The 57671-nt window shown below is 65.4% G+C and carries 46 protein-coding genes, 1 tRNA gene and 2 riboswitches (1 of these 49 running past the window's edge); of the genes, 21 read left to right on the forward strand and 26 right to left on the reverse strand.

Features of this window, described 5'->3' with window-relative positions; genetic code table 11:
* The first annotated feature begins 100 nt into the window (after positions 1 to 100).
* The 4 genes from dnaA (at position 101) to gyrB (ending at position 6409) form a co-directional block, all read left to right on the forward strand.
* Positions 101 to 1507, forward strand: a complete 1407-nt coding sequence (gene dnaA / locus RVY76_RS00005) for a chromosomal replication initiator protein DnaA (RefSeq protein ID WP_317374922.1) — start codon at positions 101 to 103, stop codon at positions 1505 to 1507.
* A 96-nt stretch (positions 1508 to 1603) separates the two neighbouring features.
* On the forward strand, positions 1604 to 2722 hold the full coding sequence (gene dnaN / locus RVY76_RS00010; protein WP_317374924.1) for a DNA polymerase III subunit beta: 1119 nt from the start codon (positions 1604 to 1606) through the stop codon (positions 2720 to 2722).
* Positions 2723 to 2804: 82 nt separating this feature from the next.
* Positions 2805 to 3899, forward strand: a complete 1095-nt coding sequence (gene recF / locus RVY76_RS00015; protein WP_317374926.1) for a DNA replication/repair protein RecF — start codon at positions 2805 to 2807, stop codon at positions 3897 to 3899.
* Positions 3900 to 3994: 95 nt separating this feature from the next.
* A complete protein-coding gene (gyrB, locus tag RVY76_RS00020) occupies positions 3995 to 6409 on the forward strand; it encodes a DNA topoisomerase (ATP-hydrolyzing) subunit B (RefSeq protein ID WP_317374928.1) in 2415 nt (804 codons plus the stop codon).
* Between the two features lie 145 nt (positions 6410 to 6554).
* Here gyrB and RVY76_RS00025 read toward each other — a convergent pair whose 3' ends face one another.
* The 12 genes from RVY76_RS00025 to nrdH form a co-directional block, all read right to left on the reverse strand.
* The gene (locus tag RVY76_RS00025; protein WP_317374929.1) at positions 6555 to 9632 is read right to left on the reverse strand and encodes an ATP-binding protein; all 3078 of its coding nucleotides are present in this window, start codon (positions 9630 to 9632) and stop codon (positions 6555 to 6557) included.
* Positions 9626 to 10567, reverse strand: coding sequence for a response regulator (locus tag RVY76_RS00030; protein WP_317374931.1), 942 nt, complete (start codon positions 10565 to 10567; stop codon positions 9626 to 9628). The genes RVY76_RS00025 and RVY76_RS00030 overlap by 7 nt, the downstream gene beginning before the upstream one ends.
* A gap of 6 nt (positions 10568 to 10573) precedes the next feature.
* Positions 10574 to 11989 (reverse strand): HlyD family type I secretion periplasmic adaptor subunit, encoded by a 1416-nt coding sequence (locus RVY76_RS00035; RefSeq protein ID WP_317374933.1) that lies wholly within the window; start codon positions 11987 to 11989, stop codon positions 10574 to 10576.
* 1 nt (position 11990) lies between these two features.
* Positions 11991 to 14207, reverse strand: coding sequence for a peptidase domain-containing ABC transporter (locus RVY76_RS00040; RefSeq protein WP_317374935.1), 2217 nt, complete (start codon positions 14205 to 14207; stop codon positions 11991 to 11993).
* Entirely contained in the window at positions 14204 to 15847 is a 1644-nt protein-coding gene (locus RVY76_RS00045) for an ABC transporter ATP-binding protein (RefSeq protein WP_317374936.1), read from the reverse strand. The genes RVY76_RS00040 and RVY76_RS00045 overlap by 4 nt, the downstream gene beginning before the upstream one ends.
* Positions 15848 to 15890: 43 nt before the next feature.
* Positions 15891 to 17963 (reverse strand): hypothetical protein, encoded by a 2073-nt coding sequence (locus RVY76_RS00050; protein ID WP_317374937.1) that lies wholly within the window; start codon positions 17961 to 17963, stop codon positions 15891 to 15893.
* A gap of 176 nt (positions 17964 to 18139) precedes the next feature.
* Positions 18140 to 19186 (reverse strand): homocysteine S-methyltransferase family protein, encoded by a 1047-nt coding sequence (locus RVY76_RS00055; RefSeq protein WP_317374938.1) that lies wholly within the window; start codon positions 19184 to 19186, stop codon positions 18140 to 18142.
* A 116-nt stretch (positions 19187 to 19302) separates the two neighbouring features.
* The gene (locus tag RVY76_RS00060) at positions 19303 to 19605 is read right to left on the reverse strand and encodes a hypothetical protein (protein ID WP_317374940.1); all 303 of its coding nucleotides are present in this window, start codon (positions 19603 to 19605) and stop codon (positions 19303 to 19305) included.
* A 101-nt stretch (positions 19606 to 19706) separates the two neighbouring features.
* A riboswitch (cobalamin riboswitch) is annotated at positions 19707 to 19917 on the reverse strand.
* Positions 19918 to 19967: 50 nt separating this feature from the next.
* Positions 19968 to 20942, reverse strand: a complete 975-nt coding sequence (gene nrdF / locus RVY76_RS00065) for a class 1b ribonucleoside-diphosphate reductase subunit beta (protein WP_317374941.1) — start codon at positions 20940 to 20942, stop codon at positions 19968 to 19970.
* A 31-nt stretch (positions 20943 to 20973) separates the two neighbouring features.
* Positions 20974 to 23121 carry a class 1b ribonucleoside-diphosphate reductase subunit alpha gene (gene nrdE / locus RVY76_RS00070; RefSeq protein ID WP_317374942.1) on the reverse strand — a complete coding sequence of 716 codons (2148 nt, stop codon included), beginning with the start codon at positions 23119 to 23121 and terminating at the stop codon, positions 20974 to 20976.
* Positions 23103 to 23516: a class Ib ribonucleoside-diphosphate reductase assembly flavoprotein NrdI gene (gene nrdI / locus RVY76_RS00075; RefSeq protein WP_317374944.1), complete on the reverse strand. Its 414-nt coding sequence runs from the start codon at positions 23514 to 23516 to the stop codon at positions 23103 to 23105. Before nrdI ends, nrdE begins: the two co-directional genes overlap by 19 nt.
* A 19-nt stretch (positions 23517 to 23535) precedes the next feature.
* Complete coding sequence (nrdH, locus tag RVY76_RS00080) at positions 23536 to 23757, reverse strand: glutaredoxin-like protein NrdH (protein WP_317374945.1); 222 nt, start codon at positions 23755 to 23757, stop codon at positions 23536 to 23538.
* 102 nt (positions 23758 to 23859) lie between these two features.
* A riboswitch (cobalamin riboswitch) is annotated at positions 23860 to 24050 on the reverse strand.
* 168 nt (positions 24051 to 24218) lie between these two features.
* Here nrdH and RVY76_RS00085 point away from each other — a divergent pair.
* The 4 genes from RVY76_RS00085 (at position 24219) to RVY76_RS00100 (ending at position 29597) form a co-directional block, all read left to right on the forward strand.
* Positions 24219 to 25178 (forward strand): TAXI family TRAP transporter solute-binding subunit, encoded by a 960-nt coding sequence (locus RVY76_RS00085; protein WP_317374946.1) that lies wholly within the window; start codon positions 24219 to 24221, stop codon positions 25176 to 25178.
* Positions 25175 to 25633, forward strand: a complete 459-nt coding sequence (locus RVY76_RS00090) for a DUF1850 domain-containing protein (RefSeq protein ID WP_317374947.1) — start codon at positions 25175 to 25177, stop codon at positions 25631 to 25633. The genes RVY76_RS00085 and RVY76_RS00090 overlap by 4 nt, the downstream gene beginning before the upstream one ends.
* Positions 25630 to 27630 (forward strand): TRAP transporter permease, encoded by a 2001-nt coding sequence (locus RVY76_RS00095; RefSeq protein WP_317374949.1) that lies wholly within the window; start codon positions 25630 to 25632, stop codon positions 27628 to 27630. Before RVY76_RS00090 ends, RVY76_RS00095 begins: the two co-directional genes overlap by 4 nt.
* A gap of 191 nt (positions 27631 to 27821) precedes the next feature.
* Positions 27822 to 29597 carry an SLC13 family permease gene (locus tag RVY76_RS00100; RefSeq protein ID WP_317374951.1) on the forward strand — a complete coding sequence of 592 codons (1776 nt, stop codon included), beginning with the start codon at positions 27822 to 27824 and terminating at the stop codon, positions 29595 to 29597.
* A gap of 21 nt (positions 29598 to 29618) precedes the next feature.
* Here the strand turns inward: RVY76_RS00100 and RVY76_RS00105 are convergent, their stop codons facing one another.
* Positions 29619 to 30521, reverse strand: a complete 903-nt coding sequence (locus RVY76_RS00105; protein ID WP_317374953.1) for a MurR/RpiR family transcriptional regulator — start codon at positions 30519 to 30521, stop codon at positions 29619 to 29621.
* An 84-nt stretch (positions 30522 to 30605) separates the two neighbouring features.
* Between RVY76_RS00105 and RVY76_RS00110 the strand changes: the two genes are divergently transcribed.
* The 7 genes from RVY76_RS00110 to RVY76_RS00140 are packed head-to-tail and all read left to right on the forward strand — an operon-like array spanning position 30606 to position 38322.
* Entirely contained in the window at positions 30606 to 31382 is a 777-nt protein-coding gene (locus RVY76_RS00110) for an N-formylglutamate amidohydrolase (RefSeq protein ID WP_317374955.1), read from the forward strand.
* The gene (locus RVY76_RS00115) at positions 31370 to 31957 is read left to right on the forward strand and encodes a TRAP transporter small permease subunit (protein WP_317374956.1); all 588 of its coding nucleotides are present in this window, start codon (positions 31370 to 31372) and stop codon (positions 31955 to 31957) included. The genes RVY76_RS00110 and RVY76_RS00115 overlap by 13 nt, the downstream gene beginning before the upstream one ends.
* Positions 31954 to 33282 (forward strand): TRAP transporter large permease subunit, encoded by a 1329-nt coding sequence (locus RVY76_RS00120; protein WP_317374957.1) that lies wholly within the window; start codon positions 31954 to 31956, stop codon positions 33280 to 33282. The genes RVY76_RS00115 and RVY76_RS00120 overlap by 4 nt, the downstream gene beginning before the upstream one ends.
* 53 nt (positions 33283 to 33335) lie before the next feature.
* A complete protein-coding gene (locus RVY76_RS00125) occupies positions 33336 to 34373 on the forward strand; it encodes a TRAP transporter substrate-binding protein (protein WP_317374958.1) in 1038 nt (345 codons plus the stop codon).
* Between the two features lie 55 nt (positions 34374 to 34428).
* On the forward strand, positions 34429 to 35793 hold the full coding sequence (locus RVY76_RS00130) for a glutamine synthetase family protein (RefSeq protein WP_317374959.1): 1365 nt from the start codon (positions 34429 to 34431) through the stop codon (positions 35791 to 35793).
* Position 35794: 1 nt separating this feature from the next.
* Entirely contained in the window at positions 35795 to 37171 is a 1377-nt protein-coding gene (locus RVY76_RS00135) for an aldehyde dehydrogenase family protein (protein WP_317374960.1), read from the forward strand.
* 5 nt (positions 37172 to 37176) lie between these two features.
* Entirely contained in the window at positions 37177 to 38322 is a 1146-nt protein-coding gene (locus RVY76_RS00140; RefSeq protein ID WP_317376682.1) for an iron-containing alcohol dehydrogenase, read from the forward strand.
* A 6-nt stretch (positions 38323 to 38328) separates the two neighbouring features.
* Here RVY76_RS00140 and RVY76_RS00145 read toward each other — a convergent pair whose 3' ends face one another.
* The 5 genes from RVY76_RS00145 to RVY76_RS00165 form a co-directional block, all read right to left on the reverse strand.
* Positions 38329 to 39066, reverse strand: coding sequence for an ABC transporter ATP-binding protein (locus tag RVY76_RS00145; RefSeq protein ID WP_317374962.1), 738 nt, complete (start codon positions 39064 to 39066; stop codon positions 38329 to 38331).
* The gene (gene cysW / locus RVY76_RS00150; RefSeq protein ID WP_317374963.1) at positions 39063 to 39863 is read right to left on the reverse strand and encodes a sulfate ABC transporter permease subunit CysW; all 801 of its coding nucleotides are present in this window, start codon (positions 39861 to 39863) and stop codon (positions 39063 to 39065) included. Before cysW ends, RVY76_RS00145 begins: the two co-directional genes overlap by 4 nt.
* Complete coding sequence (gene cysT, locus RVY76_RS00155) at positions 39863 to 40726, reverse strand: sulfate ABC transporter permease subunit CysT (RefSeq protein ID WP_317374964.1); 864 nt, start codon at positions 40724 to 40726, stop codon at positions 39863 to 39865. Before cysT ends, cysW begins: the two co-directional genes overlap by 1 nt.
* 60 nt (positions 40727 to 40786) lie before the next feature.
* Positions 40787 to 41770, reverse strand: a complete 984-nt coding sequence (gene cysP, locus RVY76_RS00160; RefSeq protein ID WP_317374966.1) for a thiosulfate ABC transporter substrate-binding protein CysP — start codon at positions 41768 to 41770, stop codon at positions 40787 to 40789.
* A 183-nt stretch (positions 41771 to 41953) separates the two neighbouring features.
* On the reverse strand, positions 41954 to 42745 hold the full coding sequence (locus RVY76_RS00165; RefSeq protein WP_317374968.1) for a sulfotransferase: 792 nt from the start codon (positions 42743 to 42745) through the stop codon (positions 41954 to 41956).
* 141 nt (positions 42746 to 42886) lie between these two features.
* Here RVY76_RS00165 and RVY76_RS00170 point away from each other — a divergent pair, with 141 nt between their 5' ends.
* The 4 genes from RVY76_RS00170 to RVY76_RS00185 are packed head-to-tail and all read left to right on the forward strand — an operon-like array spanning position 42887 to position 48167.
* A complete protein-coding gene (locus RVY76_RS00170) occupies positions 42887 to 44914 on the forward strand; it encodes an HAD-IIB family hydrolase (RefSeq protein WP_317374970.1) in 2028 nt (675 codons plus the stop codon).
* 1 nt (position 44915) lies between these two features.
* On the forward strand, positions 44916 to 46073 hold the full coding sequence (locus RVY76_RS00175; RefSeq protein ID WP_317374971.1) for a glycosyltransferase: 1158 nt from the start codon (positions 44916 to 44918) through the stop codon (positions 46071 to 46073).
* Positions 46066 to 47034, forward strand: a complete 969-nt coding sequence (locus tag RVY76_RS00180; protein WP_317374973.1) for a glycosyltransferase family 2 protein — start codon at positions 46066 to 46068, stop codon at positions 47032 to 47034. The genes RVY76_RS00175 and RVY76_RS00180 overlap by 8 nt, the downstream gene beginning before the upstream one ends.
* The gene (locus RVY76_RS00185; RefSeq protein WP_317374975.1) at positions 47031 to 48167 is read left to right on the forward strand and encodes a glycosyltransferase; all 1137 of its coding nucleotides are present in this window, start codon (positions 47031 to 47033) and stop codon (positions 48165 to 48167) included. Before RVY76_RS00180 ends, RVY76_RS00185 begins: the two co-directional genes overlap by 4 nt.
* Positions 48168 to 48232: 65 nt before the next feature.
* On the opposite strand, the gene RVY76_RS00190 is transcribed toward RVY76_RS00185, so the two are convergent.
* Positions 48233 to 48307: transfer RNA gene (locus RVY76_RS00190), tRNA-Gln, on the reverse strand.
* Between the two features lie 140 nt (positions 48308 to 48447).
* Here RVY76_RS00190 and RVY76_RS00195 point away from each other — a divergent pair.
* Both RVY76_RS00195 and RVY76_RS00200 read left to right on the forward strand, forming a co-directional pair.
* On the forward strand, positions 48448 to 49032 hold the full coding sequence (locus RVY76_RS00195; RefSeq protein WP_317374977.1) for a uracil-DNA glycosylase family protein: 585 nt from the start codon (positions 48448 to 48450) through the stop codon (positions 49030 to 49032).
* On the forward strand, positions 49029 to 49802 hold the full coding sequence (locus RVY76_RS00200; RefSeq protein WP_317374978.1) for an SseB family protein: 774 nt from the start codon (positions 49029 to 49031) through the stop codon (positions 49800 to 49802). The genes RVY76_RS00195 and RVY76_RS00200 overlap by 4 nt, the downstream gene beginning before the upstream one ends.
* Here the strand turns inward: RVY76_RS00200 and RVY76_RS00205 are convergent.
* From RVY76_RS00205 to RVY76_RS00235, 7 genes are all read right to left on the reverse strand, one after another.
* Positions 49799 to 50740: a glyoxylate/hydroxypyruvate reductase A gene (locus RVY76_RS00205; protein WP_317374979.1), complete on the reverse strand. Its 942-nt coding sequence runs from the start codon at positions 50738 to 50740 to the stop codon at positions 49799 to 49801. The two genes, RVY76_RS00200 and RVY76_RS00205, sit on opposite strands and share 4 nt — an antisense overlap.
* The gene (rodA, locus tag RVY76_RS00210) at positions 50740 to 51885 is read right to left on the reverse strand and encodes a rod shape-determining protein RodA (protein WP_317374980.1); all 1146 of its coding nucleotides are present in this window, start codon (positions 51883 to 51885) and stop codon (positions 50740 to 50742) included. Before rodA ends, RVY76_RS00205 begins: the two co-directional genes overlap by 1 nt.
* Positions 51882 to 53804: a penicillin-binding protein 2 gene (gene mrdA, locus RVY76_RS00215; RefSeq protein WP_317374982.1), complete on the reverse strand. Its 1923-nt coding sequence runs from the start codon at positions 53802 to 53804 to the stop codon at positions 51882 to 51884. Before mrdA ends, rodA begins: the two co-directional genes overlap by 4 nt.
* Positions 53801 to 54334 carry a rod shape-determining protein MreD gene (locus tag RVY76_RS00220; RefSeq protein WP_317374983.1) on the reverse strand — a complete coding sequence of 178 codons (534 nt, stop codon included), beginning with the start codon at positions 54332 to 54334 and terminating at the stop codon, positions 53801 to 53803. The genes mrdA and RVY76_RS00220 overlap by 4 nt, the downstream gene beginning before the upstream one ends.
* Positions 54327 to 55232: a rod shape-determining protein MreC gene (gene mreC / locus RVY76_RS00225; protein WP_317374984.1), complete on the reverse strand. Its 906-nt coding sequence runs from the start codon at positions 55230 to 55232 to the stop codon at positions 54327 to 54329. The genes RVY76_RS00220 and mreC overlap by 8 nt, the downstream gene beginning before the upstream one ends.
* Before the next feature lie 43 nt (positions 55233 to 55275).
* Positions 55276 to 56313 (reverse strand): rod shape-determining protein, encoded by a 1038-nt coding sequence (locus tag RVY76_RS00230; RefSeq protein ID WP_317374985.1) that lies wholly within the window; start codon positions 56311 to 56313, stop codon positions 55276 to 55278.
* A gap of 209 nt (positions 56314 to 56522) precedes the next feature.
* A protein-coding gene (locus RVY76_RS00235; protein WP_317374986.1) for a 2-isopropylmalate synthase crosses the window boundary here: on the reverse strand, positions 56523 to 57671 show its 3' portion. The gene runs 435 nt beyond the window's last position; only the last 1149 of its 1584 coding nucleotides appear in the window; its start codon lies beyond the right edge, outside the window; its stop codon occupies positions 56523 to 56525.

The following is a 57671-nucleotide window of genomic DNA, read 5'->3' on the forward strand; positions in this document are numbered from 1 at the left end:
CGAACGGTTGTCCTTTGCCTCCTCCGGTGACCGATCGCGCATATGGGCGCGTCCTTCCCCTCGCGGGCAGGGCGGATGAGACAGGGACAGGATCTTGAACATGACGCGTGACACTTGGGGCCGGGTGAAAGAGCAGCTGAAGGCAAGCGTCGGGCAGAACAACTTCTCTGCCTGGATCGAGCCGCTGGAATTCTCCGATCTCTCGGACGGCGTCCTGACCTTTCTCGTGCCGTCGGTCTTCATGGGCAACTGGGTCGATCGCTACTTCCGCGATTCGATCCTCCACGAGGTGAATGCGAGCGGCCAGTCGGCACGCCGCCTGGCCTTCGAGGTGCGCGAGACCGCGAACGAGGCCGAGAGCCCCGCGGCACCGGCCGAGGAGGCACCCCGTCCGGCGCGTGCGGCCGACCCGGCCGCCGAGGCACAGGCGCGATCCCTCTCGGCCTTCGCGCAGACCGGCGCGAAGCTCGACGAGAAGTTCACCTTCTCGAGCTTCGTCGTCGGCAAGCCCAACGAGCTTGCCCATGCCGCCGCGCGCCGCGTGGCCGAGGGCGGGCCCGTCTCGTTCAACCCGCTTTTCCTCTATGGCGGCGTGGGCCTCGGCAAGACACACCTGATGCATGCAATCGCCTGGGAGCTGAAGGAGCGCAGCCCCGAGAAGCGGGTGCTCTATCTCTCTGCCGAGAAGTTCATGTATCGCTTCGTGCAGGCGTTGAGGGATCGGGACATGATGGGCTTCAAGGAGCTCTTCCGGTCGGTCGATGTGCTTATCGTCGACGACATCCAGTTCATCGCCGGCAAGGACAGCACGCAGGAAGAGTTCTTTCACACGTTCAACGCGCTGGTCGATCTGAGGAAGCAGGTCATCCTGTCGGCCGATTGCGCGCCGGGCGATATCGAGGGAATGGAGCACCGAATCGTCAGTCGTCTGCAATCGGGGCTGGTCGTGGACCTGCATCCGACATCCTACGAGTTGCGACTCGGCATCCTGCAGTCGAAATGCGACTATTTCGGCCAGCAATTCCCGGGCGTGCAGATCGGCGATGGCGTGCTCGAGCTTCTGGCCCATCGCATCACCGGCAACGTCCGCGTCCTCGAAGGCGCGCTTACGCGCCTCTATGCGCATGGATCCTTCATGCACCGCGAGATCGACGTGGATCTGGCGCAGGAATGCCTGCGCGACCTTCTGCGGACGAGCGACGTGCGCATCACGGTGGACGAGATCCAGCGCAAGGTCGCGGATCACTTCAACATCCGCCTGTCGGACCTGCTCGGCCCCAAGCGCAATCGCGTCTATGCGCGTCCGCGCCAGATCGCGATGTACCTTGCCAAGGCGTTGACGGACCGGTCGCTGCCCGACATCGCGCGCCGTTTCGGCGGGCGCGATCACACCACGATCATGCACGGCATCAAGAAGATCGACCAACTCAGGATCGAGGATCGCCAGATCGAGGAAGACATCGCGATGCTGCGCCGCGCACTGGGCGGGCAGGACGCGCAGGCTTGACCTCGATGCCACAGCGGCGCATGCGCGATGCGATGAATGTTGCATCGCCTGCCGGAACCGCTAGCGTCGCCGTCCCGAGACCTGTTGGAGCGTGACATGAAAATCAGCATCGAGCGTAGCGTCCTTCTCAAGGCCGTCGCCCGCGCGCAATCGGTGGTCGAGCGGCGCAACACCATCCCGATCCTCGCCAATGTCCTGATCGAGGCCGAGGGCGACGAGGTGACGTTCCGCGCCACCGATCTCGACATCGAAGTGACGGATCGCGCGCCCGCGAAGGTCGAGCGCGCCGGGGCGACGACCGTCAACGCCGTCACCTTCCATGAGATCGTGCGCAAGCTGCCCGACGGCGCGCTGGTGAGCCTGACCGACGACAGCGGTGCCGGGCGGCTCAGCGTCGAGGCGGGACGCTCGCATTTCGCGCTCGCCACATTGCCGCGCCAGGATTTCCCGGTCATGGCGACGAGCGAATACGCCGCGAAGTTCACCGCCCCAGCGCCCGTGCTGCGGCGGTTGTTCGACAAGTCGAAATTCGCGATCTCCACCGAGGAGACGCGGTATTACCTCAACGGTGTCTACATGCACGTGGCCGAGGGCGACGAAGGTCGGGTGCTGCGCTGCGTCGCGACCGACGGCCACAGGCTTGCGCGGATCGACGCGGAGCTTCCGGCCGAGGCTGAGGGCATGCCGGGCGTCATCGTTCCGCGCAAGGCGGTGGGCGAGCTTCGCAAGCTGCTCGAGGACGACGAGACGGAGATCGAGGTTTCGGTCTCGGAGACGAAAGTCCGCTTTGCCACGCCCGAGATCACGCTGACCTCGAAGGTGATCGACGGCACGTTCCCCGATTACACCCGCGTCATCCCGCAGGGGAACACCCGCAAGCTCGAGGTGGATGCCGCCGATTTCGCGCGCGCGGTCGACCGCGTGGCCACGGTAAGCTCGGAGCGGTCGCGCGCGGTCAAGATGCAGCTCGAAGAGGATCGGCTGATCCTGTCGGTCAACGCGCCCGATGCCGGCAATGCCGAGGAGGAGCTGGTCGTCGCCTATTCCGACGAGCGGCTGGAGATCGGCTTCAACGCCAAGTACCTCCTCGAGATCGCGGGGCAGGTCGATCGCGAGAACGCCGTCTTCCTCTTCAATTCCTCCGGCGACCCGACCCTGATGCGCGAGGGCGGCGACATGTCGGCCGTCTATGTCGTCATGCCGATGCGGGTTTGATCGGGGCATCGAAGTCGGAGGGGGCCAGCCCCCGCCTCGCTCCGCTCGGCCCCCCGGAGTATTTCGGGACAGATGAAGCGGAATGGCGGCGCGGATGCACCTGACGCGGCTTGCCCTGTCGCATTTCAGATCGCACCGGCGGGCGGAGATCGATCTCGACGGGCGACCCTTGGCGATCTTCGGTCGCAACGGCGCGGGCAAGACCAACCTGATTGAGGCGGTGTCGATGCTGTCGCCGGGGCGCGGCCTGAGACGCGCGGCGGCCGACGAGATGATGCGCCGGCCGCAATCGATCGGCTGGCGCGTCGCGGCCGAGATCGCCGGCCCGGATATCCGTCACGAGATCGAACTGCGCGCCGAGGCGGGGCAGGGGCGCGGCGTGCGCGTCGACGGCAAGTCGCAGCCGCAGGTGGCACTCGGGCGGATCGTTCCGATGCTCTGGCTCGTGCCGTCGATGGACAGGCTCTGGATCGAGAGCGCGGACGGAAGACGGCGGTTCCTCGACCGCATGACGATGAGCTTCCTGCCGGGGCACGGCGATGCGGTGCTCGCCTACGAGAAGGCGATGCGCGAGCGCAACAGGCTGCTGCGCGACGAGATCGACGATCCCGGCTGGTACGCGGCGCTCGAGGCACGGATGGCCGAGGCGGGAGAGCGGATCGTCGCGGGCCGGGCGGAGGCCGTCGCCCGGATCGGGGCCGCGCAGGCCGAGGCCACCACGGCCTTTCCCGTGGCGGATCTGGCGATTGCGGGGCCGACCGAGGCGGGAGATTTCTCGGCCGACGCACTCGCGCGGGGACGCGGCCGCGACAGAGCGGCCGGTCGCACGCTCTCGGGGCCGCATCGCGCCGATCTCGAGGCGGTCTATCGCGACAAGGGCGTCGCGGCCGCGCAGGCCTCGACCGGAGAGCAGAAGGCGCTGCTGATCTCGCTGGTACTGGCCAATGCGCGGGCCCTGCGCGACGGAGAAGGGCGTGCGCCGATCCTCCTTCTCGACGAGGTGTCGGCCCATCTCGACGCGGGCAGGCGAGAGGCGCTCTACGACGAAATCTGCGCGCTCGGGGTGCAGGCATGGATGACCGGCACCGGGTCCGAATTGTTCGACGCGCTGGGCTCGCGCGCCGCGCGGTTCGAGATCGTGGAGGAAGGCGGCGAGAGCCGCGTTCTGCCACGCTGAGGGAAAGCCGCAGCCGACATCCATAATCGGCCGTATGGCGTGACATCCCCGCCGGAAATCCTTACAAAACGGGAGAAGTCGAAAAGCAGGCGGACATGACCGAACAAATTCTTCAGACGGAAGATTACGGCGCGGATTCCATCAAGGTCCTGAAGGGCCTCGAGGCGGTGCGAAAGCGTCCGGGCATGTATATCGGCGATACCGATGACGGGTCCGGCCTGCACCATATGGTCTACGAGGTCGTCGACAACGGCATCGACGAGGCTCTGGCGGGTCATGCGGACGCGGTTACGGTCACACTCCATGCCGACGACAGTGTGTCTGTCAGCGATAACGGTCGCGGCATTCCGGTGGGTATCCATGAGGAGGAGGGCGTGAGCGCGGCCGAGGTCATCATGACCCAGCTCCATGCCGGGGGCAAGTTCGATCAGAATTCATACAAGGTTTCCGGTGGCTTGCACGGTGTCGGCGTGTCGGTGGTCAACGCGCTGAGCGATTGGCTCGAACTCAGGATCTGGCGCGACGGGTCCGAGCATGTCGCCCGCTTCGAGCGTGGCGAGACGGTTCGCCATCTCGAGGTCGTGGGCGATGCGGATGGCCGCAAGGGGACCGAGGTGCGGTTCCTGGCCTCCACCAGTACGTTCAGCAATCTCGAATACAGCTTCGAGACGCTGGAACGTCGCCTGCGCGAGCTTGCCTTCCTAAATTCCGGCGTCCGGATCGTGCTGCGCGACGAGCGGGCCACCGAGCCGAAGGAGACGGTGCTTTTCTACGAGGGCGGCGTGCGGGAATTCGTCAAGTATCTCGATCGCTCGAAGACGCCCGTCATGACCGAGCCGATCTTCTTCTCCGGCGAACGCGACGGCATCACCGTCGAGGTCGCGATGTGGTGGAACGACGGCTACAACGAGATGGTCCTGCCCTTCACCAACAACATCCCGCAGCGCGACGGCGGCACGCATCTGGCCGGTTTCCGGGGCGCGCTCACGCGGACGATCAATCTCTATGCCGGATCGAGCGGGATCGCCCGGAAGGAGAAGATCAACTTTACCGGCGACGATGCGCGCGAGGGGTTGACCTGCGTGCTGTCGGTCAAGGTGCCCGACCCGAAATTCTCGAGCCAGACCAAGGACAAGCTCGTGAGCTCCGAGGTGCGTCCGGCGGTCGAGGGGCTGATGAACGAGAAGCTCTCCGAGTGGTTCGAGGAGAACCCGAACGAAGCGCGCCAGATCGTCACCAAGATCGTCGAAGCCGCACTCGCCCGGGAGGCGGCGCGCAAGGCGCGCGAGATGACGCGCAAGAAATCGACCTTCGACGTCGCGAACCTTCCCGGCAAGCTCGCCGATTGCCAGACAAAGGATCCGAGCCAGCGCGAGATCTTCATCGTGGAGGGCGATTCGGCAGGCGGATCGGCCAAGCAGGGACGCGCGCGGTTCAATCAGGCGGTCCTGCCGCTCAAGGGCAAGATCCTCAACGTCGAGCGGGCGCGCTTCGACCGAATGCTGTCCTCGGCCGAGATCGGCACGCTGATCACCGCCTTCGGGACCGGGATCGGGCGCGAGGAATTCGACATCGCCAAGCTGCGCTACCACAAGATCGTCATCATGACGGATGCCGATGTCGACGGCGCGCATATCCGCACGCTGTTGCTGACGTTCTTCTTCCGCCAGATGCCCGAGATCATCGAGGGCGGGTATCTCTACATCGCGCAGCCGCCGCTCTACAAGGTGATGCGCGGCAAGTCGGAGGTCTATCTCAAGGATGAAATTGGGCTCGAGAACTACCTGATCCAACAGGGAATCGACGGTGCGGTCCTGCGTCTAAAGGACGGGACCGAGATCGCGGGCAATGACCTTCTGCGCGTGGTCGAGGAGGCGCGGCAGGTGCGCCGCATCCTGCAGAGCTTTCCCACCCATTACCCGGTCCGGATCCTCGAACAGGCGGCGATCGCGGGGGCATTCGATCCTTCGGTGCAGAACGATCTGCAGGCGGCGGCGGATTCCGTCGCGGCGCGGCTCGATCAGGTCGCGCTCGAATATGAGACTGGCTGGCAGGGGCGCATCACGCAGGATCATGGCCTTCGTCTCGCCCGTGTCCTTCGCGGGGTGGAGGAGATCCGCACGCTCGACGGTGCGGTGCTCCGCAGCTCGGAAGGGCGGCGGCTCGGAGAGCAGACGGAGCTTCTGCGCGGTGTCTACCGCGATCCGGCCGAGCTCGTCCGCAAGGAGCGGAGCCTCACGATCCACGGACCGCTCGACCTACTCGACGCGATTACCGAAGAGGGCCAGCGCGGTCTTACGCTCCAGCGCTACAAGGGGTTGGGAGAGATGAACCCCGACCAGCTCTGGGAGACGACGCTCGATCCAGAGGCACGCACGTTGTTGCAGGTTCGGATCGAAGACGTGGCCGAGGCCGACGACATCTTCACCAAGCTCATGGGCGACGTGGTCGAGCCACGCCGGGACTTCATCCGTTCGAACGCGCTCTCGGTCGAGAATCTCGACACCTGATCGGGAGGCGATCCAGCACTGGTACTCTAGGAGGCGAAAAGGTCTTCGCCGGCGGCTCGGATACGGTGGGACATCGGATGAGCGCGTCGCGCTCGTTCGACCGTGGGCGATGCCCGTCTGAGGCTTGGGATGCCGATGCGCGGCGTCACGAAGCCATTGCAAGCGGGGGGCTTCCCTCGCCGCCCTTCGCGTATTTGCGGATCGTGACGATGTAGTCGGTCAGTGCGGTCTCGAGCGCGTCCACGAGGGCGACGATCTCGGGCTGAACAGGATCGGGCGCACCGGCGACGTCCTCCAACCGGGCAGCGAGATACGCGACGCGAGACGCCCCGAGCATCCGGGCCGAGGATTTCATCGTATGGCCCAACCGGGAGCAGGCCACGTAGTCCCGTCGGTCGATCATCGCCCGCATATCCCTGATCTTGGACGGGCTTTCGCCGCAGAACATCCCCAGAAGCCTTGCGAAGCGATCCTTCATCACGGAGCGTGCAGTCGCGAGTACGGTCGCGTCGACAATCGGAAGATCGCTCGAGGCCGGCACATTGGATCTTCGTTTCTGAGCGGTCTTAGGGGGATGACCATTGGCAGTCGCTTGAACGGCCGTGTTGGTCGGGGAAACGGATGCCGCGGGTGAAAGGACCGGCGATGCGGGTTCGGCGAATTCCTCCGGCGCGGCGGGCGGGGCGTCGATGATCGGCGTATCGCTTGGGCGTTCAGTATTCGTCGGCACCTGACGGTCGGCTGCCTTCACCCCACGGCCGGGCAATTGCCGGTTCAGCGCATCGCAGAGATCCGCGCCCCGGAGTGGTTTGCTGAGATAATCGTCCATTCCCGCAGCGAGGCAGCGTTCGCGGTCGCCTTTCAGCGCGTTCGCGGTCAGCGCGATGATCGGAATGCGGGCGATCTTTCCCTCGGACATCGCGGCTTTCAGGATCGATGCGGCCGTGAAGCCGTCCATGATCGGCATCTGGCAATCCAGAAGGATGGCATCGACCATCTCTCCGCCCAACATCAGATCGACTGCTTCCTTTCCGTTCTCGACCTGTACGGTTTCGCAGGCGCGCTCCTTCAGGAGGGCGGAGGCATACATCTGGTTGACCCCGTCATCCTCGACGAGAAGCACGCGAATGCCCGGGAAGTGATAGAGTTCACCACTGCATTCGGGTTCGGCGACCTGCCGTCCGAATTTGCGATGCGCGACCGCTTCGGCGATGCTCGCCATCAGCGTCTCGGGCAGATAGGGGGCTTCGCAGACGAAATCCGCGGCAGTCGCCTCGGTGACTTCGGCGGGCGAAATCGACTCGACGCTGCCGCGCAGCCAGCCGGCCTTGAACGCATGGGTGGTCGCGCCGCGCAATTCCGCGATCAGGGCCACGTCGTCGGTGAGCAGGATGTCGAACGGATCGTTCGCGCTTTCTGCGAGGAGGAGGCGTTCCCGCGCGCTTCGGAGGTCGGGAACGTGGCGGGCGAACCCGCCGATCCGCTCGAATGAGTTCACGAGTGCCTTCGACAGGGTCGCGTTCTCGAGGGCGATGAGGACGTTCTGGGTCGCGGCCACCGCAAATTCCCGTCTGCGCGGCTGAGTCTCGCGCGAGAGATCGAGATCGACCGCAAAAGTGAAGGTCGATCCCTGTCCTTCCGTGCTCTGAACCTCGATCTCGCCTCCCATCTTGGCGACGATCTGCTGGGAGATGCTGAGCCCCAGGCCCGTCCCGCCGTAACGGCGCGTGGTGCTGACATCGGCCTGGCTGAAGGCCTCGAATATCTCGCGTTGCTTCGCGGCGGAGATCCCGATGCCGGTATCCTCGACTGCGAAACGCAACCGGGCCCGCCGGCTTTCGGTATCGTGGCTCTCGACCGAAATGCGCATCATGACATGGCCGGCCGACGTGAACTTGATGGCGTTGGACAACAGGTTGGTCATCACCTGCTGGAGGCGCAGGGCATCGACGCGGATCTTGCGCGGAACGTCGAGGGGCAGCGCCACGTAGACCGGCAGGTTCCGGGGCGCGGCTAGGACGTTCACCGCGCGGAAGGTATCGGCGACCAGCCTGCCAAGGTCGGCTTCCTCGATGTCGAGTTCGAAGGCATCCGCCTCGATCTTGGAAAAATCGAGGATCTGGTTGATATGCGACAGAAGCGCTTCGCCCGATCGGGTCAGCGTCTTGAGCTGTTCGGTCTGGCTGGCCGTCAGCGGGCTTCTCCCCATGAGTTCGGCCATGCCGAGGATGCCGTTCAGCGGCGTGCGCATCTCGTGGCTCATCGTGGCGAGGAAGCGCGTCTTGCGGAAGTTCGAGTTCTCGGCCATCCGGCCTGCGGCATGCGCGATGCGGATGTGACGCAGGGTGATCAGGCCCATCGTCAGCAACAGGATCGGAACGGCAAGCTGGGTGAGCAGGCTCGGGAGATGGGTGCGGATGTACCATTCCAGCATGCCGGGTCGCGAGGTAGCGACCGTGAATTCGAGTTCCGCGTCGGCAACCTTCAAGACGAACGATGACAGATTGGGATGGGCAATGCCATTCGATACGTTCTGCAAGGCGGTCCTCACGCCGTTCTGCAGGACGCCGATGCTTAGGATCTCGGCATCGGCCGAATTGCCGAGGCTGCGCGCGAGATTCTCGATGTTGAACGAGGTGAACGCGATCCCGTTGTAATTTCGGGCCCCCTGTTCACGCACTCGGGCGAACACCGTCACGACGTCGCTTTCATCCGCATTGGTCGCGAAGGGCGCGCCGAGCCTGAGGTGCCGGGTCACGCCTTGCGTGTCCATCGCCTGGACCATCGCATTCACGGTCGGGCCGAATTTCACCGGGTCGAACTCCGTCACGGTGCCGTCCGTGCCGACTATGGCGCTCCGGTTCGTGTCGCTCGACTTGTCCAGATTGATCCATCCCGCGACGGGCTCGTAGATCTGGTGGCGCTGATGGAGCGTCCCCATGAATATCCCGACATCCTCGAGTTCGACATCCTCGGAGGACCTGTAATATTGCTCGAGCGCAATCAGCCCTCCGAGCAGGCTCATCCGGCGATCCTTCGCCTTGAGCTCCATGCGATTGAGCGTCGTCTCCTCGCTGAGGGCCATCTCGCTTCGGTAGATCTCGCGCGAGGCGTAGAACTGGACGCCGATCGTCACGATCAGGATCGCCGCACCCAGGACGACGATATAGCCTGGCGTTGGGCCGAACCGAAGACCTTGCGCCGCCTTGGTCGCATCTACCATTCGAGTTCCTTGCCGTTGCGGACGACACCTACGGCCTGATTTCCCGTCGCGTTGAACCGCAGCAGGTCGAACGACAGCGTGCGGGCCTGCAGCAGACCCCGCCCGTGTGTCGAGGCTGATCTGGACGTGTCGATGCTCATGTAGTCGCGCCAGTGAAATCCCGGGCCCGGATCCGTGACCGAGATCACGTCCCCGTCCTCGCGGCGCATGAAGGCGACCTGCACGAGCCGATCGGCGGGGCAGGCCGCGGCGCGGCGGTCGACTTCCTCGCGCCAGATTCCGTCCCTTAGCAGCCGGCCCTTGGCCTCGTAGCCGATGCCGCAAAGCCCGTGTTCGATCGCGTTGACGAGGAGAGCGCCGATACCGGGCAGGACGCGCTCCGGAACTGTGAAATGGTTGGCAAGAAACCCGCTCAGCGATTCGGCCTCGGAAAGGGTACGGATTTCGAATCGGGCGGCGCGGGTCAGCGCGAAGCCCAGCGTATCGGATCCTCCTTTGGCCAGCTCCGAAAGCTCGCGCGCGCGGCGCAATGCGGCCGACATGACCGAGGCGAGGACACCGGTATCGACGGGTTTGGCGAGATGATAGAACACGCCCGCTTCGATCCCCATCCGGATCTCGGCCGGATCGTCGGTTCCCGTGACCATGATGACCGGGATGTTCCGCGTTGCGGCTTCGGCCTTCATCTTGCGGACGACCTCGACACCGTCCATTTCCGGCATGACGCGGTCGAGCAGGACGAGTCCGATATCGGCATGTGCGGCGAGGAGCTTCAACGCCTCCCGCCCGCTCTCTGCACTCAAAGCGGCATAGCCGAGATCCGCGACCTGGCCGCCAAGTGCCAGAAGGATGAACGGATCGTCATCGACGATCAGCACGCGCCCACCGCCGCTTCGCTGTACCGTATCGCCCGCCAGATCGCCGTGATGGAGCATGTCGTTTCAGCTTTCGTGGAACGCCCCGTCGAGGGCGAGCTTCACCGGCTTGAAGAGATAACCGAGAAGGGTTCTCTCGCCGTTAATGACGCTGGCCTCTACGGTCATGCCGGAGGTGATCGCGTTCAGCCCGGGTTCAGACCCAAGGTGGTCCTTTTCCAGTGTGATCTCGGCGACGAAATAGGGGGCACCGTCAGGCGTGGCGAATGAACCGGGGCTGATATAGGAAACGCTTCCCGGGATCGCGCCGAACCGGACGAAGTCGTAGGCACCGATCTTGACCTGGACCGGGGATCCGACCTCGATGCGACCCACATCCCGGGGATCGACGCGCACCTGCGCCATGAGCGGGACGTCGTCGGGAACGATCTGGCCGAAGCTGGTCCCGGGGGCCACGAAACTGCCCGGTGCCAGCCGCTCGCGCAGCTTGAGCCGGCCCGCGACGGGGGCGACGATCTGCGCGCGCGCGATCTGGCCGCGCAGCTTTTCCGCATTGAGCGCGGTATCGGCGAGGCTCGCCTCGATCTCGGAAAGCTGCTGGAGCACCTGCGAGCGGTCGCCCGAACCGACAGAGGAAAGACGCGCGTCGAATTCCCGGAGGGCTGTCCGGGCCTGGATTATCCGCTCCTCCAGCACGTCGAGCGTGCCCTCTGCGCTGACCACGTTGCGCCGAAGCTCGACGAGGTCGGAGAACCGGACGAGCCCCTGGGCATCGAGCGATTCCTGCCGGGTCAGGAGTTCCTGCAGATCTGCATGGGTGCGTTTGGCCGATTCTCGTTCGGCAAGAAGGGCGGTAAGGTCCTGATCCTTCTGCTCGCGCTGGCGCAGAACGACGGCGTGGCGGTCGGCATAATCGAGCTGCATGGCCTCGAGCGTCGCGCTCGCCTCGCGAATATCCGTGAGCGAGGCCGATCCGAACCGCGCGAAATCCGCCGGCCGGTCGTCGAGATAGGCCCGTAATCTTTCCGCACGGAGTTCCAGAGATCTTGCCCTTTCCTCCACCCGCGCGAGATCGTCCTCGAGCAGGGCGGTGTCGAGGCGCGCGATAGGGTCGCCCGCGTCGAGACGATCGCCGGATCCTGCCTGCAACTCCGTGAGGGTGCCGCCGTCGGGATGGTGGAGATCACGCTCGAAGCCGCTGGGGGCGATCTGTCCGGACGCGCGTACCACCTCTGGTACGGTGGCGAACCCGGCCCAGGTCGCGAGCATCCCCAGAACGAGGCACATCGTCCAGATCACGCCGCGGGCGAGATGCGGATTTGTGTTTTCCTCGAGGCGGATCGATTTCGACAGGTACCGCAATTGGGAATTCGAGCGAACGGATCGCGCCAAGGACGCATTGCGCGGAGCGACGGACACGGTATCGGACGATGTCGAGGCGGGCAGGGTAAAGTGGTTCGGGACCTGTGGTGCCATGGTCATGTCAAATCATCCCTATGATCTTGTCGGGCGAGCCCACGATCGGAGGTGCCCCGCGCCTCAGCGCGACGACACGGTCGGCCCTGCGCAGGAAGTCGTTTCGATAGGTCACGAAAAGGATCGCGCGATCGCTTGCCGCCATGCGCAGACAAGCCTGAAGATCCTCGTCGAGACCGGCGATGAGAACGGTCGCGGGCATCTCGTCGATAAGAAGAATTCGCGATGGCCTGAGCATGGCGCGGGCGAGCCCGATCCGGTGCGCGAGCAGCGCGTCGTGGAAATCCGCGCGCTCCAGCGGTGCGTCGAGACCGTCCGGCCGCGCCGCGATCGCCTCCCAGGCACCCACCAGTTCGAGCGTGGCCTGCAGGTCCGCGTCCCGCGCCAGCGGCATTGTGCAGCGAAGGTTGTCGGCAAAACTACCCTCGAAAAGGTCGATTTTCTGCGGGACGTAGGCGATCTGCTGGCGCAGGTCGTCGGGCCGGAGTTGACGAAGGTCGAACCCGCCGACCCGGATCGTACCGAGCGTCGGCTGGTGCACGCCCAGCACCATCTTCAGGATGCTCGTCTTGCCCGCACCATTGGGGCCGGTAATTGCAACGGTTTCGCCCTCGCGGATCTTGAGATCGAGACCCGTGAAGAGCGGCATGGTGCCCGCTCCGTATCGCAGCGCGACGCCCGAGAATTCCAGATGTGCCTTGAGCCTTGTGCTCGACAGGGCGTTCGTATGGCTGCGTACCTCCGCCTCGGCCTCCATCAGCTTGTCGACTTGCGCGACGGCGTTGCGCATCTGTTCGACGCGGGGGACCATCCCGCACAGCGCATGGAGCGGCCCCACGCAGCGCCAGATGAGCATGAGCGACGCGATCAGCGCGCCGGTCCCCATCTGGTCCGCCCAGATCCGTTCGGCCCCGACCCAGAGCGTCGCGAGCGCCGCGAGACCGACGAGAAGGTGGCCGGACAATTCGCCGATATTCCCCAGCCTCGCGAGGCGCAGCTGCGCCGTGAGTTCGCGGCCCGAGATCTCGCGATATTTCGAGGCCCAAAGATACGACAGTCCGTCGAGGCGGATCGCATCGAGCTTCTCGAAGGTTTCGAGCGAGAATTGCTGCATGACCGACGCCTCGACCGCGGCCTCGCGGATCTGCACGCGGACGCGCCGCCAGATCAGCCAGAACGTCATGGCGAGCAAGGTGCAGGCGATGACGGGAACGAGGACGAGCGGCCCGGCGATGAGATAGAGCGCGAGCATCGCGAGAATCGCCGCCGGCAGTTCGAGAGCGGTCATCAGGACAGGCCCGCAGAACACGTCGCGGATTGACTCGAAGGTCTTGATCCTGGCGACCTGATCGGAGACCTGTGCCTGCTGAACCAGCGCGGCGGGCAGGCGCAGGAGCCGTTCGAAGATCTCGACCCCGACGAGGTAATCGAGCCGCGCGCCCAGCCACAGTACGAGCCGAGATCGCGCCACGCGCAACGCGATCTCCGCCAGGATCAGGCATCCGGCACCGATCGCCAGATGCGTCATCAGGCCCGCCACGCGCGGCTCAAGGGCTCGCTCGTAGATCAGCATGATGAGGAGCGGAACGGCGAGCGACAGGAGGTTGAGGCATCCGCCGATCACGAGGATCTGGGCGAGCTGCGGTGTGAACCTTTGCAGAACGACGCGAAACCAGCCTTTGCCCGAATGCTTGCGGCGGGCGGACGACGTCGGCAGGCGGTCCTCGTCGATGCGCTGGAACAGATACGCGGTTCCGTCCCGCGCGATCGGCGGTATTCCGGCTTTCGCCTGACTGCCCTCGAACCGCATGTCGAGTGTTGCCGAGACGATGTCGCCCGCCCAGCGGATCTCGGGGGCCGCCGGATGTTCCGCGGCGGCATCGCGGCCTGTCAGGATCAGGGCAGGGGAGAGGCGCGGGTCGAGCGTCGAAAGGCGTCCGGTGATGCGGGCACTGCGATAGCCGAGATTGGCCATGGCGTTGCAGAGTTCCAGCACGCCGAACCGCCCGCCGACGGGCAATGCGGTGGCGACCCTCCGCGCGCTTGCATAGGGATCGAGACGCAGGACGAGCGCGCAGAAGCAGAGCGCAAGCGGCTCGTCACGCGGGTCGACCTGCCAGAGCGTCGCGCGCAGGTTCTCGTAGAGCGTATGGACCGCCGTTTCCGCGACATCCGGCACGATGCGATCGGGGTCTGGCGTGAAGCCGGTCTGGAGAAGGCTCATATCCGCAACTCCCGGTATGTCGACAGGGCGAGGCTCCTCGGAGCGACGATGGGCACTTCCTCGATCCGTCCACCGGCGATCCGCAGATGACGGGTCGCAAGGTCGCGCATGTTGCGGTCGCGTGTGGTCAGCACGATCGTTGCCCGCCCCTTGAGCCGCGTGAACAACTCGTAGACGGCCGTATAGGATCGCCGGTCGAGCCCGGTATCGGCGTGATCGAAGAGGATGAGCCGCGGGCGGGGGGCCAGTTGCCGGACCAGCGTCGCGCGCTGCTTGAGGCCCGGCGGGATGGGGTCGCTGCCCGAACCGTCGAGCGGTGTGTCGAGCCCCCTCGGAAGGGCCGCGATATCCGCCTCAAGCCCCAGGAGCCGCGCGACGTAGAAAACGTCCGTCAGCGGCGACCGTCCAAACGAGGACAGGTTGTCCATGAGCGTGCCGCGATAGATGACGCCGTCGCGCTGAAGGAACGCGACCTGCGCCGCACGGATATTCTCCGGCAGGAGGTGAGGCTCGCGATCGTTGAGCAGCACCTCGCCGTTATTCGGACGGTCGAGCCCCGCGATGGCGCGGAATAACGCGCTGGGCGAATTGCCTGAGGCCGTCTCCAGGAGGCAAAGATCGCCGGGCTCGATCCTCAGGTCCGCGCAGTCCACCCGGTCGGGATCGTCGTCGTTCCCGCAGGAAAAGCCAAGCAGACGCAGCGAGCCGGTATTCGCCGGCGGCTCGGATGGCGCGGGCCGTTCCGGGACCGGAACGAAAAGGAGCGAATTCGCCCTCTGCCGCGCATTGTCGAAGTCGTGTCGGCGCACGTAGAGCGCCAGCGCCTTCTGCACCGGCTGACCGATGCGGCCCGAAAGGATGACGGAGGCGATCATTGCCCCGACGGTGATCTGCCCGGCAAGCACCATCAGCGCACCACCGACCACGATGGACAGCGTCAGCAGGGTCGAGAAGCTCGCGACGACGTCGAAACCGCGCGTCAGGTTGCGCGCGACGCCGTATGTCGTCTCGCACGAGTCCCGCTTCAGGCATTCGTAGCGGCGCAGGAACCAGTCTTCCATCGCCATGGCCTTGATCGAATGCACGGAGCGGAGCGCCTGGATCACGAAATCGAAACGTAGGCCGTCGCACTGGTCCCGATGGGCGAGCGTCTTGGCGAAGGAGCGGCCGTTCGCAAGGGCGAAACCTGCAAAGATCGCGAGCGTGACGAGCGGCACGAGGGCAAGCGGACCGGCTATGGCCGCGATAAGCACGATCGCGATCGGCGCGAGGATCAATTCGAATGCCGTAACGAGCGTCTGTCCGCTGTTGCCGTCCTTCATCGCCCGGACAGCAGACAGAAGCGCGGTGCCGTTCGCCGAGCTTCGCACGGGATCGCCGCCGCGGTTGCCTGCCAGGACCGTTCCCATCGCCAAGAGGCCCGCACGATGCGCGAAGGCGGCCCCGTTCCGCGCGATGAGCTCCGAGCGGCAGAACCGCAGCACCACATCCACGATCATCAGTGCAGCCGCACCGAGAACGAGGATCCTGAGCGTCTCGGTCGACATGTTCGGCAGGATCCGGTCGTAGACCTGCAGAACCACGACCGGCAGGACGAGCTCGAGCGCCGTGATGCAGAGCGTAGCGGCGATCAGAGTCAAAGGCTGGATGCCGATGCCCAATCGCTTGCGCAGGTGACCGTGCCTAGAACCACCCTCCCTTCGAGATACTTCCAAGACCACCGCCTCCTAGCAAGCCGAGACTTTCATCGCCGATCGCGCCGAGGCCCGATGCAAGGTCGCCCACGGGCTCTCCGAGCGAGACGGCCCCGCTGTCCCCGATGATCGTTTCGGTATCGCCCAAAAGGCTTAAGGTTCCATCACCCTCGCTTACCGCCAAGGGATCGAAGCCGATAAGATCCACGGTGTCGTCGGTCGACAGCAGGAGGTCGATCTCGCCCGTCAGGTCGTCGAGCGCATCTGCGTCGATATCGACGGATGCCTCTCCGAGCGACAGGACCGGTTCGGTGCCGCCATCCGCCTCGCTCGATGTCAGCACCGGTGCATCGAGATCGATTCCGATATCGATATCGCCCACGAGCGTTTCGACAGGGTTGAGAGTCACGTCGACATCGAGATCGCCTGCACTGACTTCGAGATCCGTATCTGATGGCGCATCGGCGGGCGGTTCCGTCTCACTTCTCAAGTCGAGGTCGATATCGCCGAGGATGGCTTCCAGCGGATCGAGCGTGCCCTCCCCTCCAATACCGCCCGCATCGAGTGTCAGATCCGTATCTGCCGGATCCTCCTCCGGCGTTGCGGTGCCGTCCGGCAGCGCGCCGAGGTCGATGCCGAGATCCACGTCGATGTCTCCGACGATGTCCTCGACCGGGTCGAGCGTGACCTCCCCTCCGATGCCGCCCACATCGAGTGTCAGGTCGGTATCTTCCGGATCCTCCTCCGGCGCTGCGGTGCCGCCCGGCAGCGCGCCGAGGTCGATGCCGAGATCCACGTCGATGTCTCCGACGACGTCCTCGACCGGATCGAGCGTGACCTCCCCTCCGATGCCGCCCACATCGAGTGTCAGGTCGGTATCTTCCGGATCCTCCTCCGGCGTTGCGGTGCCGCCCGGCAGCGCGCCGAGGTCGATGCCGAGATCCACGTCGATATCTCCGACGATGTCCTCGACCGGGTCGAGCGTGACCTCCCCTCCGATGCCGCCCACATCGAGTGTCAGGTCGGTATCTTCCGGATCCTCCTGCGGCGTTGCGGTGCCGCCCTGCAACGCGCCGGGATCGATGCCGAGATCCACGTCGATGTCTCCGACGATGTCCTCGACCGGGTCGAGCGTGACCTCCCCTCCGATGCCGCCCGCATCGACTGCCAGATCGGTATCTGCCGGATCTCCGGCGTCGGATCCCTCCGAGGTGTTTCCACCACCGGGCTGGTCGATCTCATCGTTTCCATTCACGGGCGGGGTTGTGGGGGTTCCGCCGTCCGCATCGACAAGGCCGTGATCTGTCGGATCGTCCTGTCCGCCATCATCGGGCGAAGCGGGGAGAGTAGCCTCCGTATCGTCAGACGAATCGGTGGAAACCTGTTCCGGGTCGTAAACCGCATCGCCATCGGATGGCGATGACGTGTCATCCTGGACATGGGTGGGCTCGTTTTCCGTACGGGCATGCGCCATGTCCTCGATCTCGTTGACGGGCTCGTCGGGATCGGAAGGCTGGATGTCGCTGGCGATGACGGCATCGTTCATCGTCGATCCGGGGTTTTGGGTGTCGGACCCTTCTTCGATCGATGTGTCTGCCACCGACAGGTCAGGGGTGCCGTTCAGGAGGATTTCGGACGCCGCGGCGGTAGGCGTGAGGGACAGGTCGACTTCTGTGGCCCCCAAGAAGGAGGTCGGCGTTCCGAGCCCCGGGGTTTCGATCGTCTCCACTGCCGGACCTGACCTGAGCGGACCGGATATGCCAGCCCCGTCGGATGCATCGCTCTCATAGAGACTGCCCGTCTTGATGGAATCGGTGCCGGAGCCACGCGACACGACGCCGGCAAGGGATCCGGCGAGGACGTTCTCCTTCACGGCATCGAACTCGACGCCGTCGCTCTGGACCGGGCGCTGACCGTCATCGACCTGCGAGACGAGGCTTTCGTTTGCTGTCGTGCCGCCGGCCCCGAGAGTTTCACCGATGTCCAGAAGAAGGTCTTCGGATGTGAAATGCTCCGCGTCGAGCGCAACGTGGTCTGGCGGCAGATTGGCGCGAGGATTCATGGGAATTATTCCTTAATAAATTCCCTCATGAATAGGCGCGAAACATTGACGAATGCTTGGCAGAATATTTGCGATTTTCCTAAAAACGGGCAGTTCGGGGCATCGTGCACGGCGCGGCACGTTGCCGGATTCTCGAAAAGCGCCACGCGCGGGACACGCCCGCGCGTGGCGGTACTTCAGGCTCCGTCGCCCAGGGCGCGGATATGGGCGGGCAGGCGGTCGTGGCTTCCATACATGAAATGCGCCTCCATCCGCTCGGAGTAGCGGCTGGCCTCGGTCGTCCGGCCGACTGCCTCGGCCACCTCGCGGATCAGCATCGGGTTCGCCCCGCAGCAGACCCCGAGGTAGTTGATCCCGATGTCGCGCGCCTCGCGTGCGAAGGCACCGATCTCGTAGCGGTTGCATTGCAGCGGATCGAGCGCGGTCGGAAATGTCCGGCCGTGCGGGGCCGGGCAACCGCAACCGTGGTCGGAGAGGTTGAAGAAGGTGGGCTCCTCCGCCGTCGTGCGATAGGGCACAGGCAACGCCCCGACATGGCACGAAACCGCCGCGCGAACCTCACGAAGCCAGGGCAGCATCGTTTCGGGCCCGCGGAAGCAGTTGAGGCCCACCACGTCCGCTCCGCCCTGTTCGAGGCGCTGGCACGTCTCGACGATGCCGACGCCGTCCATCATCTCGTTCGCCGCCATCGGCGCGAGGGTCAGGACCACGGGCAAACCGCTGGCTTTCGCGACTTCCAGCGCGCAGAGCGCCTCGCCCGCGTAGTAGAACGTCTCGCCCACAATGATGTCGGCTCCTTCCTCGACGGCCCAGCCGACCATCTCCTCGAACATCGCGCGCACCTCGGCTTGCTTGGCGGAGTCGGCGGGGTCCCAGATGTTCGTGTTGGAGATGTTGCCGGCCATGAGGTTTCCGGGTTTGAGATCCGCAACCTCGCGCGCGATCCGCAACGCTGCACGGTTCAGCGGCTCCAGAAGCTCCTCCTTGCCGATCACGCGCATCTTCTCGCGGTGACCGTTATAGGTGAATGCCTCGACGATGTCGGATCCCGCCCGCTGGAAGTCGAGATGGAGGTTGCGCAGCGCCTCGGGATGTTCGAGCGCGACTTCGGGCACGAATTCGCCGGCGGCGAGGTAGCCTCGGCGTTCGAGCTCGAAGAGGAACCCCTCGGCGCAGATGACGGGGCCGGCATTCAGCGCGGCAGTCAGCGTGTTGTGGGTCATGTCCTTGATCCTTCTTGGGGAAGTGATGACCATCGTTCAGAATGCCGAGCCTGACGCGACGCGCGGCATGCGCGTCGCGACGCAATGGTCCTCGGATCGGGAAAAGCTGCCGGGCCTCAGGTCCCGCCGCGGCGCGCGCGCGAACCGCCGCGACGCCGCGGTGCGAGCGCACCGAGATCGAGGGGACTGAGCGGGCGCTGCAACGAGGCGCGGAGGAGATTGCAGAAGACCGCGACCGCCGGCTCGGATCGCTCGAGATCCATCGCCGCGAGATAGGCGCAGATCGCCTCCTCCTCGTAGGGGGCACTACCGGGCAGGCTGTCGAGCCACTGCACGTAGCCCATCAGCCCTATCTCTCGGGCGCGTTCACTGCTTTCGGGCCGCATCCTCAGCCCGTTGATCGTGTCGAATATGTCCATTGCGCCCTCCGCGCGAATGGGGCGGGGGATATCGGCCACGGGCACGGTTCAGGGACGTCGTCGTCCATGCGATCGGCTCCTCGTCCGGGACTCCCCGCCCGGGTTGGTTTCGAACGGATGGCAGGTCTCCTGACTTGCGGGTCTTGGCTTTCCCGAACCTTCCCGCGCCCGGGGGCGCAGTGGTCATTTCGGGGTCGCTCGCCGCTTACAGTTGCGGGGGCAGTCGCGGAATTGGGCCGAAGCCCGCACCGCATTCCCTTTTCAGGCAGGTCCGGTTTCCCGGTCCTGCGCACCATCCGTCGTTAGTATGACGCCGCCATCCGGGTCGCGAAAGGAGAAATCGCGAACGCCGCGGCAGAATCTCAGAAGTCCCAGTCCTCGTCCTCGGTCGCGACGGACTTGCCGATCACATAGGACGAGCCGGACCCCGAGAAGAAATCGTGGTTCTCGTCGGAATTGGGCGACAGAGCCGACAGGATCGCGGGGTTCACGTCCGTCACCGTGTCGGGAAAGAGTGCCTCGTAACCGAGATTCATCAACGCCTTGTTGGCATTGTAGTGCAGGAATCGCTTCACGTCCTCGCTGAGGCCCACGCCGTCGTAGAGGCTCTCGGTGTAACGCTCCTCGATCTCGTAGAGCTCGAAAAGCAGCGAAAAGGCATAATCCTTGATCTCGGCCTGACGGGCCGCATCGACACGCTCGAGCCCGCGCTGGAACTTGTAGCCGATATAGTAGCCGTGCACCGCCTCGTCGCGGATGATGAGCCGGATGAGATCGGCCGTGTTGGTTAGCTTCGCGCGGCTCGACCAGTACATCGGCAGGTAGAAGCCGGAATAGAACAGGAAGCTTTCGAGGAAGGTCGAGGCGATCTTGGTCTTCAGCGGATCGCCGCCCGGCGCGTAATCTTCGAGGACCTTCGACGCCTTCGCCTGCAGATGCGGGTCTTCCTCGGCCCAGCGGAACGCCTGGTCGATCTCTTCGGTCGAGCAGAGCGTCGAGAAGATCGAGGAATATGACTTGGCGTGAACCGATTCCATGAATGCGATGTTGGCGAGCACCGCTTCCTCGTGCGGGGTCGTTGCGTCGCGCATGAGTGCGGGCGCGCCGACGCTCGCCTGCACCGTATCGAGCAGCGTCAGTCCGGTAAAGACGCGGATCGTCAGCGCGCGTTCGGCCTCGGTCAGCGTGGCCCAGCTCGGCACGTCGTTCGAGAGAGGCACCTTCTCGGGCAGCCAGAAATTGGCGGTCAGACGGTTCCAGACCTCGAGGTCCTTGTCGTCCTCGACGCGGTTCCAGTTGATCGCGCGGGCGGCGGGGCGGTGGGCGAAATCCTTCATGGGCTTTCCTCTGCTGTTCGGTTCCGGGCGATCAGAGCGTGCAGGACACGCAGCCCTGCACCTCGGTCCCCTCAAGCGCCATCTGGCGCAGCCGCACGTAGTAGATCGTCTTGATCCCCTTGCGCCATGCGTAGATCTGCGCCCGGTTGATGTCACGGGTCGTCGCCGTGTCGCGGAAGAAGAGGGTGAGGCTGAGCCCCTGGTCCACATGCTCAGTCGCGGCGGCATAGACGTCGATGATTGCCTTCGGCCCGATCTCGTAGGCGTCGCGGTAATATTCGAGGTTGTCGTTGTTCATGAAGGGGGCGGGATAGTAGACGCGGCCGATCTTGCCTTCCTTGCGGATCTCGATCTTGGAAGCGATCGGGTGGATCGAGGAGGTGGCGTTGTTGATGTAGCTGATCGAGCCGGTAGGCGGCACCGCCTGGAGGTTGCGGTTATAGAGCCCGTCCGCGATCACCGCGTCCCGCAGCCGTGCCCAATCCTCGCGCGTGGGCAGTGCGATGCCGGACGCCTCGAAGAGCGCGCGGGTGCCGTCGGTGTCGGGAAGCCAGTCGCGTTCGACGTACTTGTCGAAGAACGACCCGTCGGCATAACGCGACGCCTCGAAGCCGCGGAAGCTCTGTTTGCGTTCGCGTGCGATGGCGTTCGACGCGTCCAGCGCATGATAGAGAACGGCGGCGAAATAGACGGACGTGAAGTCGAGCGCCTCGGGGCTGTCGTAATGGATCCGCTCGCGCGCGAGATAGCCGTGCAGGTTCATCTGCCCCAGGCCGATTGCGTGGCTTTCGTCGTTGCCGCGCCTGACCGAGGGCACGCTGTCGATCGACGACATGTCGCTCACCGCCGTGAGCGCGCGCACCGCGACGCCGACCGACGCCGCGAGATCTCCGCCATCCATGGCCTTCGCGATGTTCATCGAGCCCAGATTGCACGAGATGTCCGTGCCGAGCCTGCGGTAGCCCAGATCCTCGTCGAACTCGGACGCCTCGTTCACCTGCAGGATCTCGGAGCAGAGATTCGACATGCTGATCCGGCCGGCGACCGGATTGGCGCGGTTCACCGTGTCCTCGAACATGATGTAGGGATAGCCGCTTTCGAACTGGATCTCGGCCACGATCTCGAAGAAGCGCCGTGCGCGGATCTTCTTCTTGGCGATGCGGTCGTCATCGACCATCTCGCGGTATTTCTCGGTCACCGAGATCTCCGAGAAGGCCTTGCCGTAGACACGCTCCACATCGTGGGGCGAGAAGAGGTACATCTCCTCGTCGCGCTTGGCGAGTTCGAAGGTCACGTCGGGGATCACGACGCCGAGCGACAGCGTCTTGATGCGGATCTTCTCGTCCGCGTTCTCGCGCTTGGTGTCGAGGAAGCGCAGGATGTCGGGATGGTGGGCGTTGAGATAGACCGCGCCCGCGCCCTGCCGCGCCCCGAGCTGGTTGGCGTAGGAAAAGCTGTCCTCGAGCAGCTTCATCACCGGGATTATGCCCGAGGACTGGTTCTCGATGCCCTTGATGGGGGCACCGTGCTCGCGGATGTTGGTGAGCATCAGAGCCACGCCGCCGCCGCGCTTCGAAAGCTGCAGCGACGAGTTGATCGCCCGGCCGATGCTTTCCATGTTGTCCTCGACCCGGAGCAGGAAGCATGAGATCAGCTCGCCGCGCTGCGCCTTGCCGGCATTGAGGAATGTGGGTGTCGCGGGCTGGAACCGGCCCGTCACGATCTCGTCCATCAGCCGCATGGCAAGATCCTCGTCGCCCTGGGCGAGCGCGAGCGCGACCATCACCACGCGATCTTCGAACCGCTCGAGATAGCGCTGACCGTCGCGGGTCTTGAGCGTGTAGGACGTGTAATACTTGAACGCGCCGAGGAAAGTCGGAAAGCGGAACTTGCGCGCATAGGCCGCGTCCCAGATCCGATGCAGGAACTCGCGCGGATACTGGTCGAGCACTGCGGCTTCGTAATAGCCCTCCTCCACGAGGTAGCCGAGCTTTTCGTCGAGCGAGTGGAAGAAGACCGTGTTGCGGTTCACGTGGGTCAGGAAGTAGTGCCGCGCCGCCTGGCGGTCGGCGTCGAAGCGGATATGCCCCGCCTCGTCGTAGAGGTTCAGCATCGCGTTGAGCGCGTGATAGTCGCGGGTCGCCTCGCCGCCTTTGGTCTTCAGGCCGTCGTCGAGCATTCCATACTCCAGAGTTTCTCGAGCCCGTCGCGAACGCGGGCGATGTCGGTTCGCGTGCCCGCGAGCTCGAAACGATGGAGCACGGGCACGTTGCATTTCCGCGAGATCACCTCGCCGGCCAGCGCGAAGGTCGCGCCGAAATTGCGGTTGCCTCCGGCGATCACGCCCCTGAGCAGTGCACGACGGGACGGATCGTTGAGGAACCGGATGACCTGTTTCGGAACCGCGCCGCGCCCCTCGCCATCCGCGAAGGTCGGGCAGACCAGCACGAACGGCCCTGCGGGGCACGGCTGATCCTCGCCCGCGATCGGGATGCGCCGCGCGGGCAGTCCGAGCCCTTCGACGAAGCGCGCCGTGTTGCCCGAACGCGAGGAGAAGTAGACGAGCTCCGTCATCGGGGGCGGCCAGACGGCCTCAGGCCAGGCGGCCGATCAGGTCTGGCCGGAAGCCTGCCCAATGTTCCTCTCCGGCCACGACGACCGGTGCCTGCCGGTAGCCGAGGCCGGCCACGTGGGCGAAGGCAGCCTCGTCCTCGGTCAGATCGATCACTTCGTAATCGAGACCCCGCGCGGCGAGCGCACGGGTGGTCGCGGTGCATTGCACGCAAGCCGGCTTGGAATAGACGGTAATGGTCATGGAGCAGTCCTCTCGTTCTGTCGGGCCGGAAACACGAGGGACGGCACGGCGGGCCCGAAGGATCGCCGACCGGCATGCGCGTTCCGAGGCCCTCCGCCTTCGGTTGTCGTCTCGTGCCTTGGCAGGTCTCCTGGCTCGCGGGTCGCAGCGTCGGCCGGCCTTCCCGGAGCTCGCGCTCCAGTGGTTTTTCCAGCTTTGCTCGCCGCTTACAGTTGCGGGGGCAGCGCCGGCATCACACCGGCTTCCCTTTTGGCCCGAACCGGGATTCGGGCACCAAAGCGTCCTCATATGGTGTCACACGGCACGGCGGTGTCAATATCTAGTTCGCCCTTCCATGCCGGTGTCGTGCCAATTTTTAGGTTGCCACGATGCGGGGTGCGTGGGGGGACTGGCTCAGGATTGGTGTTTGACAGGGGTCGAGGCCCGGATAGGATCAAACCCGTACATCCAGGGAGGTAACGATGTCCAAGATTTTCGCAGCCGCTTTCGTGGCGGCCTTGGCCGCGGGGCCGGCCATGGCGCAATCCCAGCTGTCGATAGCGACCGGCGGAACCGGTGGTGTCTATTATCCGATGGGTGGCGGCCTCGCCGAACTCATCAACCGGCATGTCGAGGGGGCGAGCGCCACGGCCGAGGTGACGGGCGCATCTGTCGAGAACATGGGCCTCATCGCCACGGGTGACGCTGATCTGGCGATCGCGCTCGCCGATACGGTGGAGCAGGGCTATACCGGTACCGGCCGCTTCGAGGGGCAGGAACTGCCGATGGTCCGCGCCATCGCCTCGCTCTATGCCAACATGGTGCAGATCGTGACGCCCGCCGGATCCGACATCGAATCGCTTTCCGATCTCGCCGGCAAGCGCGTCAGCGTGGGCGCGCCCGGCTCGGGGACCGAGGTCAATGCGATGACCCTGCTCGAGGCGAACGGGATGTCCTTCGACGATTTCGACGCGCAGCGCCTGAATTTCAACGAAACGGCGGATGCCATCGCGAACGGCGATATCGACGCGGGCTTCTGGAGTGTCGGCGCACCGACCTCGTCGATCCTGAACCTCGCCACCACCAACGACATCCGGATGATTCCCCTGTCGGAGGACGAGGTCGCGGCCGCCCAGGAAGCGGATCCGACCTTCACCTCGCTGACATTGCCTGCCGACATGTACGACGGTGTCGATCAGGACGTCTCCACGATCGGGGTGCCGAACGTCCTCGTGACGTCGTCCGAGATGGACGAGGAAATGGCCTACCAGATCACGAAGGCGATGTTCGACAACATCTCCGAGCTTCGCGCCGTGCATCCGGCCGCCGAGGAGACGACCGTCGAGTTCACGATGTCGGCGACGCCGGTCCCGCTCCATCCAGGTGCGATCCGCTATTTTGAGGAAACCGGAGCCGACATCCCGGACGAGCTGCGTCCGTGAGAGCGACCCTCGTGGCAGGAGGGCTGAGTGCCCTCCTGGCCATGCCGGCGGCGGGAGCCGACCTTACGGCGCGGCTGCCCGACGGGACCGAGATCGCGCGCCTGGAAATTGCCGACGGCGGGGAATGGTGCGTCCTCTGGAACCACTCCGTGCAGGGATTCGAGGTCGAGGATTGCTACGAGAATCGGGGTGGACGCATGGTTCTCGTCCGCTCGCATCAGCCCGATTTCGCGGCCGGTCTCGGACATGTGCCCGGGCGGGGACGACAGGTCTCGGACGGTGACGGTGGGTACTTGATACTCGGGATCGACGAACCCGTACCTGGTGATGCCTACGTGCTCAGACCCGGTGACATGCGCGTCGATCACCGCCTGAAGGCGGGAGAAAAGGTGGTCTCGCTTTCTTCCGCCGCGCCGCATGAGCGGGTGCGGATCGCACTGGAGCCCGCATCATGACATTGCCGCCCTCGCGCGATCCCGAGGCGAAACCGGTCAAGCCGTTCCCGGTCCTGCGGGTCATCACGGTCGTCGGGATCGCCCTGTCGCTTTTCCAGCTCTATGCGGCAGGGATCCAGCCGCTTGGGCTCTTCTACCAGCGTCCGATCCATCTGGGTTTCGTGCTGGTCCTCTGCTTTCTCATCTATCCCATTACCGGCGAGCGGCCGCGCGGCTGGATTGGTTGGTCGATCGACGGGCCGCTCGTGCTCGGGGGCGTACTGGTCGGCTATTGGGTGCCCGCCAACATCGACGCGATCGCCAACGCGATCTTTCCGCGCACACAGGACGTGGCCGTGGGCGTCATCACCACGCTTCTCGTGCTCGAGGCGTCGCGTCGCTGCATCGGTGCCGCGATCACCGTGATCGGCACGGTCTTCATCATCTATGCCTTTGCGGGCAATCGCGGCGAACTGCCGTTCCTTGCCGACTGGATGCCGGGCATCCTCAACCATCGCGGCTATACGTTGGATAGGCTGGCAAGCCAGCTGACCCTCGGGGCGGAAGGGATCTACGGCATCCCGCTGGGCGTGGCCGCGACCTTCATCTTCATCTTCGTCCTCTTCGGCGCGTTTCTCGAGGTTACGGGCGCGGGCAAGTTCTTCATCGACCTTGCCTATGCCACCACCGGGCGGCAGAGGGGCGGACCCGCCAAGGCCGCCGTGATCGCCTCGGCCGGGATGGGCTCTATATCGGGTTCGGCCATCGCCAACGTCGTGACCACGGGGGCTTTCACCATCCCGCTGATGAAGCGGCTGGGCTATCGACCGGCACAGGCGGGCGGGATCGAGGCGGCGGCCTCGACTGGCGGGCAGATCATGCCGCCCCTGATGGGGGCGGGCGCGTTCCTCATCAGCGAATTCACGCGAACCCCCTATATCGACATCGTCATGATCTCGATCTTCCCCGCGTTCCTCTATTTCGGGGCGGTATATCTTCTGGTTCATATCGCCGCGGTGAAGCAAGGGCTTGTGGGGCTGCCAGCCTCCGAGCTTCCCAAGGTGCGCGACGTGCTGCTCGAAGGCTGGCATTTCCTACTGCCCCTCATAGTGCTCATCTGGCTCCTGGTTCTCGGCTATTCGCCCATGCGCGTCGGCTACTACGCGATTCTCGCGGTCATGGCCTCGGCCGCCTTAAAAGGGATCTGGGGCTACGCGACGGGTGGTCCGACCCTCGAGGGCGGTATCGCGCTTGTCCGGACGGGCATCGCGAAGACGCTCGAGGCGCTGGAGCTCGGCGCGCGCAACGCGGTCGCCGTCTCGATCGCCTGCGCGCTTGCGGGGATCATCGTGGGGGTCGTCGGGTTGACCGGGCTCGGGCTCAAATTCTCGTCGATGATGCTGGCCTTTTCGGGCGGCAACCTGCTGCTCGCGCTTTTGCTCGTGGTGATCGCGAGCCTGATCCTCGGAATGGGGCTGCCGGTGACGGCGGCCTATATCGTGCTGATCGTCCTCATCGGCCCCGCCCTGACCGAACAGTTCGGCATCCCGCTTCTCGTCGCGCATCTCGTGGTGTTCTGGTGGAGCCAGGATTCAAACGTCACCCCGCCTGTCGCGTTGGCGGGCTTCGCCGGTGCCGCGATCGCCAATGCCCCGCCGATGGAGACGTCGGTGCAGGCGTGGAAATACGCCAAGGGCCTCTACCTCGTGCCGCTCTTCATGATCTTCAACGAGCCGATCATCGTCGGCGGACCGATCCCCCTGGTCCTCTGGAACGGTCTCATAGCGATCCTGGCGCTCACCGCCTTCGCGGCCGTCCTTGAAGGGTTCCTCCTGGCACCGGTCCCGATCTGGCAGCGGATCGTGCTTGCGGTGGCGGTGGTCTGCGTGTTCTGGCCCAGCATTGCGGTCGAGGCTGCCGGTGCGGCGGCGATCGCGGTATTCTTCTGGATGAACCACGTCGCAAGCCGAAAGTGGGCAGGGAGCATGCCGGAACAGGCAGCCGAAAGGGGGCGGTAGGAACACCCGACGCCGTAATCGTGGACTTGAGGGTGCAGCATTGCCCGCGGCCCCGACCGAAGATCCACACCCGAACGGCCTCGCGAGGCGCGGAATTCCGTTGCCTTCGCGGATGCATTTTCGTTTAAGGCGAGGCTGCATCATGTCTTGGGCGGGATCGCGGACCGGCCCTCCGTACTGGGAACGCGTCCATGGCTCTCGATCAGATCTTCGTCCTCGTCCTGCTCGTCGTCGTCTTCGTGAGCTTCGTGAAGGAGATCTTCCCGCCCGAGCTGACCGCGCTCGGGGCGTCGGCGGCGTTGCTCGCGACCGGCACGATCGAGACCGGGGATTTCCTGACCGTCTTCAGCTCCTCCGCACCGATCACCATCGCAATGATGTTCATCATTTCGGCGGCACTCGAACGCACGGGCGTTCTCGCCATTCTCGGTGCGTGGCTGAAGCAGCAGGCGCACGGATCTTTCCTGCGCGCCATGCTGCTGATGATGGGAGGCACGATGGCGGCCTCGGCCTTCATGAACAATACGCCCGTGGTGATCCTGCTGACCCCGATCATGATCTCCGTCGCCTCGTCGGTGGGCGTCGCGCCCTCGCGATTGCTGATCCCGCTCAGCTTCTCGGCCATCTTCGGGGGCACTCTGACCCTGGTCGGAACGTCGACCAACATCCTGATGAGCGGGGTCGCGCGCGATACCGGCCAGCCGCCGATCTCGATGTTCGAGATGACGTTGCCCGGCCTCGTCTTCGCGACGATCGGGGTGCTCTACATGGTCTTCGCGGGCCGCTTCCTGCTGCCAGACCGGGCCTCGCTCAGCAGTATCCTGGGGCAGGAGGGCAAGCGCCGCTTCATGGCGCGACTGCTCATCCCGAACGGGTCGGGCTATGTCGGCAAGAAGCTTTCCGAGCTGCCCTTCGATGCGTCCGAGACGCGCGTGCTTGACGTCGTTCGCGGCGAATTGTCGATGCGGCGCACGATGCACGAGCTGACACTCCGGGCGGGTGACCGTGTCGTGGTCAAGACCGGAACCGGCGAGTTGCTGAGCCTGCGGGAGGATGGACAGGTCGCCTTCCGCGATACCGATGACCGCAACCTCGAACCGGTAACCGCGGACCAGACGGTCACGATGGAGGCGAGCGTCGGTCCCAACTCGCATCTGCGCGGCCGCCCGATCCGCGACCTGAAGCTCCGCCGCAAATACGGCGTTTACCTGATGGCCGTTCACCGTGCGGACCAGAACATCTCGCTCGACCTGCCCGATCTGCGTCTGCAGTTCGCCGATACGCTGCTGCTCGAGGGCGCGCCCGAAGGGGTCCAGCGGTTGATGGAGGATGGCGGGATCATCAACCTCACCGCACCGTCGGAACGAGCCACGCGTCGCTCGAAGGCCCCGGTCGCCATCGCGACCATCCTGGGCGTCATGGTGCTCGCCGCGTTCGACGTCATGCCTATCGCCGGGCTCGCAGTCATCGGTGCCGTCATCGTCATGATGGCCCGCTGCGTCGATCCCGAAGAGGCTTTCGACGCGATCGACTGGCGCATCCTCTTCTTGATTTTCGGGATGCTGGGCCTGTCGATGGGTATGGAGCAAACCGGCGCGGCCGAGATGATCGTCTCGTCGGTGGTAGGGGCCGTCGGGGGGGTCGGGCCGATCGCCATCCTCGCGGCCGTCTATGTGCTGACGAGCATCCTGACCGAGATGGTTTCCAACAATGCCGTCGCGGTGCTGGTCGGGCCCATCGTCATCTCGCTGGCGATCCAGCTGGGTTACGATCCGCGGCCCTTCATCATGGCGGTGATGTTCGCGGCCTCGGCCAGCTTCGCGACGCCGATTGGCTACCAGACCAACACCTTCGTCTATGGTGCGGGGGGCTACAAGTTCGCCGATTTCGTGAAGGTCGGCCTGCCGCTCAACATCATCTTCGCGGTGGTCGCAGTCGTGGTCATACCGATTTTCTTCCCGTTCTGATCGACGTGGGGCTCGTCCTTCTCAGGTGAACTTCCGAAACAGCTTGGTCCGATCGAAGAATTCCTCGAGCGTCTCCATACGCTCTCGCGTCCCGTCCCAATCCGCGTTCTCGACCGCCGCGATCAGGGTCTCGACCAGCAGCAGTGTCGCGACGCTCGAATCCCAGGCCGAGGGCACGACCGAGCGCGTCGAAAGCGTGATCGTGGCGAGCCGGTGGACGGGCGATCGCCACTGATCGGTGAAGAGGACGATCCGCGCGCCCTTGTCATGGGCGATCTGAGCCAGATGCAGGGTGTTGGTCTCGTAGCGGCGCATGTCGAATATGCAGAAGACGTCGCCCTCGCCCACGTCGAGCAGGTAATGCGGCCAGGTGTTCGAGGTCGTCTGGATGTGCGTGACGGCCGGCCGGACGACCTGCATGTGGAGATAGAGATATTCGGCGAGGACATGCGTGATCCGGCCTCCGACGATGTGGATGCGTGCGTCCCGATCGGCGATCATCCGCGCCGCCGCGTCGAACCGTTCGGGATCGATATCCGACAGCGTCGTGCGGATGTTCTCGATCACCGCCTCGGTAAAGCGGTTGAGCATGTGGCCCGACGGGGCCGCGCCCGCCCAGGTGTCGTGCCGAGCAATCGGCGTCTTCATCTTGGCCTTGAGCTCCTCCCGGAGCTCTGCCTGGAATTCGGGGTAGCCGCCATAACCGAGCTTCTGGACCATCCGCGCCACTGTCGGCACCGACACGCCCGCATTCTCGGCAAGGGTGGCGAGAGGCCCGAGTCCAGAGACGGGGTAATCGTCGAGGATCGATTGCGCCAATTGACGCTCGGCCCGGGTGAGCGTGTCGAATCGCTGCTGGATCCGGTCCGCGATGGTTGGTGCTTCGTCCGACAGAATGCCTGTTCCTTGTTCGAATATTATCACCGCCTTCCACGGTGATATACAGATTTCACAATTCTGTTGACTTAGGCGCGTGTCGGCAACCAGTTTGATCCGGAGGGAGATCGAATGAGCGAGCCGCAGCGCATTGAGAACGAACCTGTCGTCGAGGTGGTAAACCCCGCGGCGCGGTCGGCCGTGGTCCTGGTCTGCGAGCATGCGTCGAACGTCGTTCCCGCCGAACTCGGGGGGCTGGGGCTCGATGCGGCTACGCTCGAAAGCCACATCGCCTGGGATCCGGGCGCGATGGCGGTGGCGCGCGGGCTGGCCGAGAAGCTCGACGCGGTACTCGTCGCAGGCCGCGTCTCGCGCCTCGTCTACGATTGCAACCGCCCGCCGGGCGCGCCGGGGGCTATCGTGGAACGGAGCGAAGATATCGCCGTTCCGGGCAATCACGACCTTGATCCTGACACCCGCGCTGCCCGAGTTGCGGGTTATTACGAGCCGTTCCGCGAGAGGCTCGCACGAGTGATCGGCGGGGTGGGGAATCCTGTGGTTGTCACCATCCACAGCTTCACGCCGATCTTCATGGGGCAACCCCGCGCGGTCGAGATCGGGATACTCCACGACGTGGATACGCGGCTCGCCGACGCCATGCTCGACGTGGCCCGGGCGCATACCGATCTCCTCGTCTGCCGCAACGCGCCCTACGGCCCCGAGGATGGCGTGACGCATACGCTGCGCGAACACGGGATCGCCCACGGCCACCCGAACGTCATGATCGAGATCCGGAACGACCTGATCGCGGGACCGGAAGCGCAGGCGCGGATGGCCGGCACGCTCGCCGCGTGGATCCAGCAGGCCCTTCGGGACATGGGCAGGTGGGGCATTCGATGCACGGGATGATGCGCGGCTATGTGCGCGGCATCGAGGCCGTCAACCACGTCATCGGGCGGATCGTCATGTGGGGGATCTTCGCGCTGATGGGCGTTCTCTTCTATTCGATCTGGTCCAAGGCCTTCTCGCTTCCTGCGCTCTGGACGCTCGAAATGGCGCAATTCGTGATGGTCGCCTATTACGTGCTTGGCGGGGCCTATTCGATGCAAACCGGCGCGCATGTGCGGATGGACCTGCTCTATGGCGATTGGTCGCCGAGGCGGAAGGCTTGGGCCGACCTCTTCACGATCTGGCTTCTCATCTTCTATCTCTGCGTGCTGATCTACGGCGGCGTCGCCTCGGCGGCCTATTCGCTGGGCTATTGGGGGCAGACGCCGTTCGGCTTCTTCGCGGGCCTCGCCACCGGGTCGGAGGAGATCGGCACGATGGAGCGGTCCTCATCGGCCTGGCGGCCCTATCTCTGGCCGATCAAGGGCGTGATGGTACTGGGCTTCACGCTGATGCTCCTGCAATGCGTGGCCGAGTTCTTCCGCAGCGTCCTCGTCCTCAGGAACGACCCGATGCCGGAACGGATCCCCGCATGAGCTACGAGTTGATCGCCGCGCTCATGTTCTCGACCATGATGCTGATGCTGCTGACCGGTCAAAGGGTCTTCGGTGCGATCGGCTTCGTGGCGGTGGTCGCGGCGCTGCTGCTCTGGGGGGATCGCGGCGGCTACGATCTGGGCTTCTCGGCCGCGATCAGCCTGATGAACTGGTACCCGCTGCTGACGCTGCCGATGTTCATCTTCATGGGCTACATCCTGTCGGAATCGCGCATCGCCGACGACCTCTACCGGATGTTCCACGTGTGGATGGGGGGGCTGCGTGGCGGACTCGCCATCGGGACAATCGGGCTGATGGTACTCGTTTCGGCCATGAACGGTCTGTCGGTCGCGGGCATGGCGATCGGGGCGACCATCGCGCTGCCCGAGCTTCTGCGCCGCAACTACGACAAGCTGATGGTGACTGGGGTCATTCAGGCGGGATCCTCGCTCGGCATCCTCGTGCCGCCTTCGGTCGTGCTCGTTCTCTATGCGATGATCGCACGTCAGCCGGTCGGTCAGCTCTGGCTTGCGGGCGCGGTGCCAGGGCTTCTGATGGCCGCGCTCTTCGTGGCCTATATCGCGATCCGCTGCCGGCTGAATCCGTCGCTCGGCCCCACGATCGACCGGGCCGATCTCGAAAGCATTTCGCGTGGCGAGAAATACCGGCTGCTGCTTGCGGGGCTCCTGCCGCTCGGAATCTTCTTCGTCATGATGATACCCTTCGTCAACGGCTGGACCTCGCTGGTCGAAAGCTCGGCTGTGGGGGCGATCGCGGCGTTCCTCGCGGCCGTCCTGCGCCGTCGGATGACGTGGCGCGTGCTCGAGACGACGGTGCGCCAGACGCTCGGCATCACCTGCATGTTCATGTGGATCATCCTCGCCGCGCTCGCCTTCGGGTCGGTCTTCGACGGGCTGGGCGCGGTCAAGGCGATCGAAGGTCTCTTCACCGAAGAATGGGGCCTGAACCCTTGGGTCATCCTGATCCTGATGCAGCTCTCGTTCATCGTGATGGGCACGTTCCTCGACGATACCGCGATGCTGGTGATCGTTGCCCCGCTCTACGTGCCGCTGGTGGGTGCGATGGGCTTCGACCTCGTGTGGTATGGGATCCTCTACACGATCACATGCCAGATCGCCTATATGACGCCGCCCTTCGGCTACAATCTCTTCCTCATGCGCGCGATGGCCCCGCCCGAAATCTCGTTGCGCGATATCTATCGGTCCATCGTGCCTTTCGTGGGGGTGATGGTGGTCGCGCTCGCGCTCGTGATGGCATTCCCGGAAATCGCCCTCTGGCTGCCCGGCGTCGTCTACGGAAACTGACATACCAGGGCCGGATCAACCGGCCGCATTCCCAACCCGACAAGGAGAGTATCATGACAACCAGACGCAAGTTCCTCCAGACCGCCGCGATCGCGGGGCCCGCGACGATGGCCGCGCCAGCCATCCTCCACGCGCAGGAGCCCATCCGCTGGCGGTTCCAGACCTATGCCGGCGCGGCCCTGGCCGAGCATGTGACCAAGCCCGTCATCGACCACATCAACGCGAACGCCAACGGCGAGCTCGAGATCGAGCTCTACTTCGCCGATCAGATCGTTCCCACCGGCGAGCTTTTCCAGGCGCTTCAGCGCGGCACGATCGACGGCGTGCATTCCGACGACGACAGCATGGCCTCGCCCACGCCCCTGCGACAGCTCGGAGGCTATTTCCCCTTCGCGACCAAGAGCATTCTCGACGTGCCAGTGCTCTTCAACCAGTACGGCCTCGCCGATATCTGGCGCGAGGAATACCGCAAGGTCGGTGCCGAATGGCTTTCGGCGGCGGGGCAGGACCCCTGCAACTTCAATACCACGCGAGAGATCACCAGCGTCGGCGATCTCGACGGTCTGCGGCTCTATACCTTCCCGACGGCAGGCCGGTTCCTGTCGCAATTCGGCGTCGTGCCCGTCAACATCCCCTACGAGGATGCCGAGGTCGCGGTCCAGACAGGCGAGCTTGACGGGATGTCGTGGTCGGGCATCACCGAGGATTACGCTGTCGGCTGGGCGGACGTGACGGATTACTTCCTGACCAACAACATCTCGGGGGCGTGGATCGGGTCGTTCTTCGTCAACCAGCAGCGCTGGGCCGACCTTCCCGAGCATCTGAAATCCGTCGTGATGGCGGGGATCGAGGCGGGCCACAATTATCGCAACCAGTGGTACTGGGGCGGCGAGGCGCGGCTGAGGGCCAACGGCGACAAGCTGGAGCTGCGTTCGGTGCCGGCCGAGGAATGGCGTCAGCTCGAGGAGGCCGCGGTCGAATTCTGGGCCGAGATTGCCGAGGAGGGCGAGGTCCAGTCCCGCGTCATCGACATCTTCCGCCAATACAACGACGTCATCAACGCCGCCGGCGAACCCTACACGTTCGGCTGAGACATATCCGGGCGGCCCCGTCGCGGGGTCGTCCTCAACGACAAGGAGCCGACAGATGCCCGGCACGCTCCCCTTCGAGGATCTCGAAAAAGCCGTCGACGAGGGCCGGATCGACACCGTGCTCGTCTGCATGGTCGACATGCAGGGCCGCCTCGTCGGCAAGCGGTTCCACGCGCGGGCCTTCATCGAGGGTGCGCACCGGGAAACGCATTGCTGCAATTACCTGCTCGCCACGGATCTCGAGATGGCGACGCCCGACGGCTTCAAGGCGACCAGCTGGGAAGGCGGGTACGGCGACTACACGATGAAGCCCGACCTCTCGACGTTGCGGCCCGTGCCCTGGCTCGAGGGGACGGCGATGGTGCTCTGCGACGTACTCGACCATCACGGGCATCATCCGGTCGCCCACTCGCCCCGTGCGATGCTCGCCAGACAGGTCGCCCGCCTTGAGGAGCGTGGCCTTACACCTATGATGGCGACCGAGCTGGAGTTCTTCCTTTTCCGCCACAGCCTCGACGAGATCCGCGCGCGGGATTTCCGCGATCTCGAGCCGATCAGCGCCTATAACGAGGATTACCACATCTTCCAGACCACCAAGGAAGAGGACCTGATGCGCCCGCTGCGCAACCACCTCTTTGCCGCCGGCCTGCCGATCGAGGGCACCAAGGGCGAGGCTGAAACGGGCCAGGAAGAGCTTAACATCCGCTACGCGCCGGCGATGGATTGCGCCGATCACCACACGATCGCGAAGCATGCGGTCAAGGAGATCGCGTGGCAGCATGGCCGCGCGGCGAGTTTCCTGCCGAAATGGCACCGCGACAAGGTCGGAAGCTCCAGCCACGTGCATCAGTCGCTCATGAAGGACGGCGCGCCGGCCTTCCACGACCCCGATGACGAACTGGGCATGTCGAAACTCATGCGGCACTACATGGCCGGGCTCATCGCCCATGCGCCGGACTATACCTATTTCCTGGCGCCTTACGTGAACAGCTACAAGCGCTTCGCAAAGGGGACCTTCGCGCCGACCAAGATGGTCTGGTCGGTCGACAACCGCACCGCGGCCTTCCGGCTCTGCGGAGACGGCACGAAGGGCGTGCGCGTCGAATGCCGCATCGGAGGATCCGACATGAACCCCTATCTCGCGCAGGCCGCGATGCTCGCTGCGGGTCTCGACGGGATCGAGAAGGAGATGGTGCTCGCCGATCCGGTCCGGGGCGATGCCTACAAGCGCGGCGAGGCGCGGGACATTCCCCGCACCCTGGCCGCGGCGACCGAAAGCTTGCGCAATTCCGAGTTCCTTCGCACCGCGATGGGCGACGACGTGATCGATCATTATACTCGCGCCGCCGAATGGGAGCAGGAGGAGTTCGACGCCGTCGTCACCGACTGGGAAATCGCTCGCGGATTCGAAAGGGCCTGACATGACGATCACGTGCATATCTCCGATCGACGGATCGGTCTTCGCCACGCGCGAGACACTGTCGCAGGACGAAGCCCTCGAACGTGTTTCGCGCGCGAAAAGATCGCAGGCGGCCTGGGCTGCGCGACCGCTCCAGGACCGCATCGACCTCGTGATGGCGGGCGTCGCCCGTGTGGGTGAAATGAACGACGAGATCGTGCCGGAGCTCGCCCGCCAGATGGGTCGGCCTGTGCGATACGGTGGCGAGTTCTCGGGCTTCAACGAGCGTGCCAGCCATATGGCGCATATCGCCCATGAGGCCCTCGCACCCATCGAGGTCGAGCGGAGCGACAGCTTCCACCGCTACATCGCGCGCGTGCCGCACGGGCTGGTCCTCGTCGTGGCACCTTGGAACTACCCCTATATGACCGCGATCAACTCGGTCGCGCCCGCGCTCATCGCGGGCAATGCGGTGATGCTCAAACATGCAAGCCAGACGCCGCTGGTGGGCGAACGGCTTGCGCGCGCCTTTCACGAGGCGGGCGTGCCCGAGGAAGTGTTCCAGAACGTCTTCCTCGATCACGACACGACCGCCGCGCTTATCACCGACAGGGCCTTCGGTTTCGTCAACTTCACCGGATCGGTGGCGGGCGGCCGCGCGCTCGAACGCGCGGCGGCGGGGACTTTCACGGGAATGGGACTTGAGCTTGGCGGCAAGGACCCTGGCTATGTCTGCGACGACGCCGATCTCGGCGCGGCGGTCGACACGCTCATCGATGGTGCGATGTTCAATGCCGGTCAATGCTGCTGCGGGATCGAGCGGATCTATGTCCACGAGAGCCTCTTCGACGCCTTCGTCGAGAAGGCCGTCGGCATCGTGTCGGCTTATGTGCTGGGCGATCCGCTGGACCCCGCGACCACGCTCGGCCCCATGGCGCACAAGCGCTTTGCCGACGAGGTGCGCGCCCAGACGGCCGAGGCGCTTGCCCAGGGCGCGCGTGCGCATATCGACCCGTCCGACTTTCCGGCCGACGATGGCGGGGCGTATCTCATGCCGCAGATCCTGACGAACGTGACCCACGACATGCGCGTGATGCGCGACGAGAGCTTCGGCCCCGTGGTGGGGATCATGCCCGTGCGCGACGACGACGAGGCGGTCAGGCTCATGAACGACAGCGCCTACGGGCTCACCGCGTCGATCTGGACCCGCGACACCGGTCGGGCGCGCGCCATCGGAGACCGGATCGAGACCGGGACCGTCTTTCAGAACCGCGCGGATTACCTCGATCCGGGTCTCTGCTGGACCGGGTGCAAGGCCACGGGGCGCGGGGGCGGCTTGTCCGTCATCGGCTATCACAACCTCACCCGGCCCAAATCCTATCATCTCAAGAAAGCCTGATGCCCATGTCTCCAAACGCGACCTGGTCCTATCCCACAAATGTCCGCTTCGGCGCGGGCCGCATCGCCGAGATTGCCGAGGCGTGCGTTGCCGCAGGGATCCAGAACCCGCTCCTTGTTACCGATCGGGGCCTGACGGACATGGAGATTACGCGGACCACGCTCGACCTTCTGGAAGGGGCGGGTTTCGGCCGTGCCATCTTCGCCGAGGTCGATCCGAACCCCACCGACACCAATGCCGAGGCCGGCGTGCGGGCGTTCCGCGAAGGCGAGCATGACGGTGTCGTGGCCTTCGGCGGCGGATCGGGCCTCGATCTCGGCAAGGTCGTTGCCTTCATGGCGGGGCAATCGCGCCCGATCTGGGATTTCGAGGATATCGGAGATTGGTGGACCCGCGCCGATGCCGACGCCATCGCGCCGATCATTGCGGTGCCGACGACGGCCGGCACAGGGTCCGAGGTCGGTCGCGCCTCGGTCATCACGAACTCGGAAAGCCATGAGAAGAAGATCATCTTCCACCCGAAGATCCTGCCCGCCATCGTGATCTGCGATCCCGAACTGACGGTCGGCATGCCGCAGAAGATCACCGCCGGAACCGGTCTCGACGCCTTCGCGCATTGCGTCGAGGCCTATTCCTCGCCGCATTATCACCCGATGAGCCAGGGCATCGCGCTCGAGGGAATGCGCTTGGTGAAAGAGAACCTGCCGCGGGCCTTTGCGGACGGCACCGACATCGAGGCGCGGGCCAACATGATGTCGGCCGCCGCGATGGGGGCCGTTGCGTTCCAGAAGGGGCTGGGGGCAATTCATGCGCTGTCGCATCCGGTGGGCGCGCGGCATCACACGCATCACGGGACCACGAACGCGGTCTTCATGCCACCCGTCCTGCGGTTCAACGAAAATGCCATTGCCGAACGGTTCGATAGGGCCGCTGCCTATCTCGGGATCGACGGCGGTTTTGCGGGCTTTCGGGATTTCGTCGATGGGTTCAATGCCGATCTCGGCATTCCAGCCCGGCTTTCGGATCTCGGGGTCGAGAATCCCGATCTCGACGCGATGGTCGAGGACGCGATGCGCGACCCGAGCTGCGGCGGCAATCCCGTCCCACTCACCCCCGGGGCGCTGCGCGGGATTTACGAAGCCGTCCTGTGAACGCCGTCAGCCGGCCTCCTCGCCGACGGCAAGGAAGTCGCGCACGAAATCCGAGGCGGGCCGTTCCGTCAGATCGGCCTCGGTGCCGATTTGCTCGATCCGTCCGCCATTCATGACCGCGACGCGATCGGCGATCTCGAACGCCTCGGCCTGATCGTGGGTGACGAGGATCGCGGTCACGCCGACCTTGCGTTGCAATTCGCGCACCGATCCGCGGAGGGACCGGCGCACCTGCGCGTCGAGCGCCGAGAAGGGTTCATCCAGGAGGAGGAGCTTCGGCCTGATGGCAAGCGCGCGAGCCATGGCCACGCGCTGCTGCTGGCCGCCGGAGAGTTGCGCGGGATAGCGGTCGGCGAGGTCCGACATCTCGATCAATTCGAGAAGCTCGCGGACGCGGGAGCTGCGTTCGGATTTCGACGGGCGCTCTGACCGGGGAAGGACCCTAAGGCCGAAGGCGATGTTGTCGGCCACCGACATGTGCCGGAAGAGCGCGTAGCTCTGGAACACCATGCCGAAGCGGCGCTCGCCCGCCGGGCGGTCTGTGAAATCCTCTCCGTCGAGGATGAGGCGGCCGCGATCGGGCCGGGTAAGCCCCGCGATGATGTTGAGAAGCGTCGTCTTGCCCGATCCCGACGGCCCGAGCAGGGCCAGGAAATCACCTTGGGGCACGGTCAGCGAGACATCCTGCAGGATGGCTTGCGATCCGTCGAAGGACTTGGCGATGTTGCGGATGTCGAAGCTCATGGCGTCGCTCCCTTCGCGGGATGAATGGCCGCGACGATGCCGCGCAGGACGAGCGTCAGCAGCGCGATCAGCGCGAGGACGGTCGCCGCGGCGAAGGCCCCGGTGGTGTTGTAGTCGTTGTAGAGAAGCTCGATCTGCAGGGGCAGCGTCAAGGTCTGGCCGCGGATCGCGCCCGAGACCACGCTGACCGCGCCGAATTCGCCGATGGCACGCGCCGTGGCGAGGATCGCGCCGTAGACGAGTGCCCAGGTGACGTTCGGCAAGGTCACGTGGCGAAAGATCTGCCAGCCATTCGCGCCGAGGGTGAGCGCCGCGCGTTCCTCGTCCTCGCCGGTCACCGAAAGGACCGGCAGTATCTCGCGCACCACGAAAGGGCAGGTCACGAAAAGCGAGACGAGCACGATGCCCGTGAGATTGAACATCAGCTGGACGCCGTAAGGCTGCAGCGCACCGCCCACCGGCCCGTAGGCCCCGTAAACCAGCAGAAAGCAGAGCCCGGCGATGATGGGCGAGATGGCAAAGGGGATCTCGATCAGGATCAGGAGCGCGCGGCGGCCCGGAAAGCGGAACCGCGCGATGGCCCATGCGGCCGAGAGGCCGAAGACGATGTTGATCGGCAGCACGATGATCGCGACGAGGATCGTCAGCCGGATCGCGGCGAGCGTTTCGGGCTTGGTCACGGCGGCGGCCCATGAGCCGATCCCCTCGGCGAAGGCGCGACTGAAGATCGCGGCCGTCGGCAGGACGATGAAGATCGCCGAGAAGACCACGGCGAGAAGGATGAGCAGGATCCGCATCACGCCCCCCGGTCGAGGCGGCGATAGAGCCGCGTCTGAGCCACGTTGATCGCAACGAGCAGGATCAGCGACAGGCCCAGCATCGTGCCCGCGATTGCGGCCGCGGCCGGGTAGTCGAACTCGTCGAGGCGGATCCGCACGAGCAGAGACGCGACCTCTGTCTCGTAGGGGCGATTGCCGGCGATGAAGATCACCGCGCCGAACTCGCCCAGCGACCGCACGAAGCTGAGCCCCGTTCCGGTCAGGATCCCCGGCATGAGTTGCGGCAGCGTCACCCCCAGGAAGGTCTGTGCGGGGGAGGCACCGAGAGTCGTCGCGGCGGCCTCCTCGGCAGGGTCGAGCTCTTCGATGAGGGGCTGGATCGCGCGAACGGCGAAGGGGATCGAGGTGAAGGTCATGGCGATGACGATGCCGGTCCAGGCATAGGCGACCTCGATGCCGGTCGGGGCGAGCAGCGACCCGATCCAGCCGTTCTGCGCATAAAGCGCGACGAGCGCGATGCCCGCCACTGATGTCGGCAGCGCGAAGGGCAGGTCCACCAGCGCGTCGAGCGCCGCGCGCCCGGCAAAGCGATACCGGGTGATCACCCAGGCCAGAAGCAGCCCGAACGCGCCATTGATCGCCGTCGCGGCCGCCGCCGCCGTCAGCGTCACGCGGAACGCCGAGAGGGTTCGCGGATCGCTTATGATGAAGAGATAGTCGGACCAGCCGAGCCCCGAGAGCTGCCAGAAGAGGCCCAGCAGCGGCAGGAGAACGATCAGCGTGACGAAAGTCACGCTGATGCCGAGGGTCAGGCCGAGGCCCGGCAGCGGCGAACGCCGCCGCCGCGTCAGGGCGTCGAGACTGGTCTGCAGCGCTGGCATGTGTGGACCTTGCGATCCCGCGCGCAGGCGACGGCGCGCGGGCGTGTCATAGGGTGGCGATCAGTTGCGAAGCAATTGGTCGAGCGTTCCGCCGCTGGCGAAATGTGTCTCCTGCGCTTCGTCCCAGGAACCGAACTCATCCTCCACGGTGAAGAGCTCGACCTCGGGGAAATGGTCGGCATTGGCCTCCATCACGCTCTCGTCGTTCACGCGGTTGTTGAAGGACGCGATGATTTCCTGCCCCTCGGTGACATAGAGGAACTCGAGATAGCTGCGCGCGATCTCCTCGGTTCCGCGGCTCTGGGCCACGCGCTCGACCACGGCCACGGGGAATTCAGCGAGAAGCGACTGTTCCGGCACGACCACGTCGTAGCCCGGTGTCTCTTCGGAGATGTTGAGCGTCTCGGCCTCGAAGGTGACGAGGACATCGCCGATGCCGCGTTCCGTGAAGGTCGTGGTGGCACCGCGTCCGCCGGTATCGAAGACTTCGACGTTCGACAGCAGATCCCTCATGTAGCTGCGGATCTGCTCCTCGTCGCCGTCGAATTCCTCGTTGGCCCAGGCCCATGCGGCAAGATAGGTGTAGCGCCCGTTGCCCGAGGTCTTCGGGTTCGGGAAGATGACCGAGACACCATCTTCGGCCAGATCCGCCCATCCCTCGATGCCCTGCGGATTCCCCTCGCGCACCATGAACGCCGGAAGCGAGTAATAGGGCGAGGCGTTGTTCGGGAACTGATCCTGCCAGTCCTCGGCGACGAAACCGTTCTGGGCCAGGATGTCGACATCCGTCACCTGGTTGAAGGTCACGAGATCGGCCTGCAATCCTTGCAGGATGGCGCGGGCCTGGGTCGAGGACCCGGCATGGCTCTGGTTGATCGTGAGTTCGCCGTCGCCGTCATATTGCTCGAGGAAAGCGGGATTGATCTCGGCATAGAGCTCGCGCGCGATATCGTAGGAAACGTTGAGGATCTCGGTCTGCTGCGCACCGGCCATCCCGGCAGGCAGGCTCAGGACGAGCGTCGTTGCGATGGCGATGGGTTTCATCTCGGGCCTTCCAATGTCGGTATCTCTGATCGCTTGCGGCATAGGTGCCCGTTCCGCCTGCACAGACAATGGCGGCATCCCTCGAAAAGGAGAGTTTCGCGCGCCGACCGGTCAGGCGCGGAAAGCCCGTTCCGCCGATCGCGGGTTCTGCGGAACGCACGATCGCGGCCGGTCGGGCCGAATTCAGGTCGATGCCGCCCAGCCCAACGTCGCGCGGATCGCCCCGCGCGTCTCGTTGAGGCTGTGGCGGATCTGAGGCGCATAGGGCATGACCTCCATCCCGGGGCCGTAACCCCAGGCCGCGCAAGCCTGCGCCTGCGCGCGGGTAAGCGTTGCATGCCCGAGATAATTTCCGTTCCGATCGGCGATATCCTCGGGCACCGTATCTTCTGCGGGGACGCCCAGAAAGGCCGCCAGCGCCGCGCGCCAGTCCATCGGCCGGGCGACGAGATCCTCATAGCGCAACACCACGACGTTGTGGAGGAAGGGCAGGTCGGTCGCGAGGATCTCGTGCGCTGCGATCCAGTGGTCGATCAGATCGCCGGGCGCGCCGTCCACCCACTTGGCGACGGCCCCCGCGACGGCCTCGGGATGGCGAATGACCACGACGAATTGCGACAGCGGAAAGAGCTGCTGGTAAAGCCGCATCCGGGTGAGGTTCACGGGCGATTTCTCGACCCGCCAGGATCCCGCGCCGAAGAACGGAGCCCAGTCGGCCTCCATACGGTCGCGCGTGGCGCGCTTGTCGTAGGGCGACCCCTCGACATGGTGCTGCGCCGGGTCCGTCGCGAAGTGCATGGGTGCCCCGTGACGGGCCGTATGCGGGATCGCACCCTGCAGATAGACGCCCTCGTTCTCGGGGACCGGCGCGTTCCGGATCGCGGCGATGCCGGGCAGACCGGCAATGATCCGCGCAACCAGTGACGTACCGGATCGGTGCAATCCCCCTACGAAAACATAGCGATGAGGCAGCATGCGAGACCTTTCGGAAAAGCCGGGTGCGGCGGCGGCCTGCGACATCTCGTACACGCGAGGAACTGTGACAAGGCCGAACGGTTGACGCGATGGCTGGCACGCCTGCCCGCTCTCCATCTACAGCACGGGATCGTAACCTGCATGCGTATCGTTCACATCGCCTTGGGGGGATGTCTTTCGGGCCCGCCGATCCCCTATGGCGTGACGGAGGATACCGGCGGTCACATCGCCTATGTCCTCGGGGCCGCGATGGCACAAGCGCGCCGCCCCGATACCCACGTCACGATCGTCACGCGCGGCTTCGACGAACCGCGATTGGGCGACCGGTATGCCGCCCCGGTCGAGCGGGTATCGCCCCGCTGTACGATCCGCCGCCTGCGATCTGCCGTGCCGGGATATGTCTGCAAGGAGGCGCTCGAGGCCGAAGTCCCGCAGCTGACGGAAGCCTTTCTCGATCTTCTCGAACGGGAGGGCGCGCCCGATGTAATCCATGCGCATTTTGCCGATGCCGCGTGCCTTGCCGAAGCCGCAAAGGCGAGATTCGGTACACCCTGGCTCTTGTCGTGTCATTCGCTTGCCTCGGAGAAACGGGGCGCATGGACGGTTCCGGGTCCTGCCCTTTGCTCTCGCATCGCACACGAGGGCCGCGCACTGGCCCTGGCGGATGCGGTGATCGCCTCGTCGCGCGACGAGGCGGAGCGGCAAATCGCCGTTTGCCATCCACCGGCCGAGGGCCGGGTGCATCGCGTCCCGCCCGGGATCGGTCACTCACCGGACGCGTCGCCCGAACGGGCCCGCGCGCTGATCGCACCGTTCCTGCGCTCCCCGGACCGGCCCGTGATCCTTGCGCTCTCCCGGGCGATCGCCAAGAAGAACCTTGTGGCGTTGGTCGAGGCCTATGCCGGTGCCCCGGATCTGCGCGAGGCCGCGAACCTCGTGATCGTGGCGGGCTTGCGCGACGGGTTGACGGGAGGAACCTCCGAGCAGGACGAGGTGATCTCGGCGCTTTTCGACGCGGTCGATCGCAACGATCTCTGGGGCCGGGTCGCCCTGCCGCGTCGCCACATGCCCGAGGACGTCCCGTCGTTCTACGCACTCGCCGCGCAGGGCGGTGTATTTTGCAATCCCGCGCACCACGAACCCTTTGGCCTTACCCTGATCGAGGCCGCACGTGGCGGTGCGCCGATCGTCGCGACGCGCGACGGGGGCCCTGCCGACATCGTCGAGACGATCGGCTACGGCGCGCTCGTCGATCCGACCGATCTGAACGACATCGCGGCAGGGCTCCGGCGTATGCTCGTCGATCCAGGTCGCTCGCGGAAGCTTGCCACTGCGCGGGCGCGGGCATCGCGGGTTTACGATTGGGATCTCTACGCCGAACGCTCCCTCGAAATCTGCGCCGAACTGGCAAGGCCCGCGCCCGTTGGTCCTCGTGCCGGCACGCGCGATCTGATTGCCTGCGATATCGACGGAACGCTCACCGGCAATACTGCCTCGGCGCGGGAATTCGCGGCATGGGCCGAGGCCAGGCGGCCCGATCAGGTCTTCATGGTCGCAACCGGACGGTCGGTCAGCGACGCGCGGCACGTCCTCGCGGAATGGCGGCTGCCGGTGCCCGATACGCTGGTCACCTCGGTCGGCACCGAAATCTGGCGGCGTGGGCACGGCAATCGGTACCTCCTCTGCGAAGACTTCGCCAAGCGGATCGGGACGGATTGGGCCCGCGATGCGATCCTCGACGTGCTCGCCCCCTTCACGATGCAATCCCGCCACGAGCAGCGGCGTTGGAAGCTCGGCTATCTCGGAACCGAAACGGATGCCGAGCGAATGCGTGCAAGCCTCGCCGAGGAAGGGCTTTCCGCGCGCATCGTCGCATCGCATGGCCGTTTCGTCGACGTGATGCCCGCGAATGCCGGCAAGGCCGAGGCGATCACCTTCGAGGCGAAGCGTTTGAACCTGAGGCCGGAAAATTGCGTCGTGGCCGGCGACAGCGGCAACGATGCCGACATGCTTGCGGCCTTCTCGCGTGCGATCCTGCCGCGAAACGCACTTCCGGAACTCGATACCCTCACCGGAGGATACCGTGCGGCGCAGCCCTTCGCGGCGGGTGTGCTCGAAGGCTTCGGGCATTACGGGCTTCTGCCGGTCTCGACGATGGCGGCTGAATAGGATGCGCGATCTGGGCACGCCCCCGATGCGCCGACCGTTCGGCTATTTCGTGCATCATCAGGGTCGCGGCCATGCGGAACGCTGTGCTGCGATCGTCAATGCATTGCCCGCCGATCGCCCCGTCCGGATCTTCTGCGCGCGCGACGACATCTTTCCGGTACTGCGCGCAGGTGCAACGATCGAGCGTATCCCCTCGCTCTTCGAGCCTCCGCCGGACGCGCCGACGGGCATGGACGGCATCGCAACACCCGAGACGCTGCATTGCGCGCCGCTCGGGTGGGGGACGATCCGCACTGCCATGGCGCGGATGGCCGCGTTCTTCGCGGCCGAACACCCCGAGCTCATGATCTGTGATGTCAGCGCCGAAATCGCGCAATTGGCGCGGATCTGCTCGGTACCGCATGTGAAGGTGCTTCAACACGGCGACCGGTCAGACCCCGGGCATCGCGCGGCCTATGCGGGCGCGGCCGGCCTGCTTGCGCCCTTCCATGCCGATCTGGCGCAGCCCGAATGGGATGCGGCGATGCGTGCGCGCACATGTTTCGCGCCCGGCCTCGGGGTGGCGGGCGACATGCCGTCGCGCCACACGGCGCGTGCCCGGTTGGGCATCCCCGAAGCCGCGCAGGTCGCACTCGCCCTGTCGGGCGGCGGGGGCACCGGCATGGCGCTGGCCCCCTTGGGCGTGGCCGCGCGAAGCATGCCGGAATGGCACTGGATCGCGTTGGGCCAGGTGCAGCGGGACTGGCACGCGACGGTGCCTGCGAACCTGACCGAGACCGGCTGGGTCGAGAACGCGGCCGATTACATCGCCGCTGCCGACCTCATCGTCTCTTCCGCGGGGAACACGACCTGCGCCATGGTTCTCGCGGCAGGGCGGCCCTGGATCGTCGTGCCCGAATGGCGCTATTTCGACGAGCAGGTCGCGAAGGCCCGGGCCCTTGGGCGTGCGGGTGCCGCGCTTTGTCTCGACGGGCTTCCGGCCTCGGCGCATCGCTGGATCGAGGCGGTGGAGCGAACGATTGCCGCGCATGACCCCGAACGCCAGCGCCTGCTCGCAGGCAGCGATGCCGCCCCGCAGGCTGCGGACTGGCTCGAAGCGCTGGCTGGCCGCATCTGGCACGAAGACGTACCGCAGCAGAGGACTGTTATTCATGCCTGATCTTTCGGCGTTGACCATCGCGTATGGACGCGACACCCATCTCGCCAACGTCGTTCTCGGCTTCGAGGCCCAGAGCGTCCGACCCGCCGAACTGGTCATCGGCGTGATGCAGGATCGTCCCTACGATTTGCCCGCTACGTCTTTTCCGGTGCGCCAGATCCATGTCACCCGCCCCGACGGAGAGCTGCCACTCGCCGCCGCGCGCAATCGCGTCGCCGATGCCGCGACGGGCGAGGTCCTTGCCTTCGTGGACGTCGATTGCATCCCGCATCCGGATTTCGTGGCGGAGACCCTTGCCGTCTGCACGCCCGAGACGGGTATTCTCATGGGCGAGGTCGCCTATCTCCCAAGCGGCGCGACGGAGCACGGGCTTGATTTCGACACCTTCGAACAGATCGGACAGCGGCATTCCGACCGTCAGGGCCCACCGCCGAAAGGCATGAGGCTTTGCAACGATTATCGCTGCTTCTGGTCGTTGAACTTCGCGATGCATCGCGACACCTGGGCCACCTGCGGAAAGTTCCACGAGGGCTATTACGGCTATGGCGGCGAGGATACGGACTTCGCCAGGACGATCGATGCCGCAGGTCTGCCGATCTGGTGGATGCGCGGGGCGAAGGTGTTCCATCAGCATCACGCGCATTGCATGCCACCGATCCAGCATCTCGCCTCGGTCCTGCGCAACGCCGACGTGTTTGCCGAAAGGTGGGGTCACCGGACCATGGGGCATTGGCTGTGGGGGTTCAGCCTGATGGGCCTGATCGAGAAGGACGGCGACGCTATCCGCATTCTGCGAGAGCCCGACGAGAGCGATTACGCGCTTTGCCGGCAGACCGATGACATGCCCTATGCCAATTCGCGGCGCGTCATCGATATCCTCCAGGCCTCGCAGCAGGAGGAGGAAGCGCGTCGTACCGAAGTGGCCGAGGCCGAAATCGCCTTCGTTACCGCCGCAGAATGAGGCCCCTGCGCATCGCGGTCATGGGCCATGTCCGGTTTCCCATCGCACGTCCGTTTCGCGGCGGGATGGAGGCGCATTGCTGGCATCTGGCACGCGGACTTCGCGCGCGTGGCCATGACGTTACGCTCTTCGCGAGTGGCGACAGCGCGGCCGGGTGCCGACTGCATCCGGTCCTCAAGGAGCATTACGACCGCAGCTATCCCTGGCATCTCTGGAACGGGACGCCCGAGCTGACGGGGCATCTCGACCACGCCCATGCGCGTGCCATCGAAGAGCTTCGCGACAGCGGCTTCGATATCGTTCACAACAACTCATTGCATCGCTTTCCGCCCCGCATGGCGCGCCGCGACCGCATCGCGATGCTGACCTCGCTGCACGTTCCGCCTTTTCCCGTGCTTCATCGCGCCGTTCGGGACGGCATCGCGCCTTGGTCTCGGTTCACCGTTTCGTCCGATCGCCAGCGCAGGGCCTGGTGGCCGAACGGCGCGCCGCCCGAGGCGCATGTCCTGCCGAACGGAATCGATCTCGACGACTGGCCCTTCGCCACGCAGGGTGAGGGGGGCGCGGTGTGGTCGGGGCGGATCACCGCAACCAAGGCACCGCATCTCGCGGCTCGGGCCGCGCGGATCGCCGGGCTGCCGCTCTCGATCTTCGGACCCGTCGAGAACGAGGATTATTTCGAGGCCGAACTCAGACCGCTTCTCGGAGGCGAGATCCGCTATGGCGGACACCTTTCGGCCGCGGACCTTTCCCGCGAGGTCGCCCGGGCTTCGGTACTCTTCTTCACACCGCTCTGGGACGAGCCCTTCGGGCTGTCGGCCATCGAGGCAATGGCATGCGGCGTGCCCGTCGCGGCGACCGACATGGGTGCCGTGCGCGAGGTCATCGGCCCCGCGGGCCGGTTCGCACCCCCGGATGACCCCGAAGCCCTTGCCCGGGCGGCTCTAGACGCCATGCAGATCCCGCGCCGCGTACCGCGCGACCGGGTGGAGCGGCTCTATGCCCTCGACATCGTGCTCGATCGAACGGAGTCACTCTATCGCGAAACGCGGCGGGGCCTCGACCATGACGCGGCTCCGGTCGTCTTCAAGCCGATCGAGCTTCCCGAACGCGCGAAGCATCCCGTTCGATAGATACAGGATCGCATCGCCCGGAACCGATACTGTCCCGGTGGAAGATCAATTCGAAATGTGCGGAATGGCTGGGGTGGTAGGATTCGAACCTACGATACACGATACCAAAAACCGATGCCTTACCGCTTGGCTACACCCCAACGCGAGATGGGTTCTAAGCGAGAGCGATCGGGAGACGCAAGCCCCTCCCGGCAAAAACGTCGGGAAATCTTGCATGGGGTACCGGGCAGGGCCGATTGCCGTCGGTTGTCCGTCCGGCGCGGACGGTTAGATGGGGGGCATGTCCGATCTTCGCGCGCGCCTCGCTGCCTGTACCATCTGCGCCGAGCGGTTCGCCGCCACGGCGACCGGTCACCGGCCCAACCCGGTCGTCTGGTTCCGTCCCGGCGCGCGAATCCTCATCGCATCGCAGGCCCCCGGACTGCGCGTGCACGAGGCCAACACGCCGTTCTGGGACCAGTCGGGAAAGCGTCTGCGGGACTGGCTCAGGCTCGACGAGGCGACATTCTACGACCGCCACCGCGTGGCGATCGTGCCGATGGGGTTCTGCTTTCCGGGATACGACCGGTCGGGCTCGGACCTGCCGCCGCCGAAGGTCTGCGCCGCGACCTGGCGCGAGGCCGTCCTCGACTACGTGGGCGAGGTGGATCTGACCGTGCTCATCGGCGGCTACGCGCAGAAATGGCACCTCGGGACGAAATCGAACGTGACCGAGACCGTGATGGCCTGGCGCGATCACGCGCCCCGCATCTTTCCCTTGCCGCATCCGAGCTGGCGCAATACCGCGTGGCTGAAGCGCAATCCGTGGTTCGAGACCGATCTTCTGCCCGAATTGCGCGCCCGTGTGACGGAGGTTCTGCAATGACGGCACTCGATCGAGCCCACGAGGCGATGGAGACCGCGCCCGACGACGACAGTGCCCGCCTGGCCTTCTACGAACGCTTGGCCGATGCGGAGCTCTTCCTCCTCCTCAAAGCCGAACCCGAGGGGGCCACGCTGGACCCGCGGATCTTCGAGACGTCGCAGGGCAGCTTCGTGCTGGTTTTCGACCGGGCGGAGCGTCTGTCGGACTTCGCCGAGGGTCAGGCTCCCTTCGCCGCCCTGTCGGGCCGTGTGCTCTGCACCATGCTTCAGGGACAGGGCGTGGGCCTCGCGCTCAATCCCGGTGTCGCACCCTCGTCGTTCCTGCTGACGCCCGCCTCGGTCGATTGGCTGGTCGAGACTCTGTCTGACGGGCCCGACGAGGTCGAGGCCCGCCCGACCGAGCTCGGCGCGCCCTCGGGCCTGCCGGAGAGGCTTCTGACCGCGCTCGACACCAAGCTCGCCACGGCAACTGGGCTCGCGCGGATGGCCTATCTGGTCGAGGCGACGTTCGAGGGGGGAGGGCGCACGCATCTTCTGGCCTTCATCGACGCCGCCCGCGGGGCCGAGGGGGCATTGTCGCGCGCGGTGCGCGAGGCGCTGGTCTTCTCCGGTCTCGAGGCAGGTGCGCTCGACGTGGCGTTCTTCGATGCCTCCGACGCGATGGCGGGGCGGCTGGCGCGGGTGGGGCTCCGGTTCGATTTGCCGGTCTTCGAGCCGCCGAAGCCCTTCACGCCCGGTGGCGACCCCGATACGCCGCCCAAACTACGCTAGTAGCCCGCGCTGCGATCGACCACGTTCTCGAGCGCTTGGCCACGTTCGGCCCGCGCGATGTTGTCGACGATGGCGCGCGATGCGCTGGGCGCGCGGGTGGCCGAGGCGATATGCGGCGTTACGGTCACGCGCGGATGGGTCCAGAACGGATGATCCTTCGGCAGCGGCTCGGTCCGGAAGGTATCGAGCGTCGCATGCGCGATCTGACCAGTTCCGAGCGCGTCGAGAAGCGCCGCCTCATCGACGAGGCCGCCGCGCCCCGGGTTCAGAAGAACCGCGCCCTTGGGCATCAGGGCCAGCCGGCCCGCATCCACGATACCTTCCGTCGCGCGGGTCAGCGGCAGCAGCAGCACCGTGATCTCGCCGTGGCCAAGCGCGGCGGCAAGCCCGTCCTCGCCGTGATGCGTCGCGATACCGTCCAGATCCTTGGGCGACCGGCTCCATCCTGCCACGTCGAAATTCAGACGCGACAGTGCGTCCGCGCAGGCCGCGCCAAGCGCGCCGAGGCCCAGGATCGTCACCTTCCTGTCGCGGGCGAGCGGCGGGGCGGCACCGGTCCATTCGCCATCGAGTCCGTGGATTTGCGCGTCCATCCCCAGATGGTGGCGCAGGACATGGCCCGTCACGTATTCAACCATTCCCTCGGTCAGGCCGGGATCGACCATGCGTGTCAGCGGTACTTCGAGCGTATCGTTTCCCACGATATCCTCGACCCCGGCCCAGAGGCTCAGCACAGCGCGCAGGCGGGGAAAGCCCGAGAAATCCGACAGACCGCCATTCGGGGCATGAACGATGTAATCGACCTCCTCCGCCGGATGATCGCGCGACAGATCCGCCTCGAGCCCCGTCTCGGACAGGGCACGGGTCAGGTAGGGGCGGTATTCGTCCCACTTGTCGTCGCGCGCGGCAAAGAGGATGCGGAGGGTGCGGTCGGTCATCAGCGGCCTCTCGGGCGGTGGACATGGGCGGATTGCGCGAGCCCGAAGCCCGCCAGCAGGACGAGCATTGCCGACCCGCCGTAACTGACCAGCGGCAGCGGGACGCCCACGACCGGGGCAAGGCCCATCACCATCGCCATGTTGATTGCAAAGAACAGGAAGAAGGTCGTCGCCACGCCAAGCGTCACCAGCGACCCGAATCGGTCGCGGTTGCGGAATGCCGACACCGCACAGAAGATCACGATCGTGACGTAGAGCGACAGGAGCGACACGGCCCCCACGAAGCCGAATTCCTCGGCGAGGGTGGTGAAGATGAAGTCGGTATGCTTCTCGGGCAGGAAATTCAGGCGCGATTGCGTGCCCTGCATGAAGCCGCGACCGGTCCATCCACCCGACCCGAGCGCGATCTTGGATTGCGTGATGTGGTATCCCGCGCCGAGCGGGTCGTTCGCGGGGTCGAGGAACGTGTCGATCCGGCGATACTGGTAATCCTTCAAAAGCTGCCAATCCGTCCCGCGAGAGCTCAGAACCGCGCTGACCAATCCCACGCCCGCCCCGATCACGGCCATGAAATACCACCAGCTGACCCCCGCGAGGAACATCACGACCCCGCCGCCCGTCACGAGGAGCAACGCGGTTCCGAGATCGGGCTGTCGCAGCACGAGGTAGGTCGGCAGCGCAATCAGCAGCAACGGCACGACGAGCCAGACCGGTCGCGAGGTCTTCGACGTGTCGAGCCAGTCGTAATAGGCGGCAAGCACCATCACGAGCGTGATCTTCATGAGCTCGGAGGGTTGCAGCCGGATGATCCCGAGATCGATCCAGCGTTGCGCACCCATGCCCGTCTCGCCGAAGAACTCGACCCCCAGAAGCAGCACGAGCGAGACCCCATAGGCAAGCCCGGCAACGTTGCGCCAGAACCAGATCGGCACCATCCCGATGACGAACATCACTGTAAGGCCGAACGCGAAACGTTCCATCTGCGGCTCGGCCCAGGGGTACATCGACCCACCGGCAACGGAATAGAGCATCATGAACCCGACCGAGGCGACCGTGCAGAGCAGGACGACGAGCGGCCAGTTCAGATAGAGGATCTTCGACAGGCCCGTGGGCACGAGCTTGACGTTGTATTCGAGATAGCTCACGCGCGGCCGCTCCGCTCGGTGGGGCGGAAATCCTGCCGCAAGTCGAGTTCGCTCAGGAACTGGCCGATCCGGCCCCTCTGCGCCGATGGATAGCTTTCGACCGGTGGCATCTTGCCGTGCAGCGCATAGAGAAGGATGTCGCGCGCGATGGGGGCCGCGACCGACGACCCGCCGCCGCCATGCTCCACCACGACCGAGACCGAGATATGCGGGTTGTTGAAGGGGGCGTAGCCCACATAGAGCGCATGGTCGCGCTGTTCCCAGGGGACGTCGTTGTTGCTGACGACGACGCTGCGCACCTGGCTCGTCCCCGTCTTGCCGGCCATGCGCATGTCCCCCGCCTCGATGCGCGAGCCGTAGGCGGTGCCGCGGCGCGAATTGCAGACCGCGTCCATGCCGTTCCGGACGATGCGAAGATGCTCGTTCGAGAAGCCCAGCGGCTCAAGGCCGCGGGGCTCGAGCTCCACCCCATCGATCGACTTGACGAGCCGCGGCTCGATCCGCGTGCCCGAGGCGAGCCGGGCGGTCATCACGGCGAGCTGCAGCGGCGTCGAAAGCACGTAGCCCTGGCCGATCGAGGCGTTGAGGCTGTCGCCCACGCGCCAGGGCTGCTGATAGCGCTCCTGGAGCCAGGCCCGGTCGGGCATCGCACCGGGGCTGACGGCCGACATCGGCAGATCGAACCGCTCTCCCAGGCCGAAGCGGCGCGCGGTCTCGGCGATCCTGTCGATGCCGATGCGCTGGGCGAGTTCGTAGTAGTAAACGTCGCAGGATTGCTCGAGCGACTTCTCGAGATCGACCCAGCCATGGCCGCCGCGCTTCCAACAATGAAAGCGCCGGTTGCCCAGCTTGTGGTAGCCGCCGCAATAGAACGTCTCGCCGGGGTTCAGCTGACCCGCATCCATCGCGGCGAGGCTGACCATCATCTTGAAGGTCGATCCCGGCGGATAGGCCCCCTGCACGGCCTTGTTCGACAGCGGGCGATAGATGTTCTCGGTCAGCTCGCCGTAATCGGCGACCGAGATGCCGCGCACGAACTTGTTGGGATCGAAGGACGGTGCGTTGCCGACGGCCAGAAGGTCTCCGTTACGCGTGTCCATCACCACCGCGCTTGCCGACAGGGCCGGTGCGAGGCGGGCCTCGACGAAGTTCTGCAGCCGGCTTTCGACGGTAAGCTGGATGTTCGCGCCCGGAATACCCGGATCGCGGCCGAGCTCGCGCATGACGCGCCCGGCGGCGTTGACCTCGATGCGGCGCGTGCCCGCCTTGCCGCGCAAGTCACGCTCGTACTTCTGCTCGACCCCGGTCTTGCCGATCTGGAATTTCGGGATCTGCAGCAATGGATCGTCGTCGTCGATCCGCTGAAGGTCGTAATCGCTGACCGGGCCGACATAGCCGATGATATGGGCGTGATCCTCGGCCAGCGGATAGTTCCGGGTAAGGCCCACATCGGGCGTGATGCCCGGAAGGGCAGGGGCGTTGACCGCGACTGCTGCGATGTCCTCCCAGCTGCGCTGATCGGTCAAGGTGACGGGCACGAAGGGCGAGCGGCGCGCGATTTCCTTCTTCGCGCGCTCGAGCTCGACCGGGTCGAGATAGATGAGGTCCCCCAGCCGGGCGATCACCTCGTCGACATCGCCCGCATCCTCGCGCACGATGACGATGCGGTAGTTCTGCGCGTTCTCGGCGAGCGGGATGCCGTTGCGATCGAAGATCAGGCCCCGCGCCGGCGCGATGAGGCGCATGTTGATGCGGTTCTCCTCAGCCAGCAGGCGGAACTGGTCGGCCTGCTCGACCTGCATCTGGCGCATCCGCCACCCGAGAACCCCTGCCACGCCGAGCTGCAGGCCGCCGAGCACGAGCCCCCGTCGGGAGATGCCGCGCAGGCTCGTCTCGGTGTCGCGTGGCGTGCGTTTCATGCGCGCGATCCTTCTCTCTCGGCGGGTCCGGCGGATCTCACCCCCATCACGAAGGCGCTGAAGGCGACGACCGCTGGATAGCAGGCCGCCGTGATGAATACGTGAACGAGGATGGCCGTCAGCGGCGGTCGCGGCACGGCGAAAAGCGCGAGAACGAGCCCGTTCAGGATCGTCAGCGCAAAGAGGACGGCCGTCACCATCATCCACTCCACAAGAAACGGCAGTTCGGCACTGACGTTCCTCCGCACCCGCAGGAATTCGAGCCCCAGCAGGACAAGCGCCGTCCAGAGGCCGAGCGGCCGCATGAAGAGGATGTCGGATACGAGGATCACGCCCGCCACCAGAAGGACCGGCACGTAGGCGGGCTTGCGCAACACCCACGCGAAGGCCAGCAGCACCAGCAGATCGGGCGCGGGAAGGGCGTCCGCCGAAATGTGGAAGGGCAGGATATGGATGAAGATCACGCAGGCCGATACCGCGAGGAATCCCGCGCGATACGTCCAACGGCGGAGCGTGAGCGGATCAACCATCGACCGGCTCCGGGGCCTGGGCCACGGTGGCGGGCGGGCGATCCGGCACGACGAGCGTTCCCGGATCGCTCACCGGCGCGCCGGGATGCGATCGCAGGACGCGCAGGAATTCCAGCCGTTCGTAATCTGCGGCAAGCCGGACCCGCAGGCGGCGATCGGTGCCCTCGACGACCTGACCCACGAGAAGGCCCGCGGGCAGCATGCCGCCGTCGCCCGAACTTACCACACGGTCGCCGGGCCTGACCGCATCGGCCGTCTCGAGGAAGTCGAGCGGGGGGAGCTTGGAATTGTCGCCCGCCAGGATCGCACGCTGGCCGGAGGGTTGCACCGTGACGGGCACGCGGCTGTTGTTGTCGGTCATCAGGATCACCCGGCTCGACGTCTGCCCCACGCCCGAGATCCGCCCCACGAGTCCGAGCCCGTCGGTCGTGGCCCAGCCGTCGCGGATCCCGTCGCGCGAGCCAAGATTCAGCAGGACGGAATTGCGGAAGGGCGATCCGCTATCTGCCAGCACCACGCCGGTGATGAAGGTGAGCTTCGGGTCGAGCCGCACCTTGTTCAGATCGAGCAGCTTTGCGTTCTGCTGTTCGAGCTGCAGCGCGGCCTCCTTCCAGGCCTTCATCTGCTGCAGCTCGCGGCGCAGATCGCGGTTCTGCTCGTAGATGCGCGTGTAGCTCTCGAAGTTCTCGACCATGCCTGCGAGCTGGGTGACGGGGATGAGCGCCCATTCGAAGCTCGGCACGATCTCGTCGACGATCTGGGCGCGGAACCGCTCCGCCCTGGGACTGTCGATCCGCCAGAAAAGGAACACCCCGAGGAGGAGCACGACGACGATCCCGGTCAGGATGCGCCTCACCGGCCGGACGAAATCTTCCGAATTGTGCCTGTCCGTCGCCATAACGCCCCTTCGACCCCGGCCTTTCCGCCAAGGCGTTCAAGGTTCAGCTGTCGTAGTCTATCACATGCCTGAGCTGTTTTTCGTATTCCAGCGCCTTGCCGGTGCCGACGGCAACACAATTCAGTGCCTCGTCCGCGATCGACACGGCAAGACCCGTCTGCTCGCGCAGCGCGAGGTCGAGCTCGCCCAGAAGCGCGCCACCCCCCGTGAGCATGACGCCGCGATCGACGATGTCCGCGGCGAGATCCGGCGGCGTCGCCTCGAGCGCGATCATCACGGCCTCGCAGATGGCCTGCACGGGCTCGGCCAGTGCCTCGGCGACCTGCGCCTGGTTGATCTCGGTCTCTTTCGGCACGCCGTTCAGAAGATCGCGGCCGCGGATCTGCAGCGATGCGCCACGGCCGTCATCGGGCATGCGGCTCGTGCCGATGGAGGTCTTGATGCGTTCGGCCGTGGCCTCGCCGATCAGCAGGTTGTGCTGGCGGCGCAGGTAGCTGATGATCGCCTCGTCCATGCGATCGCCGCCCACGCGCACGCTGCGCGCATAGACGATGTCGCCAAGGCTCAGAACCGCGACCTCGGTCGTCCCGCCGCCCACATCCACGACCATGGAGCCGGTCGGGTCTGTGATCGGCATGCCCGATCCGATGGCGGCCGCGATTGGCTCGGCGATGAGGCCCGCCTTGCGCGCGCCCGCGCTGATCACCGATTGCCTTATCGCACGCTTTTCCACGGGCGTGGCACCGTGCGGGACGCAAACGATGATCTTGGGCTTCGAGAAGGTCGTCCGCTTGTGGACCTTGCGGATGAAGTGCTTGATCATGTCCTCGGCGACGTCGAAATCGGCAATCACGCCTTCGCGCATCGGCCGGATCGCCTGGATCGAGCCGGGCGTGCGGCCCAGCATGAGCTTCGCGTCCTCGCCGACGGCGAGAACCTGCTTGCGCCCGTCGCGCACGTGGAACGCCACGACCGACGGTTCGTTCAGTACGATACCGCGTCCCTTGACGTAGACTAAAGTATTGGCGGTCCCCAAGTCTATCGCCATGTCCGAGGAGAAGATCCCGGTCAAACTGCTCATCTCATGCGTCCCCAATCGCGTGGCGCGACAGCGACGGGTCGAGTCGACCCGACGGCCCGCGTTCGGGCCTTATAAGGATTGCTCAGTTCAGGCGAAAGGGCGCTGCCGGGGGGTGGCGGCGTAATTCTGCCGGGATCGCACCCGCCGGAGCCGATCCCGCGGCGGAGGTTTCGCGGCGAAACCTCCGCACATGGGGACTGAGCGATCGCTCAGCCCGCGTCCTTGTAGCTGACGGCCTTGGTATCGCTCCCGGCTTCGGTGGTGCGACGCTTGACCAGAAGGCGGTTCAGCGCCGCGATATAGGCGCGCGCGCTTGCCACGACGGTATCTGTATCGGCGGACTGGCCGGTCACGATGCGTCCGTCTTCCTCCATCCGGACGGTGACGGTCGCCTGTGCGTCGGTGCCTTCGGTAACGGCATGAACCTGATAAAGCTGAAGCTGCGCCTCGTGCGGGACAAGGGACTTGACCGCGTTGAAGGCTGCATCGACCGGTCCGTCCCCCTGGGCCGTGACCTGCCGGTCCTCGCCGTCGATCCTCAGCGTCATGTCCGCCGATTGGGGGGCCTCGGTGCCGCAGATGACACGCAGGAACTTGAGCTGCACGGCCTCTTCGCCGGCACCCTGCGCGCGGACGAGCGCCTCGATATCCTCGTCGTAAACTTCCTTCTTGCGATCGGCGAGCTCCTTGAAGCGGACGAAGATGTCGCCGAGCTGGTTGTCGGCCACGTCGAAGCCCAGCTCCTTGAGCTTGGAGCGGAGCGCGGCGCGCCCCGAATGCTTGCCCATGACGAGCGAGGTCTCCTTCAGACCCACATCGGCGGGGCGCATGATCTCGAAGGTCTCGGCGTTCTTCAGCATGCCATCCTGATGGATGCCCGACTCGTGCGCGAAGGCGTTCTTGCCGACGATCGCCTTGTTGAACTGCACGGGAAAGCCGCTGATCGTCGAGACGCGGCGTGAGATCGCCATCAGCCGCGTGGAATCGACGCCGGTGGACCATGGCATGATGTCGTTGCGGACCTTCAGCGCCATCACCACCTCCTCGAGGGCGGTGTTGCCGGCCCGCTCTCCGAGACCGTTGATCGTGCATTCGATCTGGCGCGCGCCACCGGCAACGGCGGCAAGGCTGTTGGCCGTCGCCATGCCGAGGTCGTTGTGGCAATGCGTGGCGAAGATCACGTCCTCGCCGCCCTCGACCTCGGCGATGAGGCGGCGGATCAGATCGGCGCTCTCGACGGGTGCGGTGTAGCCGACCGTATCGGGGATGTTGATCGTGGTGGCACCGGCCTTGATCGCAATCTCGACGGTGCGCTTGAGAAAGTCCCATTCGGTGCGCGTCGCGTCCATCGGGGACCA

This window comes from Palleronia sp. LCG004, from assembly GCF_032931615.1.
Taxonomy (GTDB): Bacteria; Pseudomonadota; Alphaproteobacteria; order Rhodobacterales; family Rhodobacteraceae; genus Palleronia.

What these genes read in the sequence shown, in the direction of transcription:
- dnaA (WP_317374922.1), top strand. Translation starts at nt 101, where the DNA reads ATGACGCGTGACACTTGGGGCCGGGTGAAAGAGCAGCTGAAGGCAAGC.
- dnaN (WP_317374924.1), top strand. Translation starts at nt 1,604, where the DNA reads ATGAAAATCAGCATCGAGCGTAGCGTCCTTCTCAAGGCCGTCGCCCGC.
- recF (WP_317374926.1), top strand. Translation starts at nt 2,805, where the DNA reads ATGGCGGCGCGGATGCACCTGACGCGGCTTGCCCTGTCGCATTTCAGA.
- gyrB (WP_317374928.1), top strand. Translation starts at nt 3,995, where the DNA reads ATGACCGAACAAATTCTTCAGACGGAAGATTACGGCGCGGATTCCATC.
- RVY76_RS00025 (WP_317374929.1), bottom strand. Translation starts at nt 9,632, where the DNA reads ATGGTAGATGCGACCAAGGCGGCGCAAGGTCTTCGGTTCGGCCCAACG.
- RVY76_RS00030 (WP_317374931.1), bottom strand. Translation starts at nt 10,567, where the DNA reads ATGCTCCATCACGGCGATCTGGCGGGCGATACGGTACAGCGAAGCGGC.
- RVY76_RS00035 (WP_317374933.1), bottom strand. Translation starts at nt 11,989, where the DNA reads ATGACCATGGCACCACAGGTCCCGAACCACTTTACCCTGCCCGCCTCG.
- RVY76_RS00040 (WP_317374935.1), bottom strand. Translation starts at nt 14,207, where the DNA reads ATGAGCCTTCTCCAGACCGGCTTCACGCCAGACCCCGATCGCATCGTG.
- RVY76_RS00050 (WP_317374937.1), bottom strand. Translation starts at nt 17,963, where the DNA reads ATGAATCCTCGCGCCAATCTGCCGCCAGACCACGTTGCGCTCGACGCG.
- RVY76_RS00055 (WP_317374938.1), bottom strand. Translation starts at nt 19,186, where the DNA reads ATGACCCACAACACGCTGACTGCCGCGCTGAATGCCGGCCCCGTCATC.
- RVY76_RS00060 (WP_317374940.1), bottom strand. Translation starts at nt 19,605, where the DNA reads ATGGACATATTCGACACGATCAACGGGCTGAGGATGCGGCCCGAAAGC.
- nrdF (WP_317374941.1), bottom strand. Translation starts at nt 20,942, where the DNA reads ATGAAGGATTTCGCCCACCGCCCCGCCGCCCGCGCGATCAACTGGAAC.
- nrdE (WP_317374942.1), bottom strand. Translation starts at nt 23,121, where the DNA reads ATGCTCGACGACGGCCTGAAGACCAAAGGCGGCGAGGCGACCCGCGAC.
- nrdI (WP_317374944.1), bottom strand. Translation starts at nt 23,516, where the DNA reads ATGACGGAGCTCGTCTACTTCTCCTCGCGTTCGGGCAACACGGCGCGC.
- nrdH (WP_317374945.1), bottom strand. Translation starts at nt 23,757, where the DNA reads ATGACCATTACCGTCTATTCCAAGCCGGCTTGCGTGCAATGCACCGCG.
- RVY76_RS00085 (WP_317374946.1), top strand. Translation starts at nt 24,219, where the DNA reads ATGTCCAAGATTTTCGCAGCCGCTTTCGTGGCGGCCTTGGCCGCGGGG.
- RVY76_RS00095 (WP_317374949.1), top strand. Translation starts at nt 25,630, where the DNA reads ATGACATTGCCGCCCTCGCGCGATCCCGAGGCGAAACCGGTCAAGCCG.
- RVY76_RS00100 (WP_317374951.1), top strand. Translation starts at nt 27,822, where the DNA reads ATGGCTCTCGATCAGATCTTCGTCCTCGTCCTGCTCGTCGTCGTCTTC.
- RVY76_RS00110 (WP_317374955.1), top strand. Translation starts at nt 30,606, where the DNA reads ATGAGCGAGCCGCAGCGCATTGAGAACGAACCTGTCGTCGAGGTGGTA.
- RVY76_RS00115 (WP_317374956.1), top strand. Translation starts at nt 31,370, where the DNA reads ATGCACGGGATGATGCGCGGCTATGTGCGCGGCATCGAGGCCGTCAAC.
- RVY76_RS00120 (WP_317374957.1), top strand. Translation starts at nt 31,954, where the DNA reads ATGAGCTACGAGTTGATCGCCGCGCTCATGTTCTCGACCATGATGCTG.
- RVY76_RS00125 (WP_317374958.1), top strand. Translation starts at nt 33,336, where the DNA reads ATGACAACCAGACGCAAGTTCCTCCAGACCGCCGCGATCGCGGGGCCC.
- RVY76_RS00130 (WP_317374959.1), top strand. Translation starts at nt 34,429, where the DNA reads ATGCCCGGCACGCTCCCCTTCGAGGATCTCGAAAAAGCCGTCGACGAG.
- RVY76_RS00135 (WP_317374960.1), top strand. Translation starts at nt 35,795, where the DNA reads ATGACGATCACGTGCATATCTCCGATCGACGGATCGGTCTTCGCCACG.
- RVY76_RS00140 (WP_317376682.1), top strand. Translation starts at nt 37,177, where the DNA reads ATGTCTCCAAACGCGACCTGGTCCTATCCCACAAATGTCCGCTTCGGC.
- RVY76_RS00145 (WP_317374962.1), bottom strand. Translation starts at nt 39,066, where the DNA reads ATGAGCTTCGACATCCGCAACATCGCCAAGTCCTTCGACGGATCGCAA.
- cysW (WP_317374963.1), bottom strand. Translation starts at nt 39,863, where the DNA reads ATGCGGATCCTGCTCATCCTTCTCGCCGTGGTCTTCTCGGCGATCTTC.
- cysT (WP_317374964.1), bottom strand. Translation starts at nt 40,726, where the DNA reads ATGCCAGCGCTGCAGACCAGTCTCGACGCCCTGACGCGGCGGCGGCGT.
- cysP (WP_317374966.1), bottom strand. Translation starts at nt 41,770, where the DNA reads ATGAAACCCATCGCCATCGCAACGACGCTCGTCCTGAGCCTGCCTGCC.
- RVY76_RS00165 (WP_317374968.1), bottom strand. Translation starts at nt 42,745, where the DNA reads ATGCTGCCTCATCGCTATGTTTTCGTAGGGGGATTGCACCGATCCGGT.
- RVY76_RS00170 (WP_317374970.1), top strand. Translation starts at nt 42,887, where the DNA reads ATGCGTATCGTTCACATCGCCTTGGGGGGATGTCTTTCGGGCCCGCCG.
- RVY76_RS00175 (WP_317374971.1), top strand. Translation starts at nt 44,916, where the DNA reads ATGCGCGATCTGGGCACGCCCCCGATGCGCCGACCGTTCGGCTATTTC.
- RVY76_RS00180 (WP_317374973.1), top strand. Translation starts at nt 46,066, where the DNA reads ATGCCTGATCTTTCGGCGTTGACCATCGCGTATGGACGCGACACCCAT.
- RVY76_RS00185 (WP_317374975.1), top strand. Translation starts at nt 47,031, where the DNA reads ATGAGGCCCCTGCGCATCGCGGTCATGGGCCATGTCCGGTTTCCCATC.
- RVY76_RS00195 (WP_317374977.1), top strand. Translation starts at nt 48,448, where the DNA reads ATGTCCGATCTTCGCGCGCGCCTCGCTGCCTGTACCATCTGCGCCGAG.
- RVY76_RS00200 (WP_317374978.1), top strand. Translation starts at nt 49,029, where the DNA reads ATGACGGCACTCGATCGAGCCCACGAGGCGATGGAGACCGCGCCCGAC.
- RVY76_RS00205 (WP_317374979.1), bottom strand. Translation starts at nt 50,740, where the DNA reads ATGACCGACCGCACCCTCCGCATCCTCTTTGCCGCGCGCGACGACAAG.
- mrdA (WP_317374982.1), bottom strand. Translation starts at nt 53,804, where the DNA reads ATGAAACGCACGCCACGCGACACCGAGACGAGCCTGCGCGGCATCTCC.
- RVY76_RS00220 (WP_317374983.1), bottom strand. Translation starts at nt 54,334, where the DNA reads ATGGTTGATCCGCTCACGCTCCGCCGTTGGACGTATCGCGCGGGATTC.
- mreC (WP_317374984.1), bottom strand. Translation starts at nt 55,232, where the DNA reads ATGGCGACGGACAGGCACAATTCGGAAGATTTCGTCCGGCCGGTGAGG.
- RVY76_RS00230 (WP_317374985.1), bottom strand. Translation starts at nt 56,313, where the DNA reads ATGAGCAGTTTGACCGGGATCTTCTCCTCGGACATGGCGATAGACTTG.